The sequence below is a fragment of the Streptomyces sp. GbtcB7 genome (assembly GCF_019091445.1).
In the GTDB taxonomy this organism is placed as follows: Bacteria; Actinomycetota; Actinomycetes; order Streptomycetales; family Streptomycetaceae; genus Streptomyces; species Streptomyces mirabilis.
In genome coordinates this window covers 55535-113205 of sequence record NZ_JAGXJM010000012.1, presented here as the reverse complement: position 1 = coordinate 113205, position 57671 = coordinate 55535, and the positions used below count along the sequence as shown (strand labels likewise).

The following is a 57671-nucleotide window of genomic DNA, read 5'->3' as shown; positions in this document are numbered from 1 at the left end:
ACGAAATAGCAGGTGGCCCCGTCATGGTTGGCCGCAAGGGGAATCCACTGAGGGTGCCACCACACGCCGAGAACCTCGTCGCTGTCGATGAAACCGCTCAGCCTTCCGGTCAGCCCTGTGGCCTCCCGCGCCGAAAGCAGTCGTGCGTCGCCCGGTAGAAAGGCCCCGGCGTCGGTGTCGTCGGCCCCGTCGTGCAAGGAGAGGAGGCCTATCAGCTGTTCGGGAAATTCGGCCCCCGTCCGCTCCTGCGCCCAGCTGATTGTCGAGGGTTCGGCCGGAGGCCGCAGCGCCGCGTGACTTTCCGGCGCCATTACCTCGAGCCACTGCTCCACACGTGACCACGCGTTTTCAAGGGATTCCCCACTCATCGCGCCCTCTTTCGCCCGACCGACCGGCTGCTCATTATGACGGGCGGCCGAAACGGCGGCGACCCCTTGTGGAGCGCCGTGAGCACCGCGGTGGAGTGTGACCGCCCCGTCCCGCGCGCGGGACGGGGCGGGGCACGTGGCTGATGGGACGGATGCCGGTCACCCTCCGTTGACGTCGTGGGCGATCCGGTCGCCCAGTTCCTTGTCGATGTTGCGCCAGTACTGCAGGGCGCGGTCCAGGACCGGGCGGGAGACGTCGGCCTTCAGGTGGCCGGTGACGTTCGAGACCAGGCGGTCGCGGGCCGCGTCGTCGAGGACCTGGCGGACCATCGTGCCCGGCTGGCCCCAGTCGTCGTCCTCGCGGTGCAGCTTGTACGCCTCGCGCACCAGCTCGCCCGTGGCCTCCCAGCTCGCCGGGTCGCCGAAGCGGGAGAAGTCGGCCGCGGGGCCGCCGTAGGAGTTGGGCGCGTACGGGCGGGCCGCGAGCGACGGCTCGTAGCGCATCGGGCCGTCCTTGGCGTACGAGTTCGCCGGGGCGTGCGGGCGGTTCGGCGGCAGCTGGGCGTAGTTCGGGCCGATCCGGTACCGGTGTGTGTCCGGATAGGAGAACAGCCGGCCGAGCAGCATCTTGTCCGGCGAGGGGCCGATGCCCGGCACCAGGTTGGACGGCTCGAAGGCGGCCTGCTCGATGTGGATGAAGTAGTCCTCGGGGTTCCTGTCGAGGGTCATCCGGCCGACGTCGATCAGCGGATAGTCCCCGTGCGGCCAGATCTTGGTCAGGTCGAAGGGGTTGAAGCGGTAGTCCGCCGCGTCCTCGAACGGCATGATCTGGACCTTCAGGCTCCAGGTCGGCGCGTTCCCGGACTCGATCGCCTTGTAGAGGTCCATGCGGTGCAGATCCGGATCTGTACCGGCCAGCTCGTCGGCCTCCGCCTGGGTGAGGAAGTCGATGCCCTGGTCGGTCTTGAAGTGGTACTTCACCCAGAACCGCTCACCGGCGCCGTTGATCCACATGTAGGTGTGGGAGCCGTAGCCGTTCATGTTGCGGTAGGTCTTCGGGATGCCCCGGTCGCCCATCAGATAGGTCACCTGGTGCGCCGACTCGGGCGAGAGCGTCCAGAAGTCCCACTGCATGTCGTTGTCGCGCAGCCCGTTGTCGGGGCGGCGCTTCTGCGAGCGGATGAAGTCCTGGAACTTGATCGTGTCGCGCACGAAGAAGATCGGGGTGTTGTTGCCCACCAGGTCGTAGTTGCCCTGCTCGGTGTAGAACTTGAGCGCGAATCCGCGCGGGTCGCGCCAGGTGTCGGGTGAACCCTGCTCGCCGGCCACGGTGGAGAAACGAGCCAGCATCTCGGTGCGTTTGCCCGGCTGGAAAAGGTCGGCCTTGGTGAACTGACTGACATCATTCGTTACTTCGAAGAACCCGTATGCGCCACTGCCCTTGGCGTGCACCACCCGCTCGGGGACCCGCTCCCGGTTGAACTGGGCCATCTTCTCGATGAGGTAGTGGTCCTGGAGCAGGATCGGGCCGTCGGGACCGACGGTCAGCGAGTGTTCGTCGCTCTCCACCGGAATGCCGGCGTTGTTCGTGGTGTACGGAGCCTTCTGGGGTGCCTGCGTCACGAGCGTCCTCCCGTCAAGAAGAGAGTCTTCAGATCGCTTCGCTCACCTCAGCAGTCAACTCTGCCGACAGGAGGTCGGCAACCGGGCCACCGTGGGGCGAGGCGGATCGCGTACCCCTCGGCCCCCGGTCCAATCAGCCCCGGCTCAGTTCGAACCAGACCACCTTTCCGGTGCTCAGACGCGTGGCGCCCCACCGTCTGGCCAGTTTGTTGACCAGATACAGGCCACGCCCGCCCTCGTCCGTGGCGCGCGCCTGCCGCAGCCTGGGCAGCTGCGGCACGTCGTCGCCCACCTCGCAGCGCAGTACGTCCGTGCGCAGCAGACGGAGGGTGACCGGGCGTGTCGCATAGCGCACGGCGTTGGTGACGACCTCGCTGACCAGCAACTCCACGGAGTCGCTCATCTCCTCCATGCCCCAGCGGGACAGCGCCCGGCGGGCCAGGCGCCGGGCCCGCCCTGGAGCCGCGTCCTCCGGCTCCAGGTGCCAGTACGCCACATCGCTCGGCGCGATCCCGTCGAAGCGGGCGGCGAGCAGCGCGATGTCGTCGTCCCGGTCGCCCGGACCGAGCATGTCCAGCACCTCGTCGCAGAGCGCTTCCAGCGGCGGCGGATGGTCCGGGCCGGTGAGCTGCGCGGTGGCGGCGAGCTTCTCCCGCAGCTGCTCTATGCCGGTCCACACGTCCCTGAGGCGCGACTCGACCAGGCCGTCCGTGTACAGCAGGAGCGTCGCCCCGGCCGGCGCGTCCAGCTCGACCGCCTCGAAATCCACTCCTCCTACGCCGATGGGGGCGCCCGGCGGCACCCGCAGCACCTCGGCCCGGCCGCCCAGGTGCAGCAGCACCGGTGGCGGATGGCCCGCGTTGGCGATGGTGATCCGGTGCGCGACCGGGTCGTAGACGGCGTACAGGCAGGTCGCCATGCGGTCGGTGCCCAGGCGCTGGGCCTGCTCGTCCAGGTGGTGCAGCACCTCCTGCGGGGGCAGGTCGAGCCCGGCGAGGGTCTGCGCGGTGGTCCGCAGCTGGCCCATGATCGCGGCCGAGGTCATCGAGTGGCCCATGACGTCACCGACGACGAGGGCGACACGGCTGCCCGGCAGCGGGATCGCGTCGTACCAGTCGCCGCCGACCCGGGCGGTCTCCGCGGCCGGCAGATAGCGCGAGGCCAGCCGCACTCCGGTGGGGCGCGGCAGCGTCTCGGGCAGCATGGTGCGCTGCAGCTCGTCGGCGATGTACGCCTCGCGGCCGTAGAGCACCGCCTTGTCGATGCCGAGCGCGCTGTGCGTGGCGAGCTGGGCCGCGACCAGCAGATCGTCGGTCTCGAACGCCATCCGCTCGGGGCGGCGCACGAACAGCGCCGCGCCGATCACCCGGCGCCGCCCGCGCAGCGGGGCGAGGATCGCGCGCTGGCCGGTGGGCACGATCAGCTCGTCGCCGAGCAGCTCGGGCAGCGCGGCCCGGGCGGCGGGCGCGTCCGCGAAGACCGGGCGCACGCCGCGCAGCACCTCGGCGAGGGCGCCGCCGGGGCGCACCTCGCACAGCTCGGCCGTCATCGCCGAAAGTTCGTTCGGCTCGGGCCGCAGTGCGGGCATGAAGCCGTTCTCGGTGTCCCGCTCCTCGGGGATCCGGTCGGTGCGACGCAGCCGCAGCACGAGGGGCCCGGTGGGCCGCTCGTCGCCGACCGGCAGCGGGTCGCGCAGATAGACGAGGATCGCGTCCGAGAAGGTCGGCACGGTGGCCCGGCACAGACCCATGACGATCTCGTCCAGGTCGATGCCGCGGGCGATCCGCCGGGTCGCCGCGCCCACGAAGCGCAGCCGGTCCCCGTCACGCCGCATCGGCATCGGGCCCGCGTGCGGCAGCCCCTGCCCGGTACGCCGGTCCGTGCCCGTGGAGTTCCCGGACGGCCGGTCGCCTTCCATGCCCGGCTGGGCCGGGATGCCCTCGGGGGCCGGGCGCGGGCGGTGCGCGTCGGGCTCGCTGGCCGAGGGCTGGGAGTGCTCGGGGCCGGGGGAGGCGGGCGGCGGCGTGGACGCGCCGGTGCCCGAGGGTGACGGCGTGTCGGTGCTCGCCGACGCCTGAGTGGCGGACGATCCGTGCTGGCCGTAGGGCGTACTCGCAGCGGAACCGGTGGGGACGTCGCCGGTGCGGGCGGGTTGTGCGGGTAATGCGCCGGGCGCGCGCTGCGGCTCCGGGGTACGCAGGAGCGCCCCGCGGGGGTCCGCGGGGGTGGAGGGCCGGCCGGCGCCGCTCTGGCGGCGCTCGTGCGAGGTGGGGTGCTCCGTCACGCGTGTCGAATCCATCCGTCCGGGGCTGCGCGCCGTGCGTGCAGTTCGTCCCGCAGCCCCGATACCCGGAATGTGTGTCCCGGGAACGGAATCTGCGCGTCGTCAGGACGGGGCCCGCCCGTCGCCGACGTGAACGCCGTCGTCGGGCCGAACGCCCTGTGCGGCCCGGTGGGCCGTCCGCCGACCGTACCGCCGTGGCCCTCGTACCCCTCGCTCACGTCCTGCCGCCCCTCGGTGACGTATGGTCAAGCCCAGCGCATGCTGCGGGAGTTGCTGCTGTGCGCCCTTGCGGAGGACGATCCTACGGTTGTACCACGGGGGCGCATCAAGGGTCTCATGAGGACACGTGCGCGGGCGTACGGTCCCAGTCATCCGGCAGGGAAGGAACCGGCCAGGCGGGATCCGGGCGCCAGTGCTGCCAGCCGTCCGAGAACGGCGCGCCCCAGGCACGGATCACCTCCACCGCGCAGTGCCCTGCCTCTCTTACCTGTGCGGCCAGTTGAGTATCCATCAATCCGGCCCGTTGCGCCTGTGCGAACTCGTCTTCGTCGAGCCAGTGCCAACTGCGGTCCGGGTGCACGGAGATGTCCAGGAAGTGATCCTCGGAGTCGACCCCGCCCTCCCAACGGGCGAGCGGCGCCTCCAGGTTCACGTACCAGTTCTTGAACCGCCAGCCCGGCTCCCAGAACAGCCACACCGACCAGGGCTCGCCGGGCCGCGCCAGCTTCAGTACCCCGTTGCCGAACCAGCGGCCCCGCTGCACCGTTCGCGCCTTGGTGTAGCGGGACTCCAGCGGTTCTCCGTGCACCGGTGTACCGTCGGCGAGCACGGGCTTCACGCACTCGGTGCCGGGCGCCATCCACACCGCGAGCAGTTCCTCGTCGTCCCGTACGACGGTCACGGGCCGGCAGATGTGGAAGTGCTCACCGGCGTTCTCCCGGTACCGCCACAGAATGTGACTCCCGGGGGCCCAGTACTCCGTCGACCCGCCCGCCGCCACTCGCCTCACCGCTCCACCCTCTGCCATGACCAGATATTAGGTGCCACAGGCATACGACGCTGCGGTGCGCGTCACGGTTCGCGCCATGGAGCGAATGACGTAACGGAGGCGTCATCCAATGGCTTCCAAGGTCATCCGGGGGGTGAACGCCGTTTACGGATGCGTCATCCTCAGGACATCGAGCGCCTCGTCCAGCTGTTCCAGGGTGAGGTCACCGCGCTCGACGTACCCGGATTCCAGGACGACCTGGCGGATCGTCCGGCGTTCCGCCAGTGCCTTCTTGGCCACCTTGGCGGCCTCCTCGTAGCCGATGTACTTGTTGAGCGGTGTCACGACCGACGGCGAGGACTCGGCGTACTCGCGGGCCCGTTCGCGGTGGGCGACGATCCCGTCGACGGTGCGGTCGGCGAGCAGGCGCGAGACGTTGGCGAGGAGACGGATCGACTCCAGGACGTTCTTCGCGATGACCGGAAGCATGACGTTCAGCTCGAAGTTGCCGGCGGCCCCGGCGACGGCGACCGTCGCGTCGTTGCCCATCACCTGGGCCGCGACCATCAGCACCGCCTCGGGAATGACCGGATTCACCTTGCCGGGCATGATCGAGGAGCCGGGCTGGAGGTCGGGCAGGCTGATCTCGGCCAGCCCGGTGCGCGGACCGGACGCCATCCACCGCAGATCGTTGGCGATCTTCGTCAGCCCGACCGCGATGGTCCGCAGCTGCCCGCTCGTCTCGACGATCCCGTCCCGCGCGCCCTGCGCCTCGAAGTGGTCACGGGCCTCGGTGAGCGGCAGCCCGGTGGCCCGCGCCACCTCCGCGATGACGGCCGCCGAGAACCCGGGCGGCGTGTTGATCCCGGTGCCCACGGCGGTCCCGCCGAGCGGCAGTTCGGCGAGCCGGGGCAGCGAGGCCCGGAGGCGCTCGACGCCGTACCGCACCTGCGCCGCGTACCCCCCGAACTCCTGCCCGAGCGTCACCGGCGTCGCGTCCATGAGATGCGTACGCCCCGACTTCACGACGTCCGCGAACTCCTCCGCCTTCCGCTCCAGGGCGGCCGCGAGGTGTTCCAGGGCCGGAACGAGATCCCGTGTGACGGCGGCGGTGGCCGCGATGTGGATCGAGGACGGGAACACGTCGTTCGACGACTGCGAGGCGTTCACATGGTCATTGGGGTGTACGTCCCTGCCGAGCCGCTCGGTCGCGAGCGTGGCGATGACCTCGTTGGTGTTCATGTTGGAGGACGTTCCGGAACCCGTCTGGAAGACGTCCACCGGGAAGTGCGCGTCCCAGCGACCCTCGGCGACCTCGCCCGCCGCCTCCTGGATGGCCTCGGCCACGTCCTTGTCGACCACCCCCAGCTTCGCGTTGACCCTGGCCGCCGCGCCCTTGATCAGCGCCAGCGCCTCGATGTGCGCGCGCTCCAGACGCTGACCCGAGATGGGGAAGTTCTCCACGGCCCGTTGGGTCTGGGCCCGCCACTTCGCGTCCGCGGGCACCCTGACCTCACCCATGGAGTCGTGCTCGATCCGGTACGGGGCTGCCTGTTCGTCGGCCATCGACGATCACCTCCAGTGGGGACAGCATCGCGGACGTGCCCCGTGTTCCCGGCAAGGCGGCTCCCGTTTCTCCCGGGGAGTCAGCTCCGTGAGCCGCTCTCTCGAGGAGTCAGCTCCGTGAGCCGCCGAGCGGGCCGGTGCACGCCGACATCCCGCCGACCTTGGCACAGGCCTCCGCCCCGCGCGGGCTCGACGCGGCCAGCATCGGGCTGCTGTAGCCGTCCGAGGGGTCGCCCGGGTAGGCGGCGGACAGCTCGTCCTGGTCCGATCTGATCGAGATCTCCCGCGCCCCGCCGGTCGTGGTGCGGACCTCCGACCAGACCGTCGCGCACGAGGGGGAGAAGCGCAGCAGCACGACCTGCCCGGCGCGCCTGACGGTGCTCTCCGTACGCGCGTCACGGCGGCAGACCTCGGAGGTCGGGAACTGCCCCTGGCAGCCGTGGCCCCGGCAGGAGGCGCCGGCGGGGGCCACGGGCTGGTCGGGGTCGAGGACGTCGGCGGCGCCCGCGGTGACCACCACCGTGGCCGCCATCGCCGCGAGGGCGATGACGGCCCGGTTGGACCCCCGGACGCGCCGGCCCCGAACCGGCGCGTCCGGAACCGCGGCCTGTGGGACCGGGGCCCCCAGGGGCGGGGTCGCCGCCCTGGACTGGGCCCGGGACGCGGCGTCCCACAGGGAGAGAAGGGGACCCGGGTCGGTGTCCGCCAGACGGCCGAGCGACTCGACCGCCGAGCGCGGCGGAAACTGTTCACCGCTCAGGTAGCGGTGCCAGGTCGACTTGCTGAACGGGGTGACGGAGGCCAGCGCGGCCAGACTCAGCCCCGTCCGCTGCTTCAGGCACCGGAGCCGCTCCATCAGCAGCTGCTCCTCGTCGATGTCCTCTGCGCCGACGCCCTCCGTACCGATGAGTTCGGTATCGATGCGTTCAGTGGTGATGTGCTCCATGTCGATATTTTCTGTTTTCGTACGTACTGCCTTGCTGTGTTCTGTCTCGTCCGACGAGTCGGGCAGCGGCTGTCTCTTGACCCTCACGTGGCTCTTCCTCTCGCTCCCTCGGCCTGCCGGGGTGACCGCCCTGATGTGTTCCCTCGCGCGGTGCCCGGGCACACCCCGATCGCCCGAATGCGAACCGAATATGAAGGGGAGTTGACCTGCTGTTTCGTCAGGGGAGTGGGGTCGTCGGCTGATCGACTTGTCCTACGGGCCGGCGGGGCGGACCGCGCCCCGCCGACCGGCGCCGGACCTCAGGAGGCGGGCGGCGAGGTGGTCGTCAGCACCAGCGGACGGCGCGGCTGTTGCGGACGTAGTGGGCGGAGACGTAGCCCCGGCCGTGGGCGAGCTTGTACCAGCGCGAGTTGCCCATGACGGAGGAACCGCTCTTCTTGCAGACGAGAGTCACCACGCGGCCGGCCCGCCGGGAACCGACGACGCGGTAGCCGGTACCCGGACCGGACCGGACGCGCAGACGCATGTGGTGGGTCGTCACCCGGCCCAGGACGTGCCGGGTGAGGTGATGCCGGGCGTGGTGACGCGCGTGGGTGATCACGTAGTGCTTGTGGTGGTGCCTCGGGGCCAGTGGCAGGGTGTGCGGGGCACGCTGGAGGCCGAGGATCGAGGACTGCGGGGACGCCGGGTACCAGCTCGACGACGCGACCGGCGAGGACGCGGCGCCCCGGCCGGGAACGTGCGGGGCGGCGGCCGGGGCGGCGGAGGCGACGGCTGTCACCGGGAAGACGGCGACAGCCGCGATCGCGGCCACCAGGCCGTTGCGCAAAGTGCGACCAATCATGGGATTTCCCTCCGAGATGACCTGCGGACCACAGGCTGTGATCCGGTCATCACGGAGGGTTTCCGGCAAAGCTCACAAAAATGCTGTCCCACTCGTTCCTGGGACGAAATGGGACAGTATCGGGGCGTGGCGGGACGCGTCCGGGCAGCGAACAACTGCCTCTGGCGTCCCGGGACGCCGCGCGAGCCCAGGGCCCCGCACCGGAATCGACGTGAACGTCGGAGCCGGTGCCGGGTCCTTGAAGAAGTCGTTCGGCTTGTTCGTGCGGCGGCACCGCTCAGGCTGTCCGGCGTTTGGCTGCGAGGCCCTTCGGGCCGATGGGGTCCGGGGCGAAGCCCCGGCGGGGTGCAGGGGCGGAGCCCCGCGTGGGTCCAGGGGGTCGCAGGGGGCGCAGCCCCCTGGGGGTGGGACGGGCAGGGGCGGCGGGGGCGAATTCCATCCCCGGCCGCCCCGAAGGCACTATGCGAGCCCAGGGCCCCGAACCGGGATCGAGGTGAACGTCGGCTGAGGAGCGGGATCCTGGAAGAAGTCGTTGCCCTTGTCGTCGACGACGATGAACGCCGGGAAGTCCTCGACCTCGATCTTCCAGACGGCCTCCATGCCGAGCTCCTCGTACTCGACGACCTCGACCTTCTTGATGCAGTCCTGGGCGAGCCGCGCGGCGGGGCCGCCGATGGAGCCGAGGTAGAAGCCGCCGTGTGCGTCACAGGCGTTGGTGACCTGCGCGGAACGGTTGCCCTTCGCGAGCATCACCTTGGAGCCGCCCGCGGCCTGGAACTGCTCCACATAGGAGTCCATGCGGCCGGCGGTGGTGGGGCCGAACGAACCCGACGCGTAACCCTCGGGGGTCTTGGCCGGACCGGCGTAGTACACCGGGTGGTCCTTCAGGTACTGCGGCATCTCCTCGCCCGCGTCGAGCCGCTCCTTGATCTTGGCGTGCGCGATGTCGCGCGCCACGACGAGCGGGCCGGAGAGCGAGAGCCGGGTCTTGACCGGGTACTTCGTCAGCTCGGCGAGGATGTCGTCCATCGGCTGGTTCAGATCGATCCGGACGACGTCGTCCCCGGCGGAGTCCAGGTGCTCGTCCGTGGTCTCCGGCAGGAAGCGCGCGGGGTCGGTCTCCAGCTGCTCCAGGAACACGCCCTCGGCGGTGATCTTCGCGACGGCCTGACGGTCGGCGGAGCAGGACACCGCGATCGCGACGGGGCAGGACGCGCCGTGCCGCGGCAGACGCACCACGCGCACGTCGTGACAGAAGTACTTGCCGCCGAACTGCGCGCCGATGCCGATCTTCTGGGTCAGCTCGAAGACCTTCTGCTCCAGGTCCTTGTCCCGGAAGCCGTGACCGAGTTCCGAGCCCTCGGCCGGAATCTCGTCCAGGTAGTGCGCGGAGGCGTACTTCGCGGTCTTCAGGGCGTACTCGGCGCTCGTGCCGCCCACCACGATCGCCAGGTGGTACGGCGGGCAGGCGGCCGTGCCCAGCGAACGGATCTTCTCCTCCAGGAACTTCATCATGGAGGCCTCGTTCAGAACGGCCTTCGTCTCCTGGTACAGGAAGCTCTTGTTCGCCGAACCGCCGCCCTTGGCCATGAACAGGAACTTGTAGGCGCCGCCGTCGGTCGCGTACAGCTCGATCTGCGCCGGAAGGTTGGACCCGGTGTTCTTCTCCTCCCACATGGTGAGCGGAGCCATCTGCGAGTAACGCAGGTTCAGCTTGGTGTACGCGTCGTAGATGCCATGCGAGAGGGCCTCCTCGTCGCCGCCCTCGGTGAGCACGTTCTGTCCGCGCTTGCCCATGACGATCGCGGTGCCGGTGTCCTGGCACATCGGCAGCACGCCCGCGGCCGCGATGTTCGCGTTCTTCAGCAGGTCCAGGGCGACGAACTTGTCGTTGCCGGACGCCTCGGGGTCGTCGATGATGCGCCGCAGCTGCGCCAGGTGCGCGGGCCGCAGATAGTGCTGGATGTCGTGGATGGCCTCCGCGGCGAGCTTGCGCAGCGCCTCCGGCTCGACCTTGAGGAACGTGCGCCCGTCGGCCTTGAAGGTGGAGACACCCTCGGAGGTCACCAGCCGGTACGGGGTGGTGTCCTCTCCCTGGGGGAGCAGATCGGTGTACGCGAACTCAGGCACTAGCCCATTCCTCACTCGACAGACAGCGGCATGCCTCCATTGGCAGCGTCCACCAGCGTAGAACCTGGCGCGGACGCTGAGTCTGTGAGGTAAGGCTCAGTTGGCGTGAAGGGGCGGTTTTCCACAGGTCGCGAGAAGGGGTAGTCGCGATCTATCGCGTTTGGGTACGCTGCTGTCGTGGACCTTCAGAAGCGCACCGAAACCCGGGCCTCCGACGCCGAACTCCGGGCCTCCGACGCCGACCGTGACCGGATCGCCGACATTCTGCGCGATGCCCTGGCCGAGGGGCGCCTCACCGCCGACGAGCACGCCGAGCGGATCGAGGGGGTGCTGGCCACGAAGACGGTGGGAGAGCTCGACCGATTCGTCCAGGACCTGCCCGCCGCGCGCGCGGGCCGCGCGACCCCCGCGTACACGTCCGTGCCCAACCGCCCCCAGCCGGGCGGCATCCCGGCGGAGGCCGACGAGAACGTGGTGGCGGTGTTCAGCGCCGCCGTGCGCAAGGGCCGCTGGCGCGCCGGGCGCCGCATCCACGCGTACGCCGTTTTCGGCTCCGTCGACATCGACCTCAGCGAGGCGATCTTCGAGTACCAACAGGTCGTGATCAAGGCGATATCGGTCTTCGGCAACGTCGAGATCAAGGTCCCGGAGAACGTCTCGCTGCGCGGCAGCGGCGGCGGAGTCCTCGGCAACTTCGAGACGCACACCACGGACGCGGGCGACCCCGACGCCCCCGTGGTCTACGTCGAAGGCTTCGCGGTGCTGGGGAACATCGAGGCGCGGCCCAAGCGCGGCAAGCTCGTCGCCGACATCCTCGACCGCACGATGGACCGCGTGGACAGGACTTTGCGCAAGCACCTCGACCGTTGACGCCTGTGAACGCGACGGCGCGCGGGGCGCATTGGTCCACTCACCCGCGCCCCGTTTTGAACGATCGGCTCCGCTCTCGGGAACTCAGTGCATAGGCGCGCGCACAGCGGGTAGGGCTTGCTGCATCGCCTCTTGGAGGGCGCTGTGGGACTTCCCGCGGTGCCCGGCACGCCCGCGAAGCCGTCGTCAGGAGTAGACCGTGCTGCAACCGCCGCATCAGTCCCTGCAGGTAGCTGCCGTTCCGGCGCAGCGGGCGCCAGTGCGGGACAGGGATCAGGAAGCCCCATGGCACACGGAGGCGGTGTGCCGCAGGGACGAGGCCGGCCTGTTCTTCGCGCCCTCCAAGGAGCCCACGGCCGCCCGGTTGTCCCGCGAGGAGGCGGCGAAGCGCGTCTGCGCCCGCTGTCCCGTGATGGTCGAGTGCCGCGAACACGCGCTGCTGCAACCCGAGCCGTACGGAGTGTGGGGCGGCCTCACCGCCGCCGAGCGCCGCGTGGTGCTCGCCCGGCGCCGCCGCCGCGACCTGGAACTCAAGAAGGCCGCCCGCGGCACGATAGCCGCAGCCGGCTGACCGCACGTACGCCAAAGGGGCCGCCCTCCGCACAGGGCCGGCCCCTTTGCCGTACGTACTTCTTCACGCGCCCCGAAGGGGCGCGGGGAACCGCGCGACCAGCCACGACGCACCCGCAGTGACCTACGAACTCGCAGTTCCCCGGCACTCCCGGCGGAGCGCCCCCGCGGAGCTACTTGGCGCGGTCGAAGTCGATCGCGCTGTACGCCCGCAACTTGCTCAGCCGATGCTCCGACCGAATCTGGCGCACCGTACCCGACTTGGACCGCATCACGATCGACTCGGTGGTCGCGGTCTCCGCCCGGTACCGCACCCCGCGCAGCAGCTCCCCGTCCGTGATCCCGGTGGCGACGAAGAACACGTTCTCGCCGGAGACCAGGTCGTCGGTGAGCAGCACACGGTCGAGGTCGTGCCCGGCGTCCACCGCGCGCTGTCGCTCCTCGTCGTCCTTGGGCCACAGCTTGCCCTGGATGGTGCCGCCCAGGCACTTCACGGCGCAGGCGGAGATGATGCCCTCGGGCGTACCGCCGATGCCGAGGAGCAGGTCGATGCCCGTGCCCTCGCGCAGCGCGAGGATCGAGCCCGCGACGTCGCCGTCGGAGATCAGCTTGATCCGGGCGCCGGTCTCCCGGATCTCCTTGATGATCCCCTCGTGGCGCGGCCGGTCGAGGATCACGACGGTGACGTCCTCGGGCGAGGACTTCTTGGCCTTGGCGACCCGGCGGATGTTCACCGAGACGGGCGCGTTGATGTCGACGAAGTCGGCGGCCTCCGGCCCGGTGACCAGCTTGTCCATGTAGAAGACCGCGGACGGGTCGAACATGGTGCCGCGGTCGGCGGCGGCCAGCACCGCGATCGCGTTGCTCATGCCCTTGGCGGTCAGCGTGGTGCCGTCGATCGGGTCGACGGCGATGTCGCACTCGGGGCCGGTCCCGTCGCCCACGCGCTCCCCGTTGAAGAGCATCGGGGCCTCGTCCTTCTCGCCTTCACCGATGACGACGACGCCGTTCATCGAGACGGTGGAGACGAGGGTCCGCATGGCCCGGACGGCGGCGCCGTCGGCGCCATTCTTGTCGCCGCGGCCGACCCAGCGGCCCGCGGCCATCGCGGCGGCCTCGGTGACCCGGACGAGTTCCAGGGCGAGATTTCGGTCGGGGGCCTCGGAAGGGACCTCGAGTTCGGACGGCAGATGATGCTCGGTCATCGGAGCGCACCTTTCTGATACGACGACGGCCGGATGAGGGTGTGCCCCGACTCTATCGTCAGGCTGACAAAATGAGCAGGGGGCCCCACGGATGAGCAGGCCAGGGCACCTGCGACGATAGGGGCGTGGCAGGTACGAAAGGCAAGCAGAGCGTCCGGGACATGCTCCTCTCCCTGGGTCTGATCGGGCTCATGGCGGGCGTGATCTACATCTTCATCCCGCACGACGACTCCGCGCCTCCTCTCAAGCGCGTCGACTACCGCGTCGAGCTGCTCACGGCGCGCCGCGCGGCGTCGTATCCCGTGGCGGCACCCGTGGGTCTGCCGACGGCGTGGAAGGCGACCTCGGTGCGGTACGACGGCACCGAGTTCGACGCCTGGCACCTGGGCTTCCACGACCCCGACGGTCAGTACGTGGCGATCGAGCAGTCGACTCAGCCCGCGGCCGTCTTCATCGACTCGGCCAGCCAGGGCGCCAAGGAGACGAAGGCCACCCAGCGGATCGGTGACGCGACGTGGCAGCGGTACGAGGGCGACAAGTACGACGCCCTCGTGCTCAGGGCCAAGGGGGCGACCACCGTGGTGACCGGGACGGCGTCGTTCGGGCAGCTGACGAAGATGGCGGAGGCGCTGAAGACGTCGTGATGTCGTGACGTCACGACGTCGTGATGCTGTGACGTCGTGATGCGTTCGCGCGTAATACGTCCGTGTACGCGTATGAGAAGGGCCCCCGGCGCCATTGCCGGGGGCCCTTCTCGTCTCATGCGCGTACGCGCCGGGGCGTACGCGGGGGCTCAGACGGTCGTGATGACCTGGTCGAACTCCAGGCGCGGGGAGCGCGGGAACCAGGCGTCCTCGCCGGGCTTGCCGATGTTGACGACCATCAGCGGGGTGTGGTCGTCGTCCAGGAACTCCTTCTGGACGCCCGCGAAGTCGAGACCGGTCATCGGGCCGGCGGCGAGGCCGGCGGCGCGGACGCCGATGATGAAGTACGCGGCCTGCAGGGCGGCGTTCAGCGAGGCGGCACCCTCACGGGCCGGGCGCTCGGCGAAGAAGACGTCCTTGGCCTGCGGGAAGTGCGGGAACAGGGCGGGGAGCTCCTCGTGGAACTCGTTGTCCGCGGAGAGGATCGCGACCAGCGGGGCGGTGGCGGTCTTGGGCTGGTTGCCCTCGGCCATGTGCTGCACCAGGCGCTCGCGGGCCTCGGCGGAGCGGACCAGGGTGATGCGCAGCGGCGACTGGTTGAAGGCGGTCGGGCCGTACTTGACCAGGTCGTAGATCGCCTGCACCTGCTCGTCGGTGACCGGCTCGTCGGTGAACGTGTTGGCGGTACGGGCCTCGCGGAACAGGAGGTCCTGGGCGGCGGGGTCAAGAACGAGAGACATCAGAAACCTTCTCGGGATGTGCGGTGGATCCGGGGGGATCGGTTGGCGATGTCGACAGTACGGGGATGAGGTTTAAGGTTCAACCAAAAACGACGTGAGGTGATCCGCTTCACAGGGAGTGAGGGGTAGGGAGGTCGCTTCCGGGCGCCAGGGTTCCGGGGGAACGACGAGGCCGCCGTCACCGAGCGGGACGGCGGCCGGGTGTCACTGGGGATGTCGCCGGGTGCTACCGGCTGCGGAAGGGAGCGAACGTCATGACGTCACCCGGAGTCGCGGCCTCCGTCTCCGTGCCCGTCTCCGTCCTCGCTCTCCGACTCCTCCTCGGCCAGCGCCGCGTCCAGGCGGGCCCGTGCGCCCTCCAGCCAGCGGCGGCAGACCTTCGCCAGCTCCTCGCCCCGCTCCCAGAGCGCCAGTGACTCCTCGAGCGTCGTGCCGCCCGCCTCCAGTCGGCGTACGACCTCGATCAGCTCGTCCCGCGCCTGCTCGTACCCGAGCGCCTCGTCCACCTTGCTGGTCATGCGCCCACCCTATGCATCGACTCGTACCGTGAATTCACCCTCGGCGACCCGCGCCCGCAGCGCCTCGCCCGCCGCCACCTCGTCCGGATCCCGGACCACATGACCGTCGGTCTTCTGGAGCACCGCGTACCCCCGTTGGAGGGTCGCGGCGGGGGAGAGGGCCACCACACGCGCGTGGGTGTGCGTCAGCTCCGAGTCGGCGCGGTCCAGCAGATGCCCGAGCGTGCGCCGCCCGCGGTCCAGCAGCGCGGAGACCTGGTCGGCGCGCTCGTCGACCATCCGATGCGGATCCTCTATCGAGGGCCGGGCCAGCGCGTGCGCGAGCCCGCGCTCCTCCCGGTCGATGAAGGACTGGACGCTCCGTCGCGCCCGGTCCCGCAGGAACCGCACCCGCTCGTACTCCTCCCCGACGTCCGGCACGACCTTCTTGGCCGCGTCCGTCGGTGTGGACGCGCGCAGGTCGGCCACGAAGTCCAGCAACGGGTTGTCGGGCTCGTGCCCGATGGCCGACACGACCGGCGTACGACAGGCCGCGACCGCCCGTACGAGCTGCTCGTCCGAGAACGGCAGCAGGTCCTCCACGCTGCCGCCGCCGCGCGCCACGATGATCACGTCGACGGTGTCGAGCGCGTCCAGCTCCTTCACGGCCTGCACGACCTGCGGCACCGCGTGCACCCCCTGTACGGGGACGTTGCGCACCTCGAAGCGGACGGCCGGCCAGCGGTGCCGCGCGTTCTCCAGCACGTCCCGCTCGGCCGCGGACGCCCGCCCGCACACCAGCCCGATGAGCTGCGGCAGGAACGGCAGGGCCTTCTTGCGATCTGCAGCGAACAGCCCCTCGCTCGCCAGGGACTTCTTCAACTGCTCGAGTCGCGCGAGGAGTTCCCCCACGCCGACCGGTTTGATCTCGGTGGCCCGCAGCGACAGCTGCCCGCGCGGCGCGTACCACTCAGGCTTCGCCAGGACGACGACGCGGGCACCCTCGCTCACCACGTCCGCCACCGCCTCGAACACCTGCCGGTAGCAGGTGACGCTCACCGAGATGTCGTACGACGGGTCGCGCAGGGTCAGGAAGACGACGCCCGCGCCGGGGCGCCGCGACAGCTGGGTGATCTGTCCCTCGACCCACACCGCGCCGAGCCGGTCGATCCACCCTCCGATGAGCCGCGACACCTCGCCGACGGGCAGTGGGGCGTCCGCGGACGTGTTGAGAGCCATGCGCCCGAGAGTAACGGCCCCCACTGACACGAGGCCCGCACGCGTTCTTGGCGCGGAGCGCCGTGGTTTCCCGGCACGGAGCGCCGAAGCAGCCCCCCGCCCCCGCTACCCGCGGACGCCTCCACGATCACGGCAACGGTGACCGCGGCCCCGATCACGCGGACCAGGACATGCCGCCACCACACCACGGGCCCCCCGACGCCGTACCGCGAACCACCCCACCACACTCGCGTGCGGCAGCGTGAACGCGGTCAGCGCGCCGATGTCGACCACCGACACCAGACGGTCGAGCCCGTCGTCGCGCCGCGCCGCCCACATCGCCGCGACCAGCGTGATGACCGCGGCGCACAGCGGCGCGGCCCGCGGCACCCCGGAGTCGGTCTTCGACAGCGCCCGCGGCAGCCGTCGGTCGCGGGCCACCGCGAACACCAGCCGCCCCGCCGCGGCCTGCCCGGCGAGCGCGGCGAAGGCGGCGCCGATCGCCTTGCTCGCGGCCACCAGGTTGTGCCCACCCCGTCCGGCTCCCCCTCGGTCTCCCCAAGGAGGCGATCTTTGACGCGTCGGGCGCGGCCTTACGATGGGTGCCATGACTGCTTCGCCTGGCCGCCGTGTCCTGCTCGCCGCCCCCCGTGGCTACTGCGCGGGCGTGGACCGCGCCGTGATCGCCGTCGAGAAGGCCCTCGAGCAGTACGGGGCCCCGATCTATGTCCGCCACGAGATCGTCCACAACAAGTACGTCGTGCAGACCCTGGAGAAGAAGGGCGCGATCTTCGTCGAGCAGACGGCCGAGGTCCCCGAGGGGTCCATCGTCATGTTCTCGGCGCACGGCGTCGCCCCGGTCGTCCACGACGAGGCCGCGGCCGGCAAGCTCGCCACCATCGACGCGACCTGCCCGCTGGTCACCAAGGTCCACAAGGAAGCCGTCCGGTTCGCGAACGAGGACTTCGACATCCTGCTGATCGGCCACGAGGGCCACGAGGAGGTCATCGGCACCTCCGGTGAGGCGCCCGACCACATCACCCTCGTGGACGGTCCCGAGGACGTCGCCAAGGTCGAGGTCCGCGACCCGTCCAAGGTCGTCTGGCTCTCCCAGACCACGCTGTCGGTCGACGAGACGATGGAGACGGTCGACGCGCTGAAGGAGAAGTTCCCGCAGCTCATCTCCCCGCCCAGCGACGACATCTGCTACGCCACGCAGAACCGCCAGCTGGCCGTGAAGCGGATGGGGGAGGAAGCGGACCTGGTCATCGTGGTCGGCTCGCGCAACTCCTCCAACTCCGTGCGTCTCGTCGAGGTCGCCAAGCTCGCGGGGGCGCGGGCGGCGTACCTCGTGGACTTCGCCGACGAGATCGAGGAGGGCTGGCTGGAGGGTGTGACGACGGTCGGTGTCACCTCGGGTGCCTCCGTCCCGGAGGTCCTGGTCGAGCAGGTCCTGGAGTGGCTCTCCGCCCGTGACTTCGAGGACGTCGAGATCGTCAAGGCGGCCGAGGAGTCCATCACCTTCTCGCTGCCCAAGGAGCTGCGCCGCGATCTGCGCGCGGAGGCGGCGGCGCTGGTGGAGCAGCGCACGGCGGCGGGTTCTGCCGCCCCCTCCGAGAAGTGACTGTCTGTCGTACGACGTAGCGTAGGGCCATGCAGATCTTCGGCGTGGACATCGGCGGATCCGGGATCAAGGGTGCCCCTGTGGACCTGGACCGCGGCGAACTGACGGAGGAGCGCTACAAAGTGCTCACTCCCCATCCGGCGACCCCGGACGCGGTGGCCGACGGCGTGAAGGAGGTCGTCGGTCACTTCGGCTGGACGGGACCCGTCGGCATCACCTTCCCCGGGGTGGTCACCGGCGGCGCCACCATTCGTACGGCTGCCAATGTCGACAAGGCGTGGATCGACACCGACGCGCGTGCCCTGCTGGGTGAGCGGCTGGGCGGCCTCCCGGTGACGGTGCTGAACGACGCGGACGCGGCGGGTGTCGCCGAGATGCAGTTCGGCGCCGGACGCGACCGTCGGGGCACGGTCCTCCTGCTCACCTTCGGTACGGGCATCGGCAGCGCGCTCTTCGCCGACGGCGAGCTGGTTCCGAACACGGAGCTGGGACACCTCGAGCTGAACGGCCACGACGCGGAGAAGCGTGCCTCCACCAAGGCCAAGGAGGACCACGAGCTGACCTGGGAGCAATGGGCCCACCGGGTGCAGAAGTACCTCGCCCATGTGGAAATGCTCTTCTCGCCCGAGCTCTTCATCATCGGCGGCGGCGTCAGCCGCAAGGCCGACAAGTTCCTGCCGCTGATCGAGGGCATCAAGGCGGAGATCGTCCCGGCGCAGCTGCAGAACAACGCGGGGATCGTGGGGGCGGCGATGCGGGCGGCGAAGTCCGCGTAGGCCCTCCGGGGCGCGCGGGGCGGGGCCGGGAGCCGGCGCCGGTGTGGCCGCGCCCGTCGAGTTCGTCGGCCCCGTCACGCCCGTCGCGCCCGTTGTGTCCGTCGGCCCCGATGTGTCCGTCGGGCCCGGCGTATCCGTCGCGTCCCTCGTGTCCGTCAGGTCGGACGGCGGCGCGGCCGGATCTCCTGGCGGGGCTCCCGGGCCGCCCTGCGCTGGGCGGCCCTGCGGATCATCAGGCGGACCTTCCGTACGGTGGTGATGACCCCCGCGATCAGCGTCCCCCCATACAGCCATCCCGCCTGGGTCGCCAGCGCGGTGACCAGCCCCATCAGTTCGCCCCCGATCCCGCCGCCCCCGTCGGCGACGGGCAGCAGCCCGAACGCGAAGGCGATGGGCACGACGACGGGCGCGGTGACGATGTCTCCCCGTCGCACCCACAGCGCGGTCAGCGCGCACACCGGCAGGAACAGCACCCCGTAGACCACCAGCGACGCCCCGAAGAGCAGCTGGTCGAGACAGGCGAGCGCGAACATCGTCGCCCCGCAGAACAGTCCGCCGCCGAGCCCGGTGAGCCGGGGGTTCGGCATCCGCCGTCGCGCCGGAGCGGGCCTGGGCGCGGGCGCGGGTCGCCTCGCGGGAGGCGCACTCCTGCGTACACGGTCGGCTGCGGCGCGCCCGGTCTGGGCGGGAAGAGGTGCGCCGCGTCGCGGTCTGTACTGAGGGGGACGCGTCCTGTGTTGCTCCACTGGACCAACTTAGGTCGGTTTATGTGCGGAATAGCCCCTCAGACACGCCGATGGGCCGACCTTGGCCATGCGTTCGATGCGTCGCCGGTAAGGGACCACGCACCCCGTAGACTGGTGGATCGGCCCGCGCACCTTCGCGGACCTGTCGCCCACCCTCACGTACGGGAAGTCGCAACGTGTCGCTCACGATCGGAATCGTCGGTCTGCCCAATGTCGGCAAGTCGACCCTGTTCAACGCCCTGACCAAGAACGACGTGCTCGCGGCCAACTACCCGTTCGCCACGATCGAGCCCAATGTGGGCGTGGTCGGTGTCCCCGACGCCCGGCTGACCAAGCTGGCCGAGATCTTCGGCTCGCAGCGCGTGCTTCCGGCGACGGTCGACTTCGTCGACATCGCGGGCATCGTGAAGGGCGCCTCGGAGGGCGAGGGCCTGGGCAACAAGTTCCTCGCGAACATCCGTGAGTCGGACGCGATCTGCCAGGTCATCCGTGCCTTCAAGGACGAGAACGTCGTGCACGTCGACGGCAAGGTCTCGCCCAAGGACGACATCGAGACGATCAACACCGAGCTGATCCTCGCGGACCTCCAGACCATCGAGAAGGTCCTGCCGCGCCTCCAGAAGGAGTCGCGCATCAAGAAGGACATCGCGCCCAAGGTCGCGGCGGTCGAGGCGGCGAAGGAGATTCTGGAGAAGGGCGACACGCTCTTCTCGCAGGGCATCGTCCAGGGCTCCGGCAACGAGGAGCTCCTGCACGACCTCCACCTCCTGACCACCAAGCCGTTCCTCTACGTCTTCAACGTGGACGAGGACGAACTGGTCGACGAGGACTTCAAGGCCGAGCAGCGCACCCTGGTCGCCCCCGCCGAGGCGATCTTCCTCAACGCCAAGCTGGAGCAGGACCTCGCCGAGCTCGACGAGGAGGACGCCATGGAGCTCCTGGAGTCGGTCGGCGCCGAGGAGCCCGGTCTCGCCACCCTCGCCCGCGTCGGCTTCGACACCCTCGGCCTGCAGACCTACCTCACGGCCGGCCCCAAGGAATCCCGCGCCTGGACCATCAAGAAGGGCGACACCGCCCCCGAGGCCGCCGGAGTCATCCACACCGACTTCCAGAAGGGCTTCATCAAGGCGGAGGTCATCTCCTTCGAGGACCTCGTCGACACGGGCTCGGTCGCCGAGGCCCGCGCCAAGGGCAAGGCCCGCATGGAGGGCAAGGACTACGTCATGCAGGACGGCGACGTGGTGGAGTTCCGCTTCAACGTCTGAGCAGGCGAAATAACACCACGTTGGCTGCCTGGCGAACATACAGGTCAAATGGGGTCGGCTCTTCCGGGAGCCGACCCCTTGCTGTTTCCCGTGCTGGGACGGTGCTGGGTTTCTTGATGGGCCGTCATCTATTCGACACCACTTGATGTAGGGAGTCAGCTCCTGTCCATAACTCAACGCCGTGCTTGTCTCGGCCGACTTCCTGCGGGACAACATGTTCGGCGTCGCCAAGCCCTGGGGCGGGCCGCTGCTCACGCTCTCCAAGTACCCGCTGATCGTGGTCGGCATGACCTGGGGCGCGCTCGTCATGATCGGCTGCTCGGTCGTCGCGTCGATGCCGCTGTCGCGTACGTCGCCGGCTGCGACGCCCGACGAACAACTGCCCCTTGAAAAAGGCACTAATGACACCTCAGTTGACCGCTCACCGGCAGTGCTAGGTTGAATCCGTGGCCAAGCTGGAAGTCCTGAGTGTTTCTGCGGGTTACCGCGGGCGGCCGGTTCTCCGGGATGTCAATCTCGAATACGGCGCGGGAATTCACGTACTTCTCGGCCCGATCGGCGCCGGCAAGACAACGGCATTCCGTGTGCTCGCCGGGATCCTCGCGCCCTTCGAGGGCACCGTCATCGTGGACGGCGCCGACCCGCATGCGCACACGGAGGCCAAGTCCCTGATCGCCCTGGCCACGCACCGCTCGGCGCTCGCACCGCGGCTGAGCGTCGTGGACAACCTGCGGTACTGGGCACGCGTCCTCGGCCTGCCGCCGGGGCAGTCGGAGCAGCGGATCGCGGAGGTCCTGGACCTGCTCGGTCTGGCCGACCTCGCGGACCGCCGCATCGGCAGCCTCAGCCGCGGCCAGAACCAGCGAGCGGGGCTGGCGAAGGCGTTTCTCGGGCGCCCCCCGATCCTGCTCCTGGACGAGCCGATGTCGGGCCTCGACCCGACGACGACGGCCCAACTCACCGGGTATCTGCGAGGGTTGGCGAACGAAGGGCACACGGTGGTCGTCTCCACGCACGCCCTGGCCGATGCGAACCGCTTCGCCGACGACGTGACGGTGTTGCAGGAGGGACGCATTGTGGGCCGAGGCGAACCGGCCGCCCTGCGCACCGCCCTGCTGGGCAGCGCCTACCGGCTGCGCATCCGGGGCTCCGGCGACGTGCCGGCGGTCCTGGACCGGCTGGGCCTGCGATACGAGGAGCAGCAGGGTGCCGTAGTCGTGGAGGTGCCCGATGAGGGAGCGGTGGAGGTGCTGGTCGCCGACCTGGTGAGGGAGGGCATCGGCGTACGGGAAGTGGTCCCCGCCCGGAACCCGCTGGAGGACGTCTACCAGCAACTGCAGACGGAAGGCGCATCCCGTGACGCGACGTAGCGTCTCCTTCGACGTGACCCGGGCCAGGATCCTGGCGTCCGCGCTGCTGTGGCGGATGAGACGGGAGCGGCTGCGGAACTTCGCCACGGTATTCCTGCCGTTCGTGCTGACGGTCGCCTCCGTGGTCGCCCTGCCCCTTGTGTCCGACGACTCGGACATGAACGGCGCGGCCAGCAGCGCCCGACTCGGCCTGCAGTACGGGGCACACGCGGACACGGTCGCGGCCGGGCTGCTGCTCGTCCTGATGCCCGGCGTCATCGCCTTGCACGGCACGGTCGGCGCGGGCCTCGCGGTGCGCAACGTGGTCGGCGCGGAGGCCGAGGTCGGCGCGCTCGAGGCGATGCTCGGCGCCCCGTACAACCCCGCGAGCATCGCGGGCGGGCTGCTCAGCTACGTACTCGTCGTCACGACCGGCCAGTGGGCGGTGATGAGCGCGCTCGGCGCCCTCGCTGTCGCGCTGTCCAGCGCCCTGCACCACGACAGCCTCACGCCGGGCGCCGGTTATCTGACGCTTGCCCTTGTGCTCCCACTCCTGGCCACCTGGGCGGGCGCCGCCCTCGCCCTGCTGCTCAACCTGCTCTTCCCGCGGCTGTCCCAGCCCGGCGCCGGCGCCCTGGCCGGCAACGGCGGCGGCCTGGTCAGCCTGGCCGCGATGCTGCCAGGCTTCGGCGCCCTGCTGGCGATGTCCATCGCCCTGGACCCGCTGGGTCCGACCAGGCTGCTGTTGTACGCGGGCGGGGTGACCGTACTGATCACGACCGGCAGCCTGGTCGGAATCGCGAGGGGCTTCCGCCCGGAGTCGGTGCTGTCGTCATCGACGTGAGGCACGTCGAGTACGACAGCCACCCGCCACAACCAGGCAACTAGGCAAGGAATTCGGTGATGTTCATGGTGATGGTGAAGGTCCTCGTCGACATCCGTCCGTCGCTGGTGGCGCTGCCCTTCCACCGCGCCTTCACACGGCCGGTGGTGGAGATCGACGGCGTCGAGTGGCCCGCGAGGTGGGGCACGACGGAGGTGTCGGTCGAGGCGGGAGCTCACGAGATGGCCGTCTTCTTCCGTTACAAGGGCCAGCGCACGGCCCGACTCGGCGTAGGGACGGAGGAGTTGACGGTGCACAACGATGCGGGCACACAGCCGCGGGTGAGGGCACGCCTCGGCCCGCGCAACGGCAGCAGCTTCGAGGTCGAGTCCGTCTGAGGCACCAGGGAGAAGGGACACATGCCCCAGAAGTCGATCGTGCAGTGTTCGGCGGGACACCTCTACATGGCCACATGGATACCGTTCGTCGGCATCAAGTCCCTGCGCCTCACCCCGTCCACGCGGTACGCCCGCTGCCCCGTCGAGAAGCACTGGGCGGTGGTCAGCAGGCCGGACCCGTCGACCCTCACCGAGGAGCAACTCACCGCGGCGCAGTCGCACGACGCGGGGTGGATGTAGACACGACACGGAACCGGGGCGGAGACCGGCGCTGTGCGTGCCGAAAACCACGTCCGTGCCGCTTGGGTGGCCTCTTTGCGCCCGCGCACCCGGAGCCGGGCCGGGCTGTCGGTGGTGGGCAGTAATGTCGGGCCGGTGGGGAAACGTGAGCGGAGTCTGCTCGCCGAGAGCGTCGGACTGCACGAGGCTGCGCGGGGTGTGCTCACCGATCACGCCCGCGCGCTCGAAGCGGTGCGCGCGGCGCTGGCACCGATCCACGCCGAACTCGTCGGCAAGGAGCTGGAGTCCATCCCCGTCTCCCGGCTGAAGGACGTCACCGAGGGGCGGCTGCGGCTCGGGGCGCTGGAGACGGCCGGGTTCGCGTCGGTGCGGGCGGTGTACGAGGCGGGACGGTACGAGCTGCGCCGGCTGCCGGGGGTGGGCGCGCAGACCGCCGACCGTGCCCTCGCGGCGGCCCGGCAGCTCGCGAGGGCGGTGGAGGAGACCGTTTCCGTACGGATGGACGTCGACCGGCCCGAGCCCCGCACGACCGCCCTGGTGATCGCGCTGCGCACCCTCGTCGAGGCCGGTCCCGAGCTGCGCCGGGCCGTGGACGCGGCGACGCGGCTCGACGAGCGGCTCGGGGCGCTGCTGCCCGCGGCCCGGCCCGCCGGCGGACGGCTGGGGATGGTGCTCGCGGGGCGGGAGCGGCGGCGGAGCGCGCTCGACGCGGTCGCCGAACTGCGCGAGCTGACCGCCGACGCCGGCACCCGCGACGTACGCCTGCTGCTCGCGCAGGCCTCGACCGACCTGCTGCGGACGCCCGCCTCCGAGATCGAGGCGTGGGTCGACTTCGAGTTGCGCTCCGCGGAGTACTACAGCCAGCTCGCCGAGGTCTGCGAGCACCGTTCGGACGTGGCGGCCGCCGAGGGCTTCCTGCCGTCGGAGGTCGCCGAGCGGGTGCACGCCCAGACGCTGGACGACACCCGGCGCCGGGTCTCGCTGCGCGGCTACCAGGACTTCGGCGCCCGGTTCGCGCTCGCCCAGCGCCGGGTCGTCCTCGGCGACGAGATGGGGCTCGGCAAGACCGTGCAGGCCATCGCCGTACTCGCGCATCTCGCGGCGGACGGGCACAGTCACTTCCTGGTCGTCTGCCCGGCGAGCGTACTGATCAACTGGACGCGCGAGATCGGCGCGCGCAGCACACTGCGGGCCCTGCCGGTGCACGGCGCGGAGCGGCTGGACGCCTACGAGGAGTGGCGGGAGCGCGGGGGCGTCGCGATCACCACGTACGACATGCTGCACCGCCTGCCCGCCCCGGACGGCGAGGGCACGAAGCCGGGGATGGTGGTCGTCGACGAGGCGCACTACGTGAAGAATCCGGACACCCGCCGCTCCCGGGCGGTCGCGGCCTGGACGGGGCACTGCGAGCGCGTCCTGTTCCTCACCGGGACGCCCATGGAGAACCGGGTCGAGGAGTTCCGCACCCTCGTCCGCTACCTCCAGCCGGCCCTTCTCCCCGCGATACGGCACACCACCGCGGCCGCCGGCCCGCACGCCTTCCGCAAGTCCGTCGCCCCCGCCTATCTGCGCCGCAACCAGCACGACGTCCTCACCGAACTGCCCGCGCTGGTGGAGGTCGACGAGTGGGAGGAGTTCAGCGCCGCGGACCGGGAGGCGTACCTCAAAGCGGTCGCGGACGGGAACTTCATGGCGATGCGCCGGGCCGCGTACGCCGACGCGGAGAAGTCCGCGAAACTGGGGCGACTGCGCGAACTGGTGGCCGAAGCGGCGGAGAACGGCCTGAAGGTGGTGGTGTTCTCCTACTTCCGCGATGTGCTGGCACTGGTCCGACAAGCCTTGGGAGAGGGCGTGTTCGGGCCGCTCTCCGGTGCCGTGCCCGCCGCGCGCCGGCAGCGTCTCGTCGACGACTTCACGGCCGCTCCCGGCCACGCGGTCCTCCTCTGCCAGATCGAGGCCGCCGGTATCGGCCTCAACCTTCAGGCCGCGTCCGTGGTCGTCCTGTGCGAACCGCAGGTCAAGCCCACGATGGAACACCAGGCCGTGGCCCGCGCCCACCGTATGGGCCAGGTCCGCCCCGTCCAGGTGCACCGCCTCCTCGCCACCGACAGCGTCGACCAGCGCCTGCTGCACATCCTCAAGAACAAGACCCGCCTCTTCGACGCCTACGCCCGCCGCAGCGACACCGCCGAACAGAGCCCGGACGCGGTCGACATCTCCGACAGCGCCCTCGCCCGCCGCATCGTGGAGGAGGAGCAAATACGACTTGCGGGCGCCGTGGGGCCGGGGCAGGTTGGCGCGCGGGAGCCCTGAGGGACACGTCTTTCGACGGCCGGCCCCGCCTACCCCCGGGCCGGCCCCGTCTTCACGCCCGCCCCGCACAACGGCACCACCGCCGTACGTCCTCCGAGCACCCCCTCCCGTACCGCCGCCCAGCACGCCACTCCCGTCGACTCGACGTACAGGCCCCGCGACGCCAAGTCCCTCTGGGCGTGGCGGATCTGGTCCTCCGTCACCGTGAGGAACGTGCCACCGGAGTCGCGTACGGCGCGCAGGATCTGGCGGGCCCGGGGCGGGCGCGGGATGGCGATGCCCTCGGCGAAGGTGGGGGCCGAGGGTGTGACGCCGACCAGGTCGTCCGCGCCCTCGGCCCACGCGTGCGCGAGCGGCGCCACCGCGGCGGCCTGGACGGCGTACAGCGCGGGCCGCCGGTCGATGAGCCCCGCCCCGTGCAGCTCGGCGACGGCGAGGGCGGCACCGAGGAGCAGCGTGCCGTTGCCGACGGGGACGACGATCACGTCGGGCAGGCGCCCGCCCAGGTCCTCCCAGAGCTCGTGCACGTACGTCTTCGTACCGTGCAGGAAGTACGGGTTGAAGACGTGCGAGGCGTAGAACGTGCCCGGGAGGTCCGCGGCCTCGCGCGCCGTCCGCGCCGCCGCCTCCCGGTCCCCGTCCACGACGTGCACCCGCGCCCCGTGCGCCTCGATCTGCTCCAGCTTCTTCGGCGAGGTGCCCTCGGGGACGTACACCGTGCAGGGCAGCGCGGCCCGCGCGCAGTACGCGGCGATCGCCGTCCCCGCGTTTCCGCTGCTGTCCGCGATCACCTGCCGTGGCCCCAGCCGCAGTGCCAGCTCGGCCAGCAGGACGGCGCCGCGGTCCTTGAAGGACAGGGTAGGCATCAGGAAGTCCAGCTTGGCCGAGATGCCCCCGCGCAGCTCCACCAGCGGGGTGCGGCCCTCGCCCAGGCTGACCGTGGGCCCGGCCAGCGGCAGGCACTCCGTGTACCGCCACAGTGAGTTCACCCGCCCGGTCAGGGAGGTGAGGGGCGCGGGGGTCGGTGCGAAGTCCAGGTCGAGCGGGCCGCGGCAGACCGGGCAGCACCAGTCGAGTGAGCCACCGGGGACGCGCGTGCCGTCCGCCGGGCAGAAGCGATCCGGCAAAGGTGTCATGTGCGCAGGCTATGCGTGCGCCTCGACGTCCTCGGGGAGCGGCTCCGGGTCCGTGACCCACCCCGCCACGAGGACGAGCCGCGAGGCCGCCCTACCGTGTCGCGCTTACGATGCGCCCAACTGTGCGGCGAACACATGCCCGTCGTACGTCGGTGCCGATCCTCTGCTTCGTGCCCGCCGTCGGGCTGGTCCTCGGGATCGTCGCGCTCGCGCAGATCAGGAAGCGGCGGCGTGAGCGACTTCTGGGACGGCTTCAAGGGCGGGATGAACGACTCGGCGCGCACGGGCACGGTCTTCTCGCTCAGGAAGGGGGACTGCTTCGACGAGCCGGGCGACTCGTCGAAGAGCGTGGCCGTCCACGTCGACAAGGTGCCGTGCGCCGGGAGGCACCACGCCGAGGTGATCGCGAACTTCGCTATGAGCGGCGCGGGTTACCCCGGCCGCGGCAGTCTGCTCGACGTCGCTGACGCCAAGTGCCGCGCGTTCGAGCGCGCGTACGCGATGGACGCCTGGGCCGTCCCGGACGATGTCCGGCTGTACCACTTCATCCCGACCCGCGACAGCTGGAACCTCGGCCGTCACTCGATCGTCTGCATGCTCGAGGGCGGGGACGGCGAGAGCGGCCTGACGGGTTCGCTGCGCAAGGACGGCTTCACCCTGAACGCGGACCAGTTCGCGTATCTGCAGGCCGTGGACGCGCTCGACGAGGCCCTGCGCGCGGCGCCCGCCGCGCAGTACGTCGACGACGACCTGCGGGGTTACAAGGAGTGGGCGACCAGCGTGTCCGTCGCGCTCGACGACGAGGCGCATCTGCTGCGCGGACACGGCTGGTTCCCCGCCGCCGAGAAGCCCGTCGCCACCCTCGTCGACGACATCGAGGCCTCGCGGAAGGAGTGGACGAAGGCGGCGGCCGCCACGGACGCGGACACCTTCTCCGCCCACTACAAGAAGGGCCTGAAGCTCATCGACCCGAGGAGGACGGTCACCGCACGCAAGGTTCTGGGCCTCACCGCCACCCCGCCGTCGAACGACCGGGGCGGGGGCAGTCGGGGCAACGGGGGAAGCGGTGGCGGTCTGGAGGTGTGACGCGGGCTACAGCGGGGAGAAAGTGCCTGGGTAAAGCCCACGGCGGGGATAGGTAATCACATCGAGTGATTCTTTGGCCTTCGCTTGCACGGCACAACCCACGGTTGCCAGGCTGTAGCTGTCTGTACAACCTGATGGGAGCGGCCAGTGACTTTCGGTGAGCAGCCGGCGTATCTGCGTGTCGCGGGTGATCTCCGCAAGAAGATCGTCGACGGTTCGCTGCCACCGCACACCCGCCTCCCCTCCCAGGCCAGGATCCGCGAGGAGTACGGCGTCTCGGACACGGTCGCCCTGGAAGCGCGCAAGGTGCTGATGGCCGAAGGGCTGGTCGAGGGCCGCTCCGGCTCGGGGACGTATGTGCGGGAGCGGCCGGTGCCGCGCCGGGTGGCCCGCTCCGGGTACCGCCCGGACAGTGGAGCGACCCCCTTCCGTCAGGAGCAGGCCGACCTGGCCGTGCGTGGCACCTGGGAGTCGCACAGCGAGCAGGCCGAGGCGAGCGGCGCGATCGCCGAGCGCCTCTCGATCCGGCCCGGCGACCGCGTGATGTGCACGAACTATGTCTTCAGGGACGCCGGCGAGGCGATGATGCTCTCCACCTCCTGGGAGCCCCTCTCCGTCACGGGCCGCACCCCGGTGATGCTCCCCGAAGAGGGCCCGCTCGGGGGCATGGGTGTCGTCGAGCGGATGGCGGCCATCGACGTGATCGTGGACAACGTCACGGAGGAAGTGGGCGCCCGTCCCGGCCTCGCCGAGGAACTCCTCGCGCTCGGCGGTGTCCCCGGGCACGTGGTCGTCGTCATCCAGCGCACGTACTTCGCCTCGGGCCGTCCGGTGGAGACGGCCGACGTCGTCGTACCGGCGGACCGGTATCGCATCGCGTACCACCTGCCCGTGAAGTAGACGTAGGAGTTCACGGGCGGTCGGCGCCCGCGGGACGGGGGCCCCTCGATCCCGGGCGAGCCGACCGCCAAGTGCCCGGCGTGCGAAGTCGGTTGCAATCTGGCCTTTCTCAAATGCCCTGCCCGGAGCGGAGTTCACGCTGCCTGACGGGCGCACGGAGGGCGCTCGACGGCGCGTTCGTACCCGTGCGCCCCCTCCGACTTGGCTGGTTGCGTACCTCTTTGTGTAAAGGCGTGTTCGCTGCGTGAAGGTTAGGCGTAGGCTCGGGCATATGCGGATTGCGGTTTCGTTAGGGTGCGGGGCACGGCGCGGGCCGGGGGCGGGAAGTGGAGGGGCTCGATGAACGACGGCACGATCACTCTTCCCTGGCTCGTCATACGGCAGGACGACAACGGCAATCGCTACCGCGTCGGCAGGTACGCGACCCGGGCCGAGGCCCAGAAGATCGCGGACAGTCTCGACGACCGCGGCCACAAGCAGCTCTACTGGGTCGAGCGGATCGCGCAGAACGGATCCAAGTGACGGTGTGACGGACCCGGCTTCGACGGTCCGAAGTCCTGTCCGTGTCCGGCGTGCCCTGCCGTAGGCTCCGGCGCATGGACGAAACGATCGTGGTGGTGGGCGGCGCCCTGCTGCACCACGGCCGCCTCCTCGCCGCGCGCCGCAGCGCACCCCCCGAACTGGCCGGACGCTGGGAGCTGCCCGGCGGCAAGGTGGAACCGGGGGAGGCCCCCGAAGCCGCCCTCGTACGCGAACTGCGCGAGGAACTCGGCGTCACGGCGGAGTCCGTCGAGCGCGTCCCGGGGGAGTGGCCCCTGCGGATGCCGTACGTCCTGCATGTGTGGACCGCGCGGCTGCTCCCGGGCTCGGCCGATCCCACGCCCCTCGAGGATCACGACGACCTGCGCTGGCTGAGTCCGGACGAGCTCTGGGACGTGGACTGGCTGGACCAGGACGTCCCCGCCGTGAAGGCGGTGCTGCGGCGCTGGGACGGCCAGGACCTGTCCTAGGCGCCGACGGGCCGCAGGGTCGGGTGCCGTGCACCGGCTCCTCTCTTTGGGTGACACCGGTGACGTACGAGGTGCGGGCGCGGGCGCCGGTGCGCGGCGCTGTGTGTACGGCGTTCGGGAGCGGGAGAGCGCGAGCCGCGTCCGCGGCTCGAAGTCCCGTACGCCGTTCGTGCCACAGTGCGCCCACATGTGCGGTAAAGCGTCCCGGATATCGGGTATGTGCCCATTAACCCCACGAAACCGGACATGGGTGGGTTCCTGGCCTGGGAAGTGATCGGCGTGATCGACACCGAAGGCGACTGTGCCGAGTGGAGTTTTCCCGCGGAGCCCGGTGCCGTCCGTACCGCCCGTGCCGTCGTCCGGGGCCAGCTGCGCACCTGGGGGCTGGATTCCCTCGGTGATGTGACCGCGCTGCTGGTCAGTGAGCTGGTGACCAACTCGCTGCGGCACGCCGCCGGCCCCATCGGTGTCCGTCTGGTCAGACCCGGGGGACTGCCGGGCGCTCTCCTCGTGGAGGTCTCCGACCCGTTGCCCGACCCGCCCCGTGAGCGGTCCGCCGACGCGGACGACGAGAGTGGTCGAGGGCTGCAACTGGTGGCGGGGTCGTCGCGGCGTTGGGGTACCCGGCCCGGGGACACTGGAAAGACGGTGTGGTTCGAGCTGGGGGTGCCCGGTTGAGGGTGCCGGCGGTGCCCGGTTGAGGGCGCGGACGGTATCCGGCTGAGGGTGCGGACGGTGCCCGGCTGAGGGGGCGTCGGCTGTCGTGCTGAGGGTGCGTCGGGCGGAGGGTGGGGCGACCGATTGGTTCAGGCCACCAGAGTTGTCCGGAGTCTTTGATTCGATGGGGCGCCACCTGGTTAGAAGACTGGGAGTATGTCGCGGCCGGTCCAAAAACCATCGGGACCGTGCTGTGATCGTGAACACCGTGTTGTGCGGCGCCGTAGTGCTGGATACTGCGGGCAGCCGCCCCCGGTGACCGGTGCCGGACGCGGTGAGCTGGAGGGGACGGTTCGCGTGAGCGAGATACCAGCGAAGGCCACGGAGTCCGAGGACCCGTCGGACGGCGCGAGGGCGGGGGCCGCGGGCGATTCCGCCGTGGCCGGAGCGACGGGCGGGGCGACGGGCGACGCCATGACCCGACCGCGAGGCGACGCGAGAACCGAGCCGACGAACACACCATGGGGCGGCGCACCCTCCGGACCGAGCGACGCCGCGAGGCCCCGGACGGCGGGCGCCTCGACGGGCTCCCGGGCGGGCGATCCGACGGACACCGGCACGGACGCGGGCGCGGGCAGCGGCGCGGACAAGGGCGCGGACATCGACCGGGCCACGGCCATGCCGCCTGGTGGACCGCAGGGCGGAGCACCCGTCGAACCGTCCGACGTACCGCCCGTCGAACCGTCCGGCGAGCCCATGGGCGACGCGATGTGGCAGAGCAGTCCGCCCGGTTCGATCTATGACTACATCAAGGTCGCCTCGTTCTCCATCGGCGCCGACGGCCTCGTCGACCAGTGGAGCCTGCGTGCCGAGCAGCTCTTCGGGATATCCCCCGAGCGCGCCCTCGGCATGGACCCCATCGAGGCGTTCTTCGAACCCGACCAGCGCGAGCGCGGCCAGCGCAAGATGGCGGAGATCCTGGACGGCCGCGAGTGGACCGGTGTGGTCCCCTTCCGCATGCCGGCCGCCGAGGACGGCGAGCCGGGCGCCGAGGGCCTCGCCGAGGTCTATGTGATGCCCACCACGACGGAGGACGGCGAGCGGGCCGCCGTGTGCATCGTCGTGGACGTCCGGACCCTCCGCAGCATCGAGACGGACCTCGCCGCCTCGCAGGCGATTTTCGGTCAATCTCCGTTCGGCTTCCTGCTCATCGACACGGATCTGCGGGTCCGGCGCGCCAACAAGCGGTTCGCCTCGGTGTTCGGCGGAAACGTGGAGAGCCACCGCGGCCGTACGGTCCACGACTATCTGCCGCGTTCCGAGGCCGATCGGGTCGCCGCGACGCTGCGCCGCGTCCTCGAAACCGGTGACTCCATCACGGACATGCACGTCACTGGTTTCATACCCGGCTCCGACGAGCGCCGGCACTGGTCGATCAACCTCTACCGCGTGCACAGCGGTACCGGCCGCCCCATCGGTATCGCCTGGCTCGGAACCGACATCACCAGCCGACGGGCCGCGGCCCGGGAAGCGGCCGCCGCCCGGCGCAATCTCGCTCTTCTGAACGAGGCGGGCGCCCGCATCGGCAACTCCCTCGACCTGGAGACCACCGCGCGCGAACTTCTCGACGTCGTCGTGCCCGGTTTCTGCGACCTCGCCACCGTCGACCTGTACCAGGGCCTGCTGGCGGGCGACGAGACCCCGCGCGCGCTCGCCGACGGCAGCGCGGAGCTGCGCCGGGTCGCCTTCGCCAGCGCCGTGTCCGACGCGCCGTTCATCGGCGGACCGGCCCCCGTGGCCGTGGGCGCCGTCCACCACTACCCGTTCAACTCGCCCTGCGCGGACGCCCTGCGCACCGCCCGCCCCCAGCACGTCCCCGCCGAGGACGGCGGGCTCATCCAGTCCACGCTGGCGGTCCCGATGGTCGCCCACGACACCGTGGTCGGCCTCGCCCAGTTCTCCCGTACGAAGGGCAGCGAGCCCTTCGGCGACCGCGACCGGGCGCTCGCGGTGGAACTCGCGGCGCGCGCCGCGGTCTGCATCGACAACGCCCGCCTGTACCGCCGTGAGCACGAACGCGCGCTGATCCTGCAGCGCTCCCTCCTCCCGCCGGGCGACCCGGAGGCCTCCGGTCTGGACATCGCGTGTCGCTACCTGCCCGGCAACGCGGCCACCGAGGTCGGTGGCGACTGGTTCGACGTCATCGAACTCCCCGGGCACCGCACGGCGTTGGTCGTCGGCGACGTCATGGGGCGCGGTCTGCGGGCGGCGGTCGCCATGGGTGAACTGCGCACCGCGGTCCGCACCCTGGCCCTCCTCGACCTCGAACCCGCCGAAGTCCTCTCGGCGTTGGACGAGATCGCCCGCGGCCTCGGCACCCCCGGCGGAGTCCAGCAGGCCACCCGCGCGGCCCGCCAGCCCCGCGACGCCGACCTCTCCGAGGTGTACCTGGCGACCTGTGTGTACGCGGTGTACGACTCCGTGACCCGCCGCTGCACCTTCGCCAACGCGGGCCATCTGCCACCGGTGCTGGTCGAACCCGGCGAGAGCGCGCTGATGCTCGACGTGCCGCCGGGCATGCCTCTCGGGGTGGGCGGCGAGCCCTTCGAGGAGGTGGAGGTCGAACTACCCGAAGGCGCACTGTTGGCGCTCTACACGGATGGACTGGTCGAATCGCGCGATCACCCCCTCGACGAGGGTCTGCAGGCCTTCGTCGGCGCGCTCACCGACCCCTCCCGCCCCCTGGAGGACGTGTGCGACCACGTCCTCAACACCCTCGACACCCACCACGGCGAGGACGACATCGCACTGCTGATGGCTCGCGTCCAGGGGCTGCCCGCCGATTCCGTCGGCGACTGGACGCTGCCGCGCGAGCCGCGCAGTGTGGGGCGGGCCCGTGAGTACGCGCGCACCCAGCTCACCGCCTGGGGCCTGGAGCCGCTCGTCGACACCGCCGAGCTCCTGGTCAGCGAACTCGTCACCAACGCGTTGCGCTACGGCGAGGGTGAGATCAGGCTGCGCCTGCTGCTGGACCGGACCCTCGTGTGCGAGGTCTGGGACGCGGGCCTCGTCCAGCCGCGTCGGCGCCGCGCCCGCGACACGGACGAGGGGGGCCGGGGGCTGCAGCTCGTCGGTCTGCTCTCCGCCTCGTGGGGCTCGCGGCGGACGCCGCGCGGCAAGACGGTCTGGTTCGAACTCCCGCTCCCGGACGGCGGCACGCCCCTCACGGACCCGGCGGAGGCGTTGCTGAGCCTGTTCTGACGGCACAGTTCCCCCGCGCCCCTGAAAAGCCCCCGCGCTCCTGAAAGCCCCCGCGCCCTCAGAAGTCCCTGCGCCCGCGTGTCCTCGGTCCGCCGAAGCTCGCCGCGGGGGCGCCGGGCGTGTCGTCGAGCAGGATCCCGCCGAGCACCGCACCGCCGACGCCCGCGCCCTCGGGTCCGGCGTACGGATTCCCGTACGCCCGCACGTCCCGCTCCGCGAGCTGCTGGGCCTCCAGAGCGAGCCCATCGGCGCACCGGACGTCGACGAGGGTGCGGGGCGTGAGCGCGAGGTGCCGCTCCGCCTCCGACAGCCGGGTCCGGGCCTCGACCCCGACCGCTCCCCGGTGTGTCGTGACGAAGTCGGAGGCGAGGGCGACGACACTGCGGGCCGGAAGGAGCGCGTGGTCGAGGAAGGCCCGGTCGAGGAAGGTCCGGTCGACGGGCACGCGGTCCTCGGCCAGGAGCGGTGCCCCGGCGTCGGCGAGGCGACGGAGGGCGCCGAGGGGGTCGTACGGACGGACGCCGCCCGTGATATCCCGCCGCACGTCGGCGACGGCCGACGCGGCGTGCGTGATCCGACCGGGCAGCGCACCGACGGCCGGGAGACCGCGCGCGGCCACGAGCTCGGCGTCCGCGTCACGCAGCGCGCCGGGCAACAAGGCCGTCGCGGAGGTGAGTTCGGAGGCCAGCCGGTCGATACCGGCCACGAAGAGGTCCGCCTGGTCGACGGCGGCCTCGACGGCCCGCAGATACGCCGTCGCCCGCGCGCCCTCCCCCCGGCCCAGGGACTGCCGGGCCCGGTCCAGGCGGGTGGTGGCGAAGACGAGCCGGTCCTTGGCCTGTTCGACGTTGCCCGCTACGGACAGGGACGCGGAGGGCGCGTACCGCTCGCGCAGTTCGGTGAGCGTCGCCTCTGCGGCCGGGGCGCGCGCGGTGAGCTCCCGGAAGCGGACCTCCGCCGACTCCAGCGCGGCGGGCAGCGTCCGCTCCAGGGCGCGCAGCAGGTCGAACCCGGGCGCCTCCGCGTCCAGCCGCCGCCCCGCCTCCGTACAGCGGGCGACGATCTCCTCCAGCAGTTGCCGCCTCACGAGGCTGTCGTCCGTCAGGGTGTCGTCCAGCCGCTGCCACAGCCGGAAGGACGCCGTCAGCTCGGAACGCGCGAACGCCAGTGCCTTCGTGTACGTCGCGACCGCCTCCTCCCCGAACCGGTCCGCGGCGCGGCCGAGTTCCTCCGTGCTGCTGCGCACGCAGTCGTCGATCTCGACGAGCAACCGCCCTGCCTGCCGGTCGAGTTCGGCGAACGGCACGGGGTGCGGGGTGCCGCCGCCGGGCGTCGTGCGGGTCCGGGCCCGTCGTGTCCGCCGCGCGTACGAGTACGCCGCCAGCGCCCCCGCGACGACCACCGCGACGAGGGGCAGCACGAGATCGCCGGTGTTCGTCCCACCCCGCCCGGGCGCGGCCCGCACCTCGTCGGCTCCGGCCCGTGCGACGGGCAGCAGCAGCCACCCCACCGCCAGCAGCCCCCCGAGCACGGCATGCGCCACCCGTACGGCTATGTGGGACGTGGCTCGGCGCGGCCGGCTTCGGCTCAGGGGCGACGTCACATTTGGGAGCGTATGGCCGCTTGCGCCGGGGCGCGACCGGGGGTGCGCCGAGGCGGGGCCGCTTAAGGTACCGGGGATACGGGGGCATACGGAGGGGGCACGGGGGATGGACGAGCAGCGCACGGGGACCGAGGTGGACGCGGGGGCGGAGCCGGTGGCGGAGACGCCGGCGACACCGGTCGGGGCGGGAACGGACAGGGGAGAGGGCGGGGGAGCGGGCGGGCCGGAGGACGACGAGGGCCGTACCTCCCCGGGCCGGGTCCCCGCCTGGCTTCGAACGGTGGGCCGGGGCTGGCGGCACCCCCGCCTCCGCTGGCCCAAACGGGTCGCGCTCGCGCTCGTTCTGATGGTGGTCCTCCCCATGCTCACCGCGGGCATCGCCCTGCGGGTCAATTACGCCGGAGACCCGGCCCCCGGTACCCAGACCAGGAACCGCGACGCCCTCTGGATGGGCCACGCCTGGGTGGACGGCCGGAAGAAGGACGCGGACGTCAAGACGCTCGCGAAGCGGCTGCGGGCGACCGGGATCCGGGATCTGTATGTGCACGCGGGACCGCTGGAGCACGACGGGACCCTGCCCGAGTCGGCGTACCCGAAGGCGCGTTGGCTGGTCGAGGCCGTGCACCGCGAACTGCCCGGTGTCCGTGTCCAGGCCTGGCTCGGCGACGTGCTCGCCACCGAGGGGGAGGTCGGGATGCGCCTGGAACGGGCGGCGACCCGGGCCGCCGTCGTCCGCTCCGCCGGGCAGATCCTCGACGCCGGTTTCGAGGGCGCCCACTTCGACCTGGAGCCCCTGCACTCCGACGACTCGAACTACCTTTCCCTGCTCGACGATCTGCGCCGCGTCACCCGCGCCCACGACGCCCAGCTCTCCGTCGCCGCCCACCAGATCGACCCGCTCCCGAACCTCCACTCCGTCTTCGGCGCCTTCACCGCGCACCCCAAGTGGTGGTCCCAGTCGTTCTTCGGACAGGTCGCCCGCCGGGTCGACCAGATCGCCGTGATGTCGTACGACACGGCACTTCCGCTGGAGAGCCTGTACGGGGGTTACGTCGCCGAGCAGACCTCCCTCGCCCTCGAAGTCACCCCGAAGTCGACCGACCTGTTGATGGGCCTGCCCTTTTATTACGAGGACAACATGGACCACCACGGCTCCGCCGAGACGGTCGCGGCGGCCGTCCGTGGCACCCGCCTCGGCCTCTCCCGCACCGACCGCACCCGGGAACACTTCGGCGTCGCCCTGTACGTGGACTTCGCCGCCCGGGAGAAGGACTGGACGGCGTACGAGGAAGGCTGGGTCCGATGACCGTCACGCGCAGGCCGCTCACGAGGGACGAGTTCGCGCCCCTCGCCCGTGCCGCTCTCGGCCCGGCCCGGACGCTCACCGCGGTCGCCCGGCTGCGCGGCGGCAGCAAGAAGGGTGTCTACCGGCTCTTCCTCGACGACGGCTCCACCGCGGTCGCCTACGTCTGGGACCCGGCCGAGGACTACTGGGACGCGGCCCCGGCCGACCCCCGCGACTCCTTCTCGCACGCCTCCGGGCTCGACCTCTTCAGCGCCGCGTACGACAGGCTCACCGCCCTCGGCATCCGCACCCCCCACCTGCTGTTCGCCGACCGCAGCCACACGCGTCTGCCCTCGGACGTGGCCGTGGTGGAGGACGTGCGCGGCGGCAGTCTGGAGGACCTGCTGCACCGCGACCCCGAGGCCGCCGAGGGGCCCCTGCGGGAACTGGCCGAGGCCCTGCGCACCCTGCACGCCCACCCCGCACCCCGCCACGGCAAGGTCGCCGTCGTCGACAACGGCGGCAGCGCGCACGGCGGTTCGTGCGAGCAGGTCGTCCTCGAACGGGCCCTGGCCGACCTGGCGGAGGCCGCCGCACGCGACCCTCGGATCGCCGCCGTACGCGAGGCCCTGTACGACCGTCTGCACGCCCTCACCGGGACGGTCCGACCGCGCGGCCGCGTCGGCCTGGTCCACGGCGAACTCGGCCCGGACCACGTCCTCGTGGACGAGCACGGCCACCCCGCCCTCATCGACATCGAGGGCCTGCTCTACTTCGACGCCGAGTGGGAGCACGTCTTCCTGCGCCAGCGCTTCCACCACGCCTACGAGGCACTGCGCGCCGACGGCCTCGACGAGGACCGGCTGCGCCTCTACCGCCTGGCCATGCATCTCTCGCTGGTCGCGGGCCCGCTCCGGCTCCTCGACGGCGACTTCCCGGATCCGGAGTTCATGCGGGCGATCGCGGAACACAGCATTGGGCAGACCCTCACGCTGCTGGAGAACCCCGTGCCATGATCTGAGGGCACGCGCCGGTTCGGCGCGCTCTGGGGGAGGGGGAAGTCCGTGCACCCGTATCTGGTTGGCTTGGTCGCGCTGGCGATGACCGGCACGGCGCTGATGGGGATCGCCGGGATCACCACGGGCTGGGTGGCGCCCTGGATGCGCATACGTGTCCTCCGGCCGAAGCTGTGGGGGTACGGCGTGCTGGTGGGGGCCGTCGGCATGTCCCTGTACATGTTCATCGGGCCGTTCCGAGGCCCCGACCTCAGCATGGCGCCCTTCGCGATGACCGGTATGGCCATGTTCTTCGCGGGGCTCTGGCTGCAGACGCTCTCGCGGCGTCCCGGTCGCCCCGGCATCCCCGAACGCCGATGACAGGGCCCTGGCTCTTCGCGGCGGGCCTCGGCGAGGGCGTGGTCCTCGGACTCGCGGCGGCCGTCGGGATCGTCGCCGTGCGCGGCGGCCGGGTGCCGGGGTGGGAGCGCCGTCCCGTCGTCCGGCGCCGCCTGTGGGGCCAGGGCGCGCTGGTACTGACGGCGGCCCTCGCCCTTGAGTCGCTGAGCCTGGCCTTCACTGGGCCCGGGTTCCTCCAGTTCGCCGTCGCCGTCGTGAGCGGCGCGGGCCTGATCACCGGGGCCGCCCTGATGCACCGGGCGACCCGGGACCGCCGCCGCGGCCCCACCGCTCCTTCGACTCCCTAGGGTCCTAAGGGTCCTAAGGGTCCTATGAAGACGAATCCCGCCTCCTGATCTTCGACCCCAGCCACACCAGCGGGTCGTACTTGCGGTCGACCGCGCGTTCCTTCAAGGGGATCAGGGCGTTGTCCGTGATCTTGATGCCCTCGGGGCAGACCTCCGTGCAGCACTTGGTGATGTTGCAGTAGCCGAGGCCGTGCTCGTCCTGGGCGGTGCGCTTGCGGTCCAGGCCGGTGTCGGAGGCCGCGTCCAGCGGGTGCATGTCCAGTTCGGCGACGCGCATCAGGAAGCGCGGGCCCGCGAACGCCGGTTTGTTCTCCTCGTGGTCGCGCACGACATGACAGGTGTCCTGGCACAGGAAGCACTCGATGCACTTGCGGAACTCCTGCGAGCGGTCCACGTCCTCCTGCTGCATGCGGTACTCGCCGGGGCCGAGACCGGCCGGGGGGACGAAGGCGGGGATCTGGCGCGCCTTCGCGTAGTTGAAGCCGACGTCCGTGACGAGATCCCGTACGACCGGGAAGGCGCGCAGCGGTGTGACGGTGATCGTCTCCTCCCGCGTGAACACCGACATGCGCGTCATGCACATCAGCCGGGGGCGCCCGTTGATCTCCGCCGAGCACGAACCGCACTTGCCCGCCTTGCAGTTCCAGCGGACGGCCAGGTCCGGGGCCTGGGTCGCCTGGAGCCGGTGGATGATGTCCAGCACCACCTCACCGTCGTTGACCTCGACCGCGAAGTCCTCCAGGCCGCCGCCCTTCACATCACCGCGCCACACCTTGAAGCGGGCCTCGTAGCTGCTCACTCGTAGAGCTCCTCTTCGGCGAGGTACTTGACCAGCTCCTCCTTCTCGAAGAGGGCGAGCAGGTCGGGACGAATGGGTTCGGTGGTCTCGCGGCTGAGGTCGATCTGACCGTGCACCGGGTCGGTGGCCGCCAACCCGCCTGTGGGATCGGTGAGTTGGCACAGGAGGTTCACGCGACGCCAGGTCCGCTCCATCGTCGGATGGTCCTCGCGGGTGTGGCCGCCGCGTGACTCCGTGCGCTCCAGAGCGGCGCGGGCCACGCACTCGCTGACCAGGAGCATGTTGCGCAGGTCGAGGGCGAGGTGCCAGCCGGGGTTGAACTGCCGGTGGCCCTCGACTCCGGCCCGCCGTGCCCGTACCCGCAGCTCCGCGAGTTTCTCCAGGGCCTGTTCCATCTCGGCCTCGCGGCGGATGATGCCGACCAGGTCGTTCATGGTCTGCTGGAGTTCCTGGTGGAGGGTGTACGGGTTCTCGGGCGGGCGTCCGCTCTCCGTACCGGGCTCCGGACCCTCGGCCGAGAAGGGCCGCAGGGCCTCGGCCGCCGCCGTGTCGATCTGGATGTCGTCCACGGGCGGGCGGTCCCCGGCCAGGTCGGCGGCATACCCGGCGGCGTGCAGTCCCGCCCGCCGCCCGAAGACCAGCAGGTCGGAGAGGGAGTTGCCGCCCAGCCGGTTGGAACCGTGCATGCCGCCCGCGACCTCACCGGCGGCGAACAGCCCCGGTACGCCGCGCGCGGACGCCGAGTCCGATTCGACCGCGATGCCGCCCATCACGTAGTGACAGGTGGGCCCGACCTCCATCGCCTCCGCCGTGATGTCGACGTCCGCGAGCTCCTTGAACTGGTGGTACATGGAGGGAAGCCGGCGCCGGATCACCTCGGCGGGCATACGGGTCGACACATCGAGGAAGACCCCGCCGTGCGGCGACCCGCGACCCGCCTTCACCTCGGAGTTGATGGCGCGGGCGACCTCGTCGCGCGGCAGCAGCTCCGGGGGACGCCGGTTGTGGTCCGGGTCCTCGTACCAGCGGTCGCCCTCCTCCTCGGACTGCGCGTACTTCTCCTTGAAGACGTCCGGGATGTAGTCGAACATGAACCGCTTGCCGTCGGAGTTCCTGAGCACCCCGCCGTCCCCGCGCACCGACTCGGTGACCAGGATCCCCTTCACCGACGGCGGCCAGACCATGCCCGTCGGATGGAACTGCACGAACTCCATGTTGAGCAGCGGCGCCCCGGCGAGCAGCGCGAGGGCGTGCCCGTCGCCGGTGTACTCCCACGAGTTCGACGTCACCTTGAACGACTTGCCGATACCGCCGGTGGCGATGACGACGGAGGGAGCTTCGAGCACGAAGAAGCGCCCGGACTCGCGCTCGTAGCAGAACGCGCCGGAGACGCGGTTGCCGTCCTTCAGCACACGCGTGACGGTGCACTCCTGGTACACCTTCAGTCGGCTCTCGTACTCGCCCGTCTCCTTCATGTCCTCCTGCTGGAGCGACACGATCTTCTGCTGGAGGGTCCGGATGAGCTCGAGTCCGGTCCGGTCGCCGACGTGGGCGAGCCGCGGATACTCGTGGCCGCCGAAGTTGCGCTGCGAGATCCGCCCGTCCTTCGTACGGTCGAACAGGGCACCCCAGGTCTCCAGCTCCCACACCCGGTCCGGGGCTTCCATGGCGTGCAGCTCGGCCATCCGCCACTGGTTCAGGAACTTCCCGCCCCGCATGGTGTCGCGGAAGTGGACCTGCCAGTTGTCGTGGGAGTTGACGTTGCCCATCGCCGCCGCGATGCCGCCCTCGGCCATCACCGTGTGCGCCTTGCCGAACAGCGACTTGCAGATCACGGCCGTACGAGCGCCACGTTCGCGCGCCTCGATGGCGGCGCGCAGTCCGGCGCCCCCGGCACCGACCACGACAACGTCCCACTCCTGCCTGTCAACCACGGACATCAGAAGGCCCCACCCAATCTAGAAGAAGCGCGGATCGTCGAAGGCGCCGGACGCGAGCAGATACACGTAGAAGTCGGCGAGCGCCACGCTGATCAGCGACGCCCACGCGAGCAGCATGTGACGGGCGTTCAGTTTCCCGACCCACTGCCACATCCGGTAGCGCACGGGATGTTTGGAGAAGTGCTTGAGCTTGCCGCCGACGATGTGCCGGCAGGAGTGGCAGGACAGGGTGTACGCCCAGATCAGCGTGATGTTGAGCAGGAAGACCAGGGTGCCCAGGCCCATGTGGCCCCAGCGGTAGTGCTCGTCGCGGAAGGAGAGCACGGTGTCGTAGGTCAGGATCCCGGCGACGACGATCGCGGCGTAGAAGAAGTACCGGTGGACGTTCTGCAGGATGAGCGGGAAGCGGGTCTCGCCGGTGTACTTCTTGTGCGGCTCGGCGACCGCGCAGGCCGGCGGCGACGCCCAGAAGCCGCGGTAGTAGGCCTTGCGGTAGTAGTAGCAGGTCAGCCGGAAACCGAGCGGGAAGATCAGGATGATGATGGCGGGGGAGATGCCCCACCAGCTCCCGAAGAGGTCCGCGTTGGGGCCCGCGTGCATCGTCTGGCACCGCTCGGCCAGACAGGGCGAGTAGAACGGCGAGACGTACGGCGCCGAGTAGTAGTTCGTGTCCGCGAACGCGCGCCAGGTCGAGTACACGACGAAGGCCAGCAGCCCGGCCGCGGTGACGGCGGGCGCCAGCCACCAGCGGTCGGTGCGCAGATGCGGGGCGGTGATCGCGGCGCGCGTGCTGGTCCGTACGCCGCCGCTGTTCGGTTGGGGTTCCGTACCAGTGGTCAAGGGAGAGCTCCGGTCGGGGTCGGGTCAGGGGGCGTGCCGGTCGCGGGCGCCGAGACCCTCGTCGTCCGAGTCGGTCCACAAGGCGTTGTCGTACGGGGTGTCGGGGATGGCCACGAGATCGGGGCGCCGCGGCGAGGCGACGCCGGGGGCCGTCTCGCGCAGCAGCGCGACGCTCTCGCGCAGATGGTCGGCGTCGGCACGGACGCGGCGCATTTCGAGCCCGCCGCTGCCGATTTGCTGCTCCAGGCGGCCCACTGACCGGTTCAGGTCGTCGAGGCAGCGCTGCACTGACATCAGGTCGTCTTGCACGGACATGACGTGACCTCACTTCCGTGGGCCTTCGGGGCCCTGGGTGGCAACGTTCATGCGCCTGCGAGTGTTGCGCGTCACACCTGCCGGTGTGAAGGGACGTGCACCAATTGGCGGGCGTGCGCTGGGGGCGCCGTCCCCTGGGGGTTGCGCCCCCAGACCCCCGCTTCGGCCTGAACGGTCTCGTCCTCAAACGCCGGACGGGCTGGATCGAGTCGGCCGGCGTTACGCCGCACGGGTGTGCTTGCTCTCGCTCCTCGCGTGTCGCCACCGGCCGGCGAACCCTTTCCTCTTCAGTGGGTCCGTAGATCTGATCAACTCCTTATATCGGTAAATATACCGCTAAACATGATCAGAACCCCTGTTCGCCCGCGGAGCGGCTTGTCCCGGAGGTAGCAGAGATGACCCACGACGGCGTCGGACTGCGCGCGGTGATGCGCTCGGTCGCGTTCCTCACCGCGGGCGCACTCGCGGTACCCGCCCTCGCCGCGTGCAGCGCCGACGAGGAGGTCGCCAAGCCCCTCGCCGCGCAGGACATCGCACCCGCGACCCGTGACCGGATCGCGGACGGCGGCACCCTCCGCTGGGCGGTGGACGCCGTACCGCAGACCCTCAACACGTTCCAGGCGGACGCCGACGCCGGCACCTCCCGGATCGCCGGCGCCGTACTGCCCTCCCTGTACCGTCTCGACTCCAACGGCACCCCCCAGCTCAACCCCGACTACCTCGAATCGGCCAAGATCGTCGAGACCGAGCCCAAGCAGGTCGTGCTCTACAAGCTCAACCAGCAGGCGGTCTGGAGCGACGGCCGCGAGATCGGCGCCGCCGACTTCGCCGCCCAGTGGCGAGCCCTGTCCGGCAAGGACAGCGCGTACTGGACGGCCCGCAACGCCGGCTACGACCGCATCGAGAAGATCGAGCGAGGCAAGAGCAACCTGGAGGTCCGCGTCACCTTCAGTCGCCCCTACGCCGACTGGAAGTCACTCTTCTCACCGCTGTACCCCAAGGACGTGATGGGCACCGCGGACGCCTTCAACGACGGGGCGCGCCGCAAGCTCCAGGCCACCGCGGGCCCGTTCACCCTCCAGACGATCGACCACAAGAGCGGCGAGGTCCTCCTCGCCCGCAACCCGCGCTGGTGGGGCCGCCCCGCCAAGCTCTCCGAGATCGCGCTGATCGCCGTCCCGCGCGACAAGCGGGCCGAGGCCCTCGCCGCCGACAAGGTCGACCTGGCCGAGATCGACCCCGAAGAGGCCGGCCGGATCACGCTCGCCGCCCGCGACAAGGGGACCGCCCCGCTGCAGGGGCAGGGCTCCGCGCTCACGCCCACGAAGGCGCTGCGCTCCTGGGCCGTCGCGCACGGCTCCGACGAGAAGGCCGCGTCCGAAGAGATCAAGGCCCGCAAGAAGCAACTCACGGCGATCGCGACGTACGCCCGTCAGCAGACGTCCCTGCGTGACTTCGTGGTCCGCAAGTCCCTCGAGCCCGCCTACACCCAGCTGGCCCTGAACGGCTCCGAGGGCCCGCTCGCCGACGAGCGCGTCCGCCGCGCCGTCGCCCGCGCGATCAACCGCGACGAACTGGCGAAGGCCGTCCTGGGCCCGCTGGGCCTGCCCGCCGTCCCGGTCGGCAGCCACCTCGCGCTCTCCGGCCAGCCGGACTACGCCGACAACAGCGGCGCGCTCGGCGGTCAGGACACCAAGGAGGCGCAGGCGCTGCTGGCGGATGCCGGATGGGTGCCCGGGGGACCGGTGAACGAGCAGCAACAGCAGCAGAAGAAGGAGAAGGACAAGGCGGCCGGGCCCGAGGGCAAGAAGGCGGACTCCGGCGCCGACTCGGACGACGGAACGTTCATCGTCGGCGAGGACGACAAGAACGGCGAGGCCGACCGGGACAAGAAGGACCCGAAGGACCACGCCGAGAAGCACGAAAAGAACGGGAAGGAGCACGCGGACGACGAGGCCGGCAAGCATCTCGACGGCAGGCAGTACGCCCCCAAGGACAACCGGCAGGGCGGGGCGCCCGGCGCCTACGCGCCCAAGGGCACGGCCGCCCCGGCGGGCGCCGCGGCCGGCGCGCTCGCCAAGGACGGCAAGGCGCTGACGCTGCGCTTCGTCCTGCCCTCGGGTCCCGGTTCGGACGCGCTGCGCACGGTCGCCGACCAGATCTCGCGGATGCTGGAGCGCATCGGCATCCGTACCGAGACGTCCAGGGTGCCGGACGACAGCTATTTCAAGGACCACATCGCCTCGGGCCAGTACGACCTGGCGCTGTACTCCTGGCCCGCCTCGGCCTTCCCCGCCACCGACGCCCGCCCGATCTACGCGAAGCCGGTCCCGGCAGCCGACGGCTCCCTCGCCGTCGAGCAGAACTACACCCGGGTCGGCACCGACCAGGTCGACCAGCTCTTCGACCAGGCCATCGCGACGCTGGACGAGGACGAGTCGCGTTCCCTGGTCCGCAAGGCCGATGCCCGGATCTGGGCCGCCGCCGGATCGATTCCCCTCTATCAGCGCCCCCAGCTCATGGCCACCCGCCTGACCCTCGCCAACGTCGGCGCCTTCGGGTTCCAGACCCCCCTCTACGAGGACATGGGCTTTCTGAAGAAGGGCGCGCAGGGGGGAACGGCACCGAAGAAGGACAGGTAGGAAGGGCAGGCAGGAAGGGCGATCGACGCCGCTCACGGCCTCCGGATTAGCCCGCGGAGGCCGTGCCCGTCAAGGCCACGTACCATGGGGTAAGGCCGTGGCGTGTCCAGCCCGGCAGGGTCCGCGTAGCACTGACGTACGCGCAGGCCGTCCACTCACTCCGGGAGAAGCGCCTCAATATGGCCACGCGCCACGACATCCGCAACGTCGCCATCGTCGCCCACGTCGACCATGGCAAGACCACCCTGGTCGATGCCATGCTCAAGCAGGCCGGTGCCTTCGCCGCGCACGCCGCCGAGTCGCTTGACGACCGCATGATGGACTCGAACGACCTGGAGCGTGAGAAGGGCATCACGATCCTGGCCAAGAACACGGCCGTGAAGTACCACCCGAAGGATGGTGGTGAGGTCATCACCATCAACATCATCGACACCCCGGGCCACGCCGACTTCGGTGGCGAGGTCGAGCGCGGTCTGTCGATGGTGGACGCGGTCGTCCTCCTCGTCGACGCCTCCGAGGGCCCGCTGCCGCAGACCCGCTTCGTGCTGCGCAAGGCGCTGCAGGCCCGCCTGCCCGTCATCCTGTGCATCAACAAGACGGACCGTCCCGACTCGCGCATCGACGAGGTCGTGAACGAGGCGTACGACCTCTTCCTCGACCTGGACGCCGACGAGGACCAGATCGAGTTCCCGATCGTCTACGCGTGCGCGCGTGACGGCGTCGCCTCCCTGACCAAGCCGGAGAACGGCACGGTCCCGCAGGACAGCGACAACCTGGAGCCGTTCTTCACCACGATCCTGGAGTCCGTCCCGGCCCCGTCCTACGACGAGTCCGCCCCGCTCCAGGCGCACGTCACCAACCTGGACGCCGACAACTTCCTCGGCCGTATCGCGCTGCTCCGCGTCGAGCAGGGCGAGCTGCGCAAGGGCCAGACCGTCACGTGGATCAAGCGCGACGGCTCGATGTCCAACGTCCGCATCACCGAACTGCTGATGACCGAGGCGCTCACCCGTAAGCCGGCCGAGAAGGCGGGCCCGGGTGACATCTGCGCGGTCGCCGGCATCCCGGACATCATGATCGGCGAGACGCTTGCCGACCCCGAGAACCCGATCGCGCTGCCGCTCATCACGGTCGACGAGCCGGCCATCTCGATGACCATCGGTACGAACACCTCGCCGCTGGTCGGCCGCGGCGGCACCGGTAAGGGCGCCTCCGCGAAGGCCGCCGTCAAGGACCGCAAGGTCACCGCCCGTCAGGTCAAGGACCGTCTGGACCGCGAGCTGGTCGGTAACGTCTCCCTGCGGGTGCTGGACACCGAGCGTCCGGACGCCTGGGAGGTCCAGGGCCGTGGTGAGCTCGCGCTCGCCATCCTGGTCGAGCAGATGCGCCGCGAGGGCTTCGAGCTGACCATCGGCAAGCCCCAGGTGGTCACCCAGATCGTCGACGGCAAGGTGCACGAGCCGGTCGAGCGCATGACGATCGACGTGCCCGAGGAGCACATGGGCGCGGTCACGCAGCTCATGGGCGTCCGCAAGGGCCGTATGGACAACATGTCGAACCACGGCTCCGGCTGGGTCCGCCTGGAGTTCGTCGTGCCCTCCCGCGGCCTCATCGGCTTCCGGACCGAGTTCCTGACCGGCACGCGCGGCACGGGCATCGCCCACTCCATCCACGAGGGCCACGAGCCCTGGTTCGGCACGCTGACGACCCGTAACAACGGCTCGCTGGTCGCCGACCGTGCCGGTGCGGTCACCGCCTTCGCGATGACGAACCTCCAGGAGCGCGGTGTGCTGTTCACCGACCCCGGCACCGAGGTGTACGAGGGCATGATCGTCGGCGAGAACTCCCGCGCCGACGACATGGACGTGAACATCACCAAGGAGAAGAAGCTCACCAACATGCGCTCCGCCGCCGCCGACTCGTTCGAGGCGATCGTCCCGCCGCGCAAGCTCTCCCTGGAGCAGTCCCTGGAGTTCTGCCGCGACGACGAGTGCGTCGAGGTGACCCCGGAGGCCGTGCGCATCCGCAAGGTCGTCCTCGACCAGAAGGAGCGCGGTCGCACCGCCAGCCGGGCCAAGCACGGCTGACCTCGACCGTTCCGCAGTGATTTCGGGCACCTCGCATCCGCGGGGTGCCCGATGCGTTGGGGGGGGCGCGCCGAGCGTGATGCGCAGCTTGCGCAGCGGTACGGGGCTGCGATAGGGCGGGGAGCGAGGGGAGGGTAGGGAAAACCCTTCATTACGGAGGAGGAGCCCTCCAAATTGGCCGGTTCCCACTACCCTGCAATCACGTGGGTCCCGGCCGCACGGCGCGTCTCGGTGCCGTGATCACACCGTCGGGGACGCACTCGCTTGATCAGCGAACGGCCTTGTCGTGGAAGCCCGTTGACCGCATAGAGGGGCAGTTGCCTCCGCCGGTCCGGGGTGGGTGGGCACGCCGATGGCACCCCCACATGACGGCCACGATAGCCGCAACCCCTTTTTTCGCTCCGTGCGTCCGCAATGCGGACGGTCGAGACCGATAGATGTGTAACAAGTCCGTTTCGCAGGGATCTTTCAGCAAACCCTTTGTCCGGATTTTGGAAGAAGTAGGCGACAGGTGTGATCGAACCGAGACCTTGTGAGTGTGGTCGGGGTCTGGCCCATGGCAGATAGTTAGGCGCGTAGAGCTCGGGTCAACGGGCCATACGCCTTCAGGTGGCGTCGGCTTGCGAGCGCAGGGGGCACCAGCACTTTCTCCGTCCCAAGTGTCGGCAATGTGACTAGTGCTCCCTTTTGCGGTGAACCAATGGACTCATGAGGAGGAACCCATGCGCGGTGCCAAGAGCGCCAAGTGGGTCGCGATAGCTGCGGTTGTGGCGCTGGGAGCGACCGCCTGTGGTGGTGGCGGTGGCGACAAGGGCGGCGACAGCAAGGCCGCCGTCGACCCGGCCGGTAAGTTCTCGGTCGAGGTGGGTGAGCCGCAGAACCCGCTGCAGCCGGCCAACACCATGGAGTCCAACGGCAGCATTGTCATCAAGTCGCTCTTCTCGCAGCTCGTGAGCTACGACGACAAGGGCAACATCGTCTACGTGAACGCCCAGTCGGTGGACACGAAGGACAACAAGACCTACACGGTCAAGCTGAAGTCGGGCTGGAAGTTCCACGACGGCACCCCGGTGACCGCCACGTCCTACGTCAAGGCGTGGAACTGGGCCGCCGCCCCGGCGAACAAGCAGACCAACAGCTTCTGGTTCTCCGACATCGCGGGCTACGACGACGTCGCCCCGGCGAAGGGCAAGCCGAAGGCCACGGAGATGTCCGGTCTGAAGGTCGTCGACGACAACACCTTCACGATCACGCTCTCCAAGGCGATCCCCTACTACGTCTACAAGCTCGGCTACGAGGTCTTCTCGCCGCTGCCCGAGTCCTTCTACAAGGACCCGAAGGCCGCGGGCGAGCACCCGATCGGCAACGGCCCGTACAAGTTCGTCAGCTGGTCGCACAAGAAGCAGATCGAGGTCGCCAAGTTCGACGGCTACCAGGGTCCGGACAAGGCCAAGAACGGTGGTGTGATCTTCAAGAACTACACCAACCTGGAGACGGCCTACGAGGACCTGAAGTCGGGCAACGTCGACGTCCTGCGTCAGATCGCCCCGAAGGACCTGCCGGTCTACAAGTCGGACCTCGGCAGCCGCGCGGTGGACAAGGCGTACTCGGCGATCCAGACGATCACGCCGGCCTTCTACACCAAGCAGTGGAAGGGCATCAACCCGAAGGTCCTGCAGGGCCTGTCGATGGCGATCGACCGCAACACGATCACCAAGACGGTGCTCCAGGGCACCCGTGAGCCCGCCACCGGCTGGGTCGCGAAGGGTGTGCTCGGCTACGAGCCGAACGCCGGCGGTGACGTCTTCACGTACAACCCGACGAAGGCCAAGCAGCTCATCAAGGACGGCGGCGGCGTCCCGGGCAACGCCATCACCATCCAGTACAACGCCGACGGCGGTCACAAGGAGTGGGTGGAGGCGGTCTGCAACTCGATCACCAACGCCACCGGTGTCAAGTGCTCCGGCGACTCCAAGGCCGACTTCCAGGCCGACCTGGACGCGCGTGACGCGCACGCGGTCAAGTCCATGTACCGCAGTGGCTGGGTGCTCGACTTCCCGATGAACGCCAACTTCATCCGTGACCTGTTCGGCACCAAGTCGGACGGCAACACGAGCGGGTTCTCGAACAAGAAGGTCGACGCCGACATCGCCGCGGCCGACACCGCCAGCTCGCTCGCGGACTCGGAGAAGAAGTACCAGGACATCGAGAAGGAGCTCGTCAACTACATGCCGAGCATCCCGCTCTGGTACTACAAGGTCAACGCGGGCTACTCGGACAAGGTCACGGGCGTCGCGTACGCCCAGGACGGCGACCCGATCCTGACCGGCGTTCAGGTCAAGAAGTAACCGCAATCAGCCCGTGATCCCGGGTGCGGCGCCGCCTCGTGCGCCGCGCCCGGGGGGACGGCAGCGGCCGGGGGGCCCTTTCCACGCGCATCGTTCAGGGGTGCGCGGGGAAAGGGCCCGTCGGCTGTCGCCGTAGTAACTACATGGAGGCACGATGGGGCGCTACGTCGCACGACGACTGCTCCAGATGATCCCGGTCTTCATCGGGACAACCCTGCTGATCTTTCTCATGGTCTACGCCCTGCCCGGCGACCCCGTGCGAGGCCTGTTCGGCGACAAGGGCGGAAGCCCCGCCGTCATCGCCTCACTGAGACATCAGTACGGCCTGGACCAGCCGATCCTGGTGCAGTACTACCACTACATGAAGGACATGATCCTTCACTTCGACTTCGGCACGCAGATCGCGAGCGGCCGCCCCGTCACGGACGTCCTCGGCGAGGCGTTCCCCGTGACCCTCCGCCTCGCCTCGCTGTCCTTCGCCATCGAGGTCGTCCTGGGCATCGCCCTGGGCGTCTGGGCGGGCATGCGCGCCGGGCGGTTCGCGGACAACGCGATCCTGCTGGTCTCGCTGCTGCTGATCTCCGTTCCGGTGTTCGTTCTCGGCTTCATCCTGAAGGTCGTCTTCGCCTTCCAGCTCAACTGGCTGCCGCCGAACGTGAACGACTCCACGAACTACAACGAGTTGCTGATGCCGGCGTTCGTCCTCGCGACCGCTTCACTGGCCTATGTGACCCGGCTCACCCGTACGTCGGTCGCCGAGAACCTGCGCGCCGACTACATCCGTACGGCCATCGCCAAGGGCCTGCCGCGGCGTCGTGTGGTGGGTGTCCACCTCATGCGCAACTCGCTGATCCCCGTGATCACCTACCTGGGCACCGACATCGGCGCGCTGATGGGCGGAGCCGTCGTCACCGAGGGCCTGTTCAACATCCAGGGCATCGGCGGCACGATCTACCAGTCCATCGTGCGGCGCGAAGGCACCACGCTCGTCGGCCTGGTGACCATCCTGGTGCTGGTCTACCTCCTCGCCAGCCTGCTCGTCGACCTGCTGTACGCGGTCCTGGACCCGAGGATTCGCTATGCCTGACGTGACCAAGACCGACGTCCAGACGGCGGTGGCGACCGACGGCGGGGCCACCCCGGTGGCGGTCCCCGCGGCCAAGCCGGAGAAGTCCCGCAGCCTGTGGGGCGACGCCTGGAACGACCTCCGGCACAGCTGGATCTTCGGTGTCTCGGCGGTGCTGATCCTGCTGCTGCTGACCATCACCTTCTTCCCGGGGCTGTTCACCGACACCGACCCGATCAAGGGCGATCTGGCCAAGCACTTCCTGCAGAAGCCGAAGCTGGGCCATGTGTTCTCCGCGGACTGGCTGGGCTACGACCAGCAGGGCCGCAGTGTCTACGCCCGTACCATCTACGGCACCCGGGCCTCCGTGGCCGTGGGCTTCGGCACCACCCTCGCGGTGACGCTCGTGGGTGGCCTGATGGGCATGATCGCCGGATACTTCGGCGGCATCGTCGACTCGATCCTGTCGCGTCTGACGGACGTCTTCTTCGGCATCCCGTTCCTGCTCGCCACCATGGTCGTGCTGACCTCCTTCCCGGACCGTACGACCTGGGTCGTCATCGGCGCGCTGGCCGCCTTCGGCTGGACGCAGATCGCCCGCGTGATGCGCGGCGCGGTGATCACCACCAAGCAGGCCGACTACGTACACGCGGCCAAGGCCCTGGGTGCGAGCACCCCGCGGATCATGTTCCGGCACATCCTGCCGAACACCCTCGCCCCCGTGATCGTCGTCTCCACCATCTCGCTCGGTGTCTACATCTCCGCCGAGGCGACCCTGTCCTTCCTCGGACTCGGCCTCAACGGCGTGTCCTGGGGCAACGACATCTCGGACGGCGGCAACCAGATCCGCGTGGCGCAGTGGATCATGCTCTATCCGTCGATCATGCTCAGCATCACGGTGCTGGCGTTCATCATGCTCGGTGAGGCCGTCCGTAACGCCCTCGACCCGAAGCTGCGCTGAGGGAGGCGTACGTGACCATCATCGAAGACTCCGTCCCGGTGCCCGCCCCGCGTAAGGGCGGCACCGACGACGGGCCGCTGCTCGAAGTGCGTGACCTGCACGTCGAGTTCCACACCCGCGAGGGCGTGGCCAAGGCGGTCAACGGTGTCAACTACAGCGTCAGTGCGGGCGAGACGCTCGCCGTGCTCGGCGAGTCCGGCTCCGGCAAGTCCGTGACCGCGCAGGCGATCATGGGCATCCTCGACATGCCGCCGGCGAGGATCCCGCAGGGCGAGATCCTCTTCCGCGGCCAGGACATGCTCAAGATGTCCGGCGAGGAGCGCCGCAAGATCCGCGGCCAGAAGATCGCCATGATCTTCCAGGACGCGCTCAGCTCGCTCAACCCGGTCCTGTCCGTCGGCTACCAGCTCGGCGAGATGTTCCGGGTGCACCAGGGCCTCTCCAAGAAGGAGGCCAAGGCCAAGGCGATCGAGCTGATGGACCGGGTGAAGATCCCGGCCTCCGCGGCCCGTGTGAACGACTACCCCCACCAGTTCTCGGGCGGTATGCGCCAGCGCATCATGATCGCGATGGCGCTGGCCCTGGAGCCGGACCTGATCATCGCGGACGAGCCCACCACGGCGCTCGACGTGACGGTCCAGGCCCAGGTCATGGACCTGCTCGCGGACCTTCAGCGCGAGTACAACATGGGCCTGATCCTGATCACCCACGACCTCGGCGTCGTCGCCGACGTCGCGGACAAGATCGCCGTGATGTACGCGGGCCGGATCGTGGAGCGCGCCCCGGTCCACGAGCTGTACAAGCGCCCCGCGCACCCGTACACGCGGGGTCTGCTGGACTCGATCCCGCGCCTGGACCAGAAGGGCCAGGAGCTGTACGCGATCAAGGGGCTGCCGCCCAACCTGCTGCGCATTCCGACCGGCTGCGCGTTCAACCCGCGCTGCCCCAAGGCCCAGGACATCTGCCGCACCGACGTGCCGGCGCTGCTCCCGGTGAGCGAGCAGGACGGCACCGAGCTGGTCGGCCGCGGTTCGGCCTGCCACTTCTGGAAGGAGACGATCCATGGCTGAGCTCAGCAAGAACGACGAGCAGGAGGCCACCCCGAACGTCTCCGACGTGGAGGTCGTCGACGCCCACTCCGAGACGGAGGCGGTCGCCGCGATCGAGGCGCCGGTGGACCGTGGCGAGCCGATCCTTCAGGTGCGCAACCTGGTGAAGCACTTCCCGCTCACCCAGGGCATCCTGTTCAAGCGGCACATCGGCGCGGTGAAGGCCGTCGACGGCATCTCCTTCGATCTGCACCAGGGCGAGACGCTGGGCATCGTGGGCGAGTCCGGCTGCGGCAAGTCCACCGTGGCCAAGCTCCTGATGAACCTGGAGCGGGCCACCGCGGGCGAGATCTTCTACAAGGGCCAGGACATCACCAAGCTGTCCGGGCGCGCCCTGAAGGCCGTGCGCCGCAACATCCAGATGGTCTTCCAGGACCCGTACACCTCGCTCAACCCCCGTATGACGGTGGGCGACATCATCGGTGAGCCCTTCGACATCCACCCCGAGGTGGCTCCGAAGGGCGACCGGCGGCGCAAGGTCCAGGAACTGCTGGACGTGGTCGGCCTCAACCCCGAGTACATCAACCGCTACCCGCACCAGTTCTCCGGCGGTCAGCGTCAGCGCATCGGCATCGCCCGTGGTCTCGCGCTCAACCCCGAGATCATCATCTGCGACGAGCCGGTGTCGGCGCTGGACGTGTCGGTGCAGGCGCAGGTCATCAACCTGATGGAGCGGCTCCAGGACGAGTTCAACCTGTCCTACCTCTTCATCGCGCACGACCTGTCGATCGTCCGGCACATCTCGGACCGGGTCGGCGTGATGTACCTCGGCAAGATGGCGGAGATCGGCAGCGACGAGCAGATCTACGACCACCCGACGCACCCCTACACCCAGGCGCTGCTGTCGGCCGTCCCGGTGCCGGACCCGGAGGCCCGTGAGCACCGCGAGCGGATCATCCTGACCGGTGACGTGCCGTCCCCGGCCAACCCGCCGTCGGGCTGCAGCTTCCGCACCCGCTGCTGGAAGGCCCAGGACAAGTGCTCCGTGGAGACCCCGATCCTCGCGGTGCCCCAGGTGTTCAAGGGCGTGGACTCGCCGGCGGCCCATGAGTCGGCGTGCCACTTCGCCGAGGAGAAGGACGTCGTGCACGCGGCCTGAGCGCCACGCGTCCCGTGATCGACAGGCCGGTTCCCGGCACCGCCACCGCGGTGCCGGGAACCGGCTTTTTCGGGTGGGGCAGGAACGGGTGGGGGAAGATCGGGCGAGGGCCGGGCGAGGGCCGGGCGGGGGTCGGGTGGGGGAACATGCTGCATCACGTCGAACTGTGGGTGCCGGACCTGGAGCGCGCGGTCCGCTCCTGGGGATGGCTGCTGGAGAGCCTGGGCTGTGAGCCGTACCAGGAGTGGCCGCACGGCCGCAGTTGGCGCCGGGGCGAGACCTATCTCGTCGTCGAGCAGTCGCCCGCGCTGAGGACGGACTCCCACGACCGTCTGCGCCCCGGCCTGAACCACCTCGCCTTCCACGTGCCGGACCGCACCGAACTCGACCGGCTCGTCGCCGAAGCACCCCGCCACGGCTGGTCACCCCTCTTTTCGGACCGCTATCCGCACGCGGGCGGTCCGGAGCACTGCGCCGCGTATCTGGAGGACGCGGACGGCTTCGAGGTGGAGTTGGTCGCGCGCGCCTGACATATGCGGGCGTGGACTCCACGTACGGGTGGCCTGAATGTGCGGTATGTGCGTTACAGGTTGATATTGGCCGGTAATGGAACAGCGCTGCGGCGCTGGCGGCAGCGCACTCTGGGAGGCACTCCATGCGTGGAGCGACGCACGCCACATGGGCCGTGGGCGCGGCGGCGGTGGCCCTCGTGGCGACGGCCTGCGGAGGCGGCGGAGGCGGCGGCAGCAGCGGCGCGTCCGGAGTGCTCAGTTCCTCCTGGGGGGACCCGCAGAACCCGCTGGAGCCGTCCAACACCAACGAGGTGCAGGGCGGCAAGGTCCTCGACATGATCTTCCGGGGTCTGAAGCGGTACGACGCCAGGACCGGCGCCGCCCAGAACATGTTGGCGCAGAAGATCGACACCTCGGACTCGCAGAACTTCACGATCACCGTCAAGGACGGCTGGACGTTCAGCAACGGAGAGCCCGTCACCGCGCAGTCCTTCGTGGACGCCTGGAACTACGGGGCCAGTCTCAAGAACAACCAGAAGAACGCGTACTTCTTCGGGTACATCGAGGGCTACGACAAGGTCCACCCCGAGGCGGGAACGCAGAGCGCGGACACGCTGTCGGGGCTGAAGGTCACCGGCGCCCACACCTTCACCGTCAAGCTCAACCAGAAGTTCTCGACCTTCCCCGACACCCTCGGCTACGTGGCCTTCGCGCCGCTGCCCAAGGCGTTCTTCAGCGACCACGCGGCCTGGCTGAAGAAGCCGATCGGCAACGGGCCCTACGCCGTCGACTCGTACACCAAGGGCTCGATGATGTCCCTGCGGAAGTGGGACGCGTACCCGGGGACGGACAAGGCACAGAACGGCGGGGTGGACCTGAAGGTCTACACCGACAACAACACCGCCTACACCGACCTGATGGCGGGCAACCTCGACCTCGTCGACGACGTGCCCGCCGCCCAGCTCAAGAACGTGAAGAGCGATCTCGGCGGCCGGTACATCAACACCCCGGCCGGCATCATCCAGACCATCGCCTTCCCCTTCTACGACCCGGCCTGGGACAAGAGCGGCATGGAGAACGTCCGCAAGGGCCTGTCCATGGCGATCAACCGGGACCAGATCACCAGCACGATCTTCCAGAAGACCCGCACCCCGGCCTCCGACTGGACCTCACCGGTGCTCGGCGCGGCCGGCGGCTTCCAGGACGGCCTGTGCGGCGCCTCCTGCCGGTACGACCCCGCGCAGGCGAAGAAGCTGATCCAGGACGGCGGCGGACTGCCCGGCGGCCAGATCAAGATCTCGTACAACGCGGACAGCGGCTCCCACAAGGAGTGGATCGACGCCGTCTGCAACTCCATCAACAACGCGCTGGGCAACGACAAGGCCTGCGTCGGCAACCCGATCGGCACCTTCGCCGACTTCCGCAACCAGATCGGGCAGCACAAGATGCCGGGTCCGTTCCGGGCCGGCTGGCAGATGGACTACCCGCTGATCCAGAACTTCCTTCAGCCGCTGTACTACACGAACGCCTCCTCCAACGACGGCAAGTGGTCCAACAAGGACTTCGACAAGCTCGTCGACCAGGCGAACGCCGAGACCGACAAGGCCAAGGCCATCCAGCTCTTCCAGCAGGCCGAAGGGGTCGTACGGGACAACATGGCCGCCATCCCGCTCTGGTACCAGAACGGCAGCGCGGGCTACTCGGACAGGATCTCCAACGTGGCGCTCAACCAGTTCAGCGTGCCCGTCTACAACGAGATCAAGGTCAGCTGAGCCGTCCACGGGGCGAACGCCGGGTTGCTGAAGCGAACCCGGGCGTGGGCCCCGTACTACCTCCGGAGCCCTCATGGGACGGTATGTGATCCGGCGTCTGCTCCAGATGATCCCGGTCTTCATCGGCGCCACGCTCTTGATCTTCCTGATGGTGAACGTGATGGGCGACCCCATCGCGGGCCTGTGCGGCGAGCGGCAGTGCGACCCCGCCACCGCCGCCCAGCTGCGCAAGGAGTTCGGCCTCGACAAGCCGCTGTGGCAGCAATACCTCACGTACATGGGCAATGTCTTCACCGGCGACTTCGGCACCGCCTTCACCGGGCAGCCGGTCACCGAGCTGATGGCCGACTCATTCCCCGTCACCATCCGGCTGACGATCGTCGCGATCCTCTTCGAGATCGTCATCGGCATCCTGCTGGGCGTCGTCACCGGGCTGCGCCGCGGCCGGCCCGTCGACACCGGTGTCCTGTTGCTCACCCTGGTCGTCATCTCGATCCCGACCTTCGTCACCGGATTGCTTTTGCAACTGCTCTTCGGTGTCGAGTGGGGCTGGATCAGACCCTCGGTCTCCACGGACGCCACCTTCGGCGAACTGATCGTGCCCGGACTGGTCCTCGCCTCCGTCTCCCTCGCCTACGTCACCCGGCTCACCCGGACCTCCATCGCCGAGAACAAGCGGTCCGACTACGTCCGTACGGCCGTCGCCAAGGGCCTGCCCCGGCACCGGGTGATCACCAAGCACCTGCTGCGCAACTCGCTGATCCCCGTGGTCACCTTCATCGGCACGGACATCGGCGCGCTCATGGGCGGCGCGATCGTCACCGAGCGGATCTTCAACATCCACGGCGTCGGCTACCAGCTCTACCAGGGGATCGTGCGGCAGAACACCCAGACCGTGGTCGGCTTCGTGACCGTCCTCGTCCTCGTGTTCCTGGTCGCCAACCTGCTCGTCGACCTCCTCTACGCCGTACTCGACCCGAGGATCCGCTATGCCTGAGCAGCCGCCGCCGTACCAGCGGGAGGGCGCCATCGCCGCGACCGGCGCGGGCGGCGCCATGGACCTCGCCACGAGCGAGGGCGCCACCCTGGAGCGGACACCGGGCGGCCCCGAGGGCACGGGCCCTCAGGAGAAGCCCAGGAGCCTGTGGTCCGACGCCTGGCGCGATCTGCGGCGCAACCCCGTCTTCATCGTCTCCGGGCTCCTCATCCTCTTCCTGGTCGTCATCTCCCTGTGGCCCTCGCTGATCGCCACCCAGAACCCCCTCAAGTGCGACCTCGCCAAGGCCCAGGAGGGCTCGCAGCCGGGACATCCCTTCGGGTTCGACGGGCAGGGCTGCGACGTCTACACACGGGTGGTGTACGGGACCCGCGTGTCGATCAGCGTCGGCGTCTGCGCCACTCTCGGCGTCGCGATCCTCGGCTCGGTGCTCGGCGGGCTCGCCGGGTTCTTCGGCGGAGTGGGCGACTCGGTCCTCTCCCGGATCACCGACATCTTCTTCGCGATCCCCGTCGTG

General features: G+C 70.0%; 52 protein-coding genes and 1 pseudogene (2 of these 53 running past the window's edge). 33 read left to right on the top strand and 20 right to left on the bottom strand.

What is annotated here, in order from left to right:
• From KVT44_RS20945 to KVT44_RS20905, 8 genes are all read right to left on the bottom strand, one after another.
• Positions 1-368: the 5' portion of an SMI1/KNR4 family protein gene (locus KVT44_RS20945; protein WP_217568104.1), read on the bottom strand. Its footprint begins 184 nt before the window's first position; only the first 368 of its 552 coding nucleotides appear in the window; the start codon lies at positions 366-368; its stop codon lies beyond the left edge, outside the window.
• 159 nt (positions 369-527) lie between these two features.
• The gene (locus KVT44_RS20940) at positions 528-1991 is read right to left on the bottom strand and encodes a catalase (protein ID WP_217568103.1); all 1464 of its coding nucleotides are present in this window, start codon (positions 1989-1991) and stop codon (positions 528-530) included.
• Between the two features lie 133 nt (positions 1992-2124).
• The gene (locus KVT44_RS20935) at positions 2125-4290 is read right to left on the bottom strand and encodes an ATP-binding SpoIIE family protein phosphatase (protein ID WP_217568102.1); all 2166 of its coding nucleotides are present in this window, start codon (positions 4288-4290) and stop codon (positions 2125-2127) included.
• 319 nt (positions 4291-4609) lie between these two features.
• The gene (locus KVT44_RS20930; RefSeq protein WP_180292881.1) at positions 4610-5302 is read right to left on the bottom strand and encodes a DUF402 domain-containing protein; all 693 of its coding nucleotides are present in this window, start codon (positions 5300-5302) and stop codon (positions 4610-4612) included.
• Positions 5303-5428: 126 nt separating this feature from the next.
• Positions 5429-6829 (bottom strand): aspartate ammonia-lyase, encoded by a 1401-nt coding sequence (locus KVT44_RS20925; protein WP_060901396.1) that lies wholly within the window; start codon positions 6827-6829, stop codon positions 5429-5431.
• Between the two features lie 109 nt (positions 6830-6938).
• Entirely contained in the window at positions 6939-7775 is an 837-nt protein-coding gene (locus tag KVT44_RS20920) for an XRE family transcriptional regulator (protein ID WP_217568101.1), read from the bottom strand.
• Positions 7776-8100: 325 nt separating this feature from the next.
• Positions 8101-8619 carry an SH3 domain-containing protein gene (locus tag KVT44_RS58155; RefSeq protein ID WP_229889297.1) on the bottom strand — a complete coding sequence of 173 codons (519 nt, stop codon included), beginning with the start codon at positions 8617-8619 and terminating at the stop codon, positions 8101-8103.
• Between the two features lie 459 nt (positions 8620-9078).
• Complete coding sequence (locus KVT44_RS20905) at positions 9079-10749, bottom strand: fumarate hydratase (protein ID WP_099920842.1); 1671 nt, start codon at positions 10747-10749, stop codon at positions 9079-9081.
• Positions 10750-10926: 177 nt separating this feature from the next.
• Between KVT44_RS20905 and KVT44_RS20900 the strand changes: the two genes are divergently transcribed.
• Positions 10927-11619 (top strand): DUF1707 domain-containing protein, encoded by a 693-nt coding sequence (locus KVT44_RS20900; protein WP_099920841.1) that lies wholly within the window; start codon positions 10927-10929, stop codon positions 11617-11619.
• A 199-nt stretch (positions 11620-11818) separates the two neighbouring features.
• Positions 11819-12190 carry a WhiB family transcriptional regulator gene (locus KVT44_RS20895; RefSeq protein ID WP_075028724.1) on the top strand — a complete coding sequence of 124 codons (372 nt, stop codon included), beginning with the start codon at positions 11819-11821 and terminating at the stop codon, positions 12188-12190.
• Between the two features lie 172 nt (positions 12191-12362).
• Here KVT44_RS20895 and glpX read toward each other — a convergent pair whose 3' ends face one another.
• A complete protein-coding gene (gene glpX / locus KVT44_RS20890; protein WP_099920840.1) occupies positions 12363-13394 on the bottom strand; it encodes a class II fructose-bisphosphatase in 1032 nt (343 codons plus the stop codon).
• Between the two features lie 125 nt (positions 13395-13519).
• Between glpX and KVT44_RS20885 the strand changes: the two genes are divergently transcribed.
• Positions 13520-14038 (top strand): DUF4245 domain-containing protein, encoded by a 519-nt coding sequence (locus KVT44_RS20885; RefSeq protein ID WP_099920839.1) that lies wholly within the window; start codon positions 13520-13522, stop codon positions 14036-14038.
• A 149-nt stretch (positions 14039-14187) separates the two neighbouring features.
• On the opposite strand, the gene KVT44_RS20880 is transcribed toward KVT44_RS20885, so the two are convergent.
• The 4 genes and pseudogenes from KVT44_RS20880 to KVT44_RS20865 form a co-directional block, all read right to left on the bottom strand.
• Positions 14188-14778, bottom strand: coding sequence for a malonic semialdehyde reductase (locus tag KVT44_RS20880; protein ID WP_099920838.1), 591 nt, complete (start codon positions 14776-14778; stop codon positions 14188-14190).
• A 260-nt stretch (positions 14779-15038) separates the two neighbouring features.
• Positions 15039-15296 (bottom strand): exodeoxyribonuclease VII small subunit, encoded by a 258-nt coding sequence (locus KVT44_RS20875; protein ID WP_190172262.1) that lies wholly within the window; start codon positions 15294-15296, stop codon positions 15039-15041.
• Positions 15297-15305: 9 nt separating this feature from the next.
• Positions 15306-16514, bottom strand: coding sequence for an exodeoxyribonuclease VII large subunit (gene xseA / locus KVT44_RS20870; protein WP_217568100.1), 1209 nt, complete (start codon positions 16512-16514; stop codon positions 15306-15308).
• 113 nt (positions 16515-16627) lie between these two features.
• A pseudogene (locus tag KVT44_RS20865) lies at positions 16628-17021 on the bottom strand (amino acid permease); the annotation flags it as partial.
• Positions 17022-17091: 70 nt separating this feature from the next.
• On the opposite strand from KVT44_RS20865, the gene KVT44_RS20860 reads away from it, so the two are divergent.
• On the top strand, positions 17092-18117 hold the full coding sequence (locus tag KVT44_RS20860; RefSeq protein ID WP_099920835.1) for a 4-hydroxy-3-methylbut-2-enyl diphosphate reductase: 1026 nt from the start codon (positions 17092-17094) through the stop codon (positions 18115-18117).
• A gap of 29 nt (positions 18118-18146) precedes the next feature.
• Positions 18147-18893, top strand: a complete 747-nt coding sequence (ppgK, locus tag KVT44_RS20855) for a polyphosphate--glucose phosphotransferase (RefSeq protein WP_099920834.1) — start codon at positions 18147-18149, stop codon at positions 18891-18893.
• 155 nt (positions 18894-19048) lie between these two features.
• On the opposite strand, the gene KVT44_RS20850 is transcribed toward ppgK, so the two are convergent.
• Entirely contained in the window at positions 19049-19639 is a 591-nt protein-coding gene (locus tag KVT44_RS20850) for a DUF6542 domain-containing protein (protein WP_217568099.1), read from the bottom strand.
• Between the two features lie 176 nt (positions 19640-19815).
• Between KVT44_RS20850 and ychF the strand changes: the two genes are divergently transcribed.
• From ychF to KVT44_RS20815, 7 genes are all read left to right on the top strand, one after another.
• Positions 19816-20904, top strand: coding sequence for a redox-regulated ATPase YchF (gene ychF / locus KVT44_RS20845; protein ID WP_099920832.1), 1089 nt, complete (start codon positions 19816-19818; stop codon positions 20902-20904).
• A gap of 181 nt (positions 20905-21085) precedes the next feature.
• Entirely contained in the window at positions 21086-21346 is a 261-nt protein-coding gene (locus KVT44_RS20840; RefSeq protein ID WP_217568098.1) for a hypothetical protein, read from the top strand.
• Between the two features lie 4 nt (positions 21347-21350).
• Positions 21351-22274, top strand: coding sequence for an ABC transporter ATP-binding protein (locus tag KVT44_RS20835; RefSeq protein ID WP_217568097.1), 924 nt, complete (start codon positions 21351-21353; stop codon positions 22272-22274).
• The gene (locus tag KVT44_RS20830) at positions 22261-23097 is read left to right on the top strand and encodes a hypothetical protein (RefSeq protein WP_217568096.1); all 837 of its coding nucleotides are present in this window, start codon (positions 22261-22263) and stop codon (positions 23095-23097) included. Before KVT44_RS20835 ends, KVT44_RS20830 begins: the two co-directional genes overlap by 14 nt.
• 59 nt (positions 23098-23156) lie before the next feature.
• The gene (locus tag KVT44_RS20825; protein WP_217568095.1) at positions 23157-23474 is read left to right on the top strand and encodes a hypothetical protein; all 318 of its coding nucleotides are present in this window, start codon (positions 23157-23159) and stop codon (positions 23472-23474) included.
• A gap of 21 nt (positions 23475-23495) precedes the next feature.
• Positions 23496-23714: a hypothetical protein gene (locus tag KVT44_RS20820; RefSeq protein WP_099920821.1), complete on the top strand. Its 219-nt coding sequence runs from the start codon at positions 23496-23498 to the stop codon at positions 23712-23714.
• A 135-nt stretch (positions 23715-23849) separates the two neighbouring features.
• Entirely contained in the window at positions 23850-26027 is a 2178-nt protein-coding gene (locus KVT44_RS20815) for a DEAD/DEAH box helicase (RefSeq protein WP_308314056.1), read from the top strand.
• Between the two features lie 29 nt (positions 26028-26056).
• Here the strand turns inward: KVT44_RS20815 and KVT44_RS20810 are convergent, their stop codons facing one another.
• Positions 26057-27163 (bottom strand): pyridoxal-phosphate dependent enzyme, encoded by a 1107-nt coding sequence (locus tag KVT44_RS20810; RefSeq protein WP_217568093.1) that lies wholly within the window; start codon positions 27161-27163, stop codon positions 26057-26059.
• A 231-nt stretch (positions 27164-27394) separates the two neighbouring features.
• Here KVT44_RS20810 and KVT44_RS20805 point away from each other — a divergent pair, with 231 nt between their 5' ends.
• From KVT44_RS20805 to KVT44_RS20780, 6 genes are all read left to right on the top strand, one after another.
• Positions 27395-28249: a septum formation family protein gene (locus tag KVT44_RS20805; protein ID WP_217568092.1), complete on the top strand. Its 855-nt coding sequence runs from the start codon at positions 27395-27397 to the stop codon at positions 28247-28249.
• Between the two features lie 147 nt (positions 28250-28396).
• Positions 28397-29149: a GntR family transcriptional regulator gene (locus KVT44_RS20800; protein ID WP_099943171.1), complete on the top strand. Its 753-nt coding sequence runs from the start codon at positions 28397-28399 to the stop codon at positions 29147-29149.
• Positions 29150-29488: 339 nt separating this feature from the next.
• Positions 29489-29671: an SPOR domain-containing protein gene (locus KVT44_RS20795; RefSeq protein WP_054228261.1), complete on the top strand. Its 183-nt coding sequence runs from the start codon at positions 29489-29491 to the stop codon at positions 29669-29671.
• 74 nt (positions 29672-29745) lie between these two features.
• Positions 29746-30159 (top strand): (deoxy)nucleoside triphosphate pyrophosphohydrolase, encoded by a 414-nt coding sequence (locus KVT44_RS20790; RefSeq protein WP_099920817.1) that lies wholly within the window; start codon positions 29746-29748, stop codon positions 30157-30159.
• A 246-nt stretch (positions 30160-30405) separates the two neighbouring features.
• A complete protein-coding gene (locus KVT44_RS20785) occupies positions 30406-30837 on the top strand; it encodes an ATP-binding protein (protein WP_099920816.1) in 432 nt (143 codons plus the stop codon).
• A gap of 657 nt (positions 30838-31494) precedes the next feature.
• On the top strand, positions 31495-34077 hold the full coding sequence (locus tag KVT44_RS20780) for a SpoIIE family protein phosphatase (RefSeq protein WP_229889310.1): 2583 nt from the start codon (positions 31495-31497) through the stop codon (positions 34075-34077).
• 58 nt (positions 34078-34135) lie between these two features.
• Here KVT44_RS20780 and KVT44_RS20775 read toward each other — a convergent pair whose 3' ends face one another.
• Positions 34136-35680 (bottom strand): hypothetical protein, encoded by a 1545-nt coding sequence (locus KVT44_RS20775; RefSeq protein WP_308314055.1) that lies wholly within the window; start codon positions 35678-35680, stop codon positions 34136-34138.
• 106 nt (positions 35681-35786) lie between these two features.
• Here KVT44_RS20775 and KVT44_RS20770 point away from each other — a divergent pair, with 106 nt between their 5' ends.
• The 4 genes from KVT44_RS20770 to KVT44_RS20755 are packed head-to-tail and all read left to right on the top strand — an operon-like array spanning position 35787 to position 38667.
• Entirely contained in the window at positions 35787-36986 is a 1200-nt protein-coding gene (locus tag KVT44_RS20770) for a glycoside hydrolase family 18 protein (RefSeq protein WP_254649657.1), read from the top strand.
• Positions 36983-37981, top strand: coding sequence for a phosphotransferase family protein (locus KVT44_RS20765; RefSeq protein ID WP_217568090.1), 999 nt, complete (start codon positions 36983-36985; stop codon positions 37979-37981). Before KVT44_RS20770 ends, KVT44_RS20765 begins: the two co-directional genes overlap by 4 nt.
• 48 nt (positions 37982-38029) lie before the next feature.
• Positions 38030-38341, top strand: a complete 312-nt coding sequence (locus KVT44_RS20760; RefSeq protein ID WP_217568089.1) for a hypothetical protein — start codon at positions 38030-38032, stop codon at positions 38339-38341.
• Entirely contained in the window at positions 38338-38667 is a 330-nt protein-coding gene (locus tag KVT44_RS20755) for a hypothetical protein (protein ID WP_217568088.1), read from the top strand. The genes KVT44_RS20760 and KVT44_RS20755 overlap by 4 nt, the downstream gene beginning before the upstream one ends.
• Before the next feature lie 22 nt (positions 38668-38689).
• Here the strand turns inward: KVT44_RS20755 and KVT44_RS20750 are convergent, their stop codons facing one another.
• The 4 genes from KVT44_RS20750 to KVT44_RS20735 are packed head-to-tail and all read right to left on the bottom strand — an operon-like array spanning position 38690 to position 42561.
• Positions 38690-39466 (bottom strand): succinate dehydrogenase/fumarate reductase iron-sulfur subunit, encoded by a 777-nt coding sequence (locus KVT44_RS20750; RefSeq protein WP_217568087.1) that lies wholly within the window; start codon positions 39464-39466, stop codon positions 38690-38692.
• The gene (locus KVT44_RS20745) at positions 39463-41406 is read right to left on the bottom strand and encodes a fumarate reductase/succinate dehydrogenase flavoprotein subunit (protein ID WP_099920810.1); all 1944 of its coding nucleotides are present in this window, start codon (positions 41404-41406) and stop codon (positions 39463-39465) included. The genes KVT44_RS20750 and KVT44_RS20745 overlap by 4 nt, the downstream gene beginning before the upstream one ends.
• A gap of 18 nt (positions 41407-41424) precedes the next feature.
• Positions 41425-42246: a hypothetical protein gene (locus tag KVT44_RS20740; protein WP_217568086.1), complete on the bottom strand. Its 822-nt coding sequence runs from the start codon at positions 42244-42246 to the stop codon at positions 41425-41427.
• A 24-nt stretch (positions 42247-42270) separates the two neighbouring features.
• Positions 42271-42561 (bottom strand): hypothetical protein, encoded by a 291-nt coding sequence (locus KVT44_RS20735; RefSeq protein ID WP_099920808.1) that lies wholly within the window; start codon positions 42559-42561, stop codon positions 42271-42273.
• A gap of 395 nt (positions 42562-42956) precedes the next feature.
• On the opposite strand from KVT44_RS20735, the gene KVT44_RS20730 reads away from it, so the two are divergent.
• The 11 genes from KVT44_RS20730 to KVT44_RS20680 all read left to right on the top strand — a co-directional run.
• Positions 42957-45203: an ABC transporter family substrate-binding protein gene (locus tag KVT44_RS20730; RefSeq protein WP_217568085.1), complete on the top strand. Its 2247-nt coding sequence runs from the start codon at positions 42957-42959 to the stop codon at positions 45201-45203.
• 179 nt (positions 45204-45382) lie between these two features.
• On the top strand, positions 45383-47290 hold the full coding sequence (gene typA, locus KVT44_RS20725; RefSeq protein ID WP_099920805.1) for a translational GTPase TypA: 1908 nt from the start codon (positions 45383-45385) through the stop codon (positions 47288-47290).
• 722 nt (positions 47291-48012) lie between these two features.
• Positions 48013-49638, top strand: coding sequence for an ABC transporter substrate-binding protein (locus tag KVT44_RS20720; RefSeq protein WP_099920804.1), 1626 nt, complete (start codon positions 48013-48015; stop codon positions 49636-49638).
• Between the two features lie 154 nt (positions 49639-49792).
• A complete protein-coding gene (locus KVT44_RS20715; RefSeq protein ID WP_099920803.1) occupies positions 49793-50725 on the top strand; it encodes an ABC transporter permease in 933 nt (310 codons plus the stop codon).
• Complete coding sequence (locus KVT44_RS20710) at positions 50718-51665, top strand: ABC transporter permease (RefSeq protein WP_099920802.1); 948 nt, start codon at positions 50718-50720, stop codon at positions 51663-51665. The genes KVT44_RS20715 and KVT44_RS20710 overlap by 8 nt, the downstream gene beginning before the upstream one ends.
• A gap of 11 nt (positions 51666-51676) precedes the next feature.
• Positions 51677-52735: an ABC transporter ATP-binding protein gene (locus tag KVT44_RS20705; RefSeq protein ID WP_099920801.1), complete on the top strand. Its 1059-nt coding sequence runs from the start codon at positions 51677-51679 to the stop codon at positions 52733-52735.
• Complete coding sequence (locus KVT44_RS20700; protein ID WP_217568084.1) at positions 52728-53873, top strand: ABC transporter ATP-binding protein; 1146 nt, start codon at positions 52728-52730, stop codon at positions 53871-53873. The genes KVT44_RS20705 and KVT44_RS20700 overlap by 8 nt, the downstream gene beginning before the upstream one ends.
• Positions 53874-54019: 146 nt before the next feature.
• A complete protein-coding gene (locus KVT44_RS20695) occupies positions 54020-54403 on the top strand; it encodes a VOC family protein (RefSeq protein ID WP_099920799.1) in 384 nt (127 codons plus the stop codon).
• A 125-nt stretch (positions 54404-54528) separates the two neighbouring features.
• Complete coding sequence (locus KVT44_RS20690) at positions 54529-56157, top strand: ABC transporter substrate-binding protein (RefSeq protein WP_217568083.1); 1629 nt, start codon at positions 54529-54531, stop codon at positions 56155-56157.
• Positions 56158-56230: 73 nt separating this feature from the next.
• Positions 56231-57154, top strand: coding sequence for an ABC transporter permease (locus KVT44_RS20685; protein WP_054228241.1), 924 nt, complete (start codon positions 56231-56233; stop codon positions 57152-57154).
• On the top strand, positions 57147-57671 hold the 5' portion of the coding sequence (locus KVT44_RS20680) for an ABC transporter permease (protein ID WP_075028759.1). Its footprint extends 462 nt past the window's final position; 525 of the gene's 987 nt are visible here — the first part of the coding sequence; it begins with the start codon at positions 57147-57149; its stop codon lies off the right edge, out of view. Before KVT44_RS20685 ends, KVT44_RS20680 begins: the two co-directional genes overlap by 8 nt.

Excerpts from the sequence above, each read along its gene's own strand:
- KVT44_RS20720 (WP_099920804.1), top strand. The coding sequence starts at position 48,013 with ATGCGCGGTGCCAAGAGCGCCAAGTGGGTCGCGATAGCTGCGGTTGTG.
- KVT44_RS20875 (WP_190172262.1), bottom strand. The coding sequence starts at position 15,296 with ATGACCAGCAAGGTGGACGAGGCGCTCGGGTACGAGCAGGCGCGGGAC.
- KVT44_RS20860 (WP_099920835.1), top strand. The coding sequence starts at position 17,092 with ATGGGTGCCATGACTGCTTCGCCTGGCCGCCGTGTCCTGCTCGCCGCC.
- KVT44_RS20935 (WP_217568102.1), bottom strand. The coding sequence starts at position 4,290 with ATGGATTCGACACGCGTGACGGAGCACCCCACCTCGCACGAGCGCCGC.
- glpX (WP_099920840.1), bottom strand. The coding sequence starts at position 13,394 with ATGACCGAGCATCATCTGCCGTCCGAACTCGAGGTCCCTTCCGAGGCC.
- KVT44_RS20755 (WP_217568088.1), top strand. The coding sequence starts at position 38,338 with ATGACAGGGCCCTGGCTCTTCGCGGCGGGCCTCGGCGAGGGCGTGGTC.
- KVT44_RS20735 (WP_099920808.1), bottom strand. The coding sequence starts at position 42,561 with ATGTCCGTGCAAGACGACCTGATGTCAGTGCAGCGCTGCCTCGACGAC.
- KVT44_RS20790 (WP_099920817.1), top strand. The coding sequence starts at position 29,746 with ATGGACGAAACGATCGTGGTGGTGGGCGGCGCCCTGCTGCACCACGGC.
- KVT44_RS20685 (WP_054228241.1), top strand. The coding sequence starts at position 56,231 with ATGGGACGGTATGTGATCCGGCGTCTGCTCCAGATGATCCCGGTCTTC.
- KVT44_RS58155 (WP_229889297.1), bottom strand. The coding sequence starts at position 8,619 with ATGATTGGTCGCACTTTGCGCAACGGCCTGGTGGCCGCGATCGCGGCT.
- ppgK (WP_099920834.1), top strand. The coding sequence starts at position 18,147 with ATGCAGATCTTCGGCGTGGACATCGGCGGATCCGGGATCAAGGGTGCC.
- KVT44_RS20695 (WP_099920799.1), top strand. The coding sequence starts at position 54,020 with ATGCTGCATCACGTCGAACTGTGGGTGCCGGACCTGGAGCGCGCGGTC.
- KVT44_RS20930 (WP_180292881.1), bottom strand. The coding sequence starts at position 5,302 with ATGGCAGAGGGTGGAGCGGTGAGGCGAGTGGCGGCGGGCGGGTCGACG.
- xseA (WP_217568100.1), bottom strand. The coding sequence starts at position 16,514 with ATGGCTCTCAACACGTCCGCGGACGCCCCACTGCCCGTCGGCGAGGTG.
- KVT44_RS20795 (WP_054228261.1), top strand. The coding sequence starts at position 29,489 with ATGAACGACGGCACGATCACTCTTCCCTGGCTCGTCATACGGCAGGAC.
- KVT44_RS20710 (WP_099920802.1), top strand. The coding sequence starts at position 50,718 with ATGCCTGACGTGACCAAGACCGACGTCCAGACGGCGGTGGCGACCGAC.
- KVT44_RS20925 (WP_060901396.1), bottom strand. The coding sequence starts at position 6,829 with ATGGCCGACGAACAGGCAGCCCCGTACCGGATCGAGCACGACTCCATG.
- KVT44_RS20880 (WP_099920838.1), bottom strand. The coding sequence starts at position 14,778 with ATGTCTCTCGTTCTTGACCCCGCCGCCCAGGACCTCCTGTTCCGCGAG.
- KVT44_RS20745 (WP_099920810.1), bottom strand. The coding sequence starts at position 41,406 with ATGTCCGTGGTTGACAGGCAGGAGTGGGACGTTGTCGTGGTCGGTGCC.
- KVT44_RS20700 (WP_217568084.1), top strand. The coding sequence starts at position 52,728 with ATGGCTGAGCTCAGCAAGAACGACGAGCAGGAGGCCACCCCGAACGTC.
- KVT44_RS20690 (WP_217568083.1), top strand. The coding sequence starts at position 54,529 with ATGCGTGGAGCGACGCACGCCACATGGGCCGTGGGCGCGGCGGCGGTG.
- KVT44_RS20920 (WP_217568101.1), bottom strand. The coding sequence starts at position 7,775 with ATGGAGCACATCACCACTGAACGCATCGATACCGAACTCATCGGTACG.
- KVT44_RS20730 (WP_217568085.1), top strand. The coding sequence starts at position 42,957 with ATGACCCACGACGGCGTCGGACTGCGCGCGGTGATGCGCTCGGTCGCG.
- KVT44_RS20715 (WP_099920803.1), top strand. The coding sequence starts at position 49,793 with ATGGGGCGCTACGTCGCACGACGACTGCTCCAGATGATCCCGGTCTTC.
- KVT44_RS20770 (WP_254649657.1), top strand. The coding sequence starts at position 35,787 with ATGGACGAGCAGCGCACGGGGACCGAGGTGGACGCGGGGGCGGAGCCG.
- KVT44_RS20825 (WP_217568095.1), top strand. The coding sequence starts at position 23,157 with ATGTTCATGGTGATGGTGAAGGTCCTCGTCGACATCCGTCCGTCGCTG.
- KVT44_RS20780 (WP_229889310.1), top strand. The coding sequence starts at position 31,495 with ATGCCGCCTGGTGGACCGCAGGGCGGAGCACCCGTCGAACCGTCCGAC.
- KVT44_RS20820 (WP_099920821.1), top strand. The coding sequence starts at position 23,496 with ATGCCCCAGAAGTCGATCGTGCAGTGTTCGGCGGGACACCTCTACATG.
- KVT44_RS20785 (WP_099920816.1), top strand. The coding sequence starts at position 30,406 with ATGGGTGGGTTCCTGGCCTGGGAAGTGATCGGCGTGATCGACACCGAA.
- KVT44_RS20765 (WP_217568090.1), top strand. The coding sequence starts at position 36,983 with ATGACCGTCACGCGCAGGCCGCTCACGAGGGACGAGTTCGCGCCCCTC.
- typA (WP_099920805.1), top strand. The coding sequence starts at position 45,383 with ATGGCCACGCGCCACGACATCCGCAACGTCGCCATCGTCGCCCACGTC.
- KVT44_RS20810 (WP_217568093.1), bottom strand. The coding sequence starts at position 27,163 with ATGACACCTTTGCCGGATCGCTTCTGCCCGGCGGACGGCACGCGCGTC.